Origin of the sequence: Dokdonia sp. Asnod1-B02 (assembly GCF_045063955.1) — a bacterium.
In the GTDB taxonomy this organism is placed as follows: domain Bacteria; phylum Bacteroidota; class Bacteroidia; order Flavobacteriales; family Flavobacteriaceae; genus Dokdonia.
On the sequence record NZ_JBEFNW010000002.1, the window covers coordinates 1,955,217 to 2,012,887 of the forward strand.

A 57,671-nucleotide genomic window follows, 5' to 3' on the forward strand; every position below is an offset into this window, starting at 1 on the left:
AAAAGGGCTGTCTACACTTAAACCGCGTAAAATATGGTTTGATAATACAGTACAACGCCTTAATCTTGACGAGCGCGGAGATCTTCTGGGTGAATTTCGTCCAGACGACCGTTTATTGATTATCAATCAGCATGGTAATGTGCGCACGATTATCCCAGAGGTGACACATCATTTTGACGAAGATATGATTGTACTAGAAAAATGGAATCCTCAAAAGCCTATTACAGCTATCTATTGGGATGGTAATAAGGATCGTTATTATGGTAAGCGATTCTTGATAGATACTCCAGATAAAGAAGAAACATTTATATCTGATCATGAGAATAGCGTGCTAGAACTAGTTTCTACCGACTGGCGACCAGTAGCCGAAATGATATTTTACAAGCAACGAGGTAAGGAGGCTAAGGAAAATGAGATTGTATCTATGGAAGACTTTATAGCTGTAAAAGGTATAAGTGCCCTAGGTAATACGTTTTATACAGAAAAGCTTAAAGGTGTAAACTGGATGGAGTCTTTACCTTATGAGGAGGTAGAAGAGGAAAAAGAAAATATTGAAGTGGTAGGTGAGGAAGAAGTAACTCCAGAAAAGAGTTCTTCTCAACCCGCAAAAAAAGCAGATGGTGAAGTAGGCAACGATGATGATGATTCTGAGTCGCAAACCTCTTTATTTTAGATTTTAATTGATTTAAAATCAACCTATTTTTTCCTACAAGATGCTTTAACGACTAGTCAGTATATTTGATAGGTCTTTATTTTGAAAACTTTGTGGAATGAACTTGAGCAGTAAAGAGAGTTGCCTTCGGTTCTATTTAATAGGATTGTTTTGTGTTTTTCACGTTTTCGCGAAAGCGGCCGTTCAAGACACCAGCTGTGCTTTGCTTATTTCTCCAGCTCAAGGAGAAACCAATGTTTCTGTAATTGCTCCAATAAGTTTTGAGCCAGTAGCCGGAGCAGTTAATTATTTTATAGACTTAGGTACTACTGCAGGAGGTACAGATATACTTGATAATTTTAGTGTAGGTATTTCAGCGAGTTTTAATCCTCCGCAGGGAATGCCAGAAAGTACCATCATCTACATTACGGTCCGAGCCTTTTTTGTAAGTGGCTCGCAGTCATGCAATAGTCAGTCTTTTACTACGGAAGATGTTACCGTTATTCCGTCCTGTACGCAAGTAAGTTTTCCAGTAAATGGAGCCGTAGACGTTTCTTTAAACACTACAATAAGTTGGCCTTATGCGCCTAGAGCTACGGGCTACATCATAAATATAGGTACTTCACCTGGAGCGGTAGATATTGTAAACGGTCAAAACTTGGGTAATATGTTGACTTACAATAGCGCTGTAGATTTAGATCCAGGTACTACGTATTATGTTACGCTGATATCATATAATGAGAATGGACAAGCAACAGGCTGCACAGAAACCTCATTTACTACAGAAAATATTGCCACGGAAGTCCCAGACTGCACCCAACTTATAGCGCCAATAGATGGAGCAACTGAAGTTGCGCTCACACCAATACTTGAATGGCAGGCAGTGACTAATGTAGAGGGTTATCTTATAAGAATAGGTACAATCCCAGGAGGATCAGACGTGCTTGCAAATACAGATATTGGTCTAGCTACATCTACAGCGGTACTGGACTTTCTTGAAGGTACTACGTATTACGTAACCATAACACCTTTTAATGCCGCCGGAGAGGCACAAAATTGCACGCAAACAAGCTTTACGACCACCTTTGGTTGTGGTCCTTATACAGATGGGATTACAGGTGAAATGGTTGACTTAAATCCCATAATTGATCTCGCCGAAAATTATGAGATTTGCAGAGATAATGCTCCTTTAATCTTAAGCTATCCAGATTCATATGAGCGTATTGTATGGAGTGCAATACATGATGGTGAAATGGCGACCATATCCTCAGACGCTCTAGTTACTATAAATGTTTCAGGAGTTTATATGGTGGAGGTGAGCACAGAAACAGTTATTGACTCTGGTACTATTATTTGTACAGCTACACATTCATTTGAGGTGTCTATAATTGATCCTCCCATCATTAATAACTTAGTAATCTCCAACCAAGGAAACACGGTAAACATTCTAGTAGAATTAGAAGAGGAAGGTGATTTTGAATATTCTAGCACGAGTGAGAATGGTCCTTATCAATCTAGTGCATTACTTACAAATATTGATGCGACAGATATTCAGGTTTATGTAAGAGACCGCAACAGTTGTGGAATGGATAGCAGGCGTATCAAACCTGACCCGGGATTTCCAAAATATTTCACTCCTAATGGAGATGGTGTTAATGACACCTGGCAGGTTAGGGGTGTAGTGGTAAATGGAGAGACAGTTACGAGTATAGAAATTTATGACAGATTTGGAAAGCGCCTCAAGACTATTTCTCCTTATGGGCAAGGTTGGGATGGAAGCTATCAAGGTAAAATGCTTTTTGATAATGGTTTTTGGTACAAAGCAAATACGCGTTCAAACGTGACGTTTACTGGATATTTTGCTTTAAGAAGGTATTAAGGTATACCGCTTTCGCGAAAATGTTATTTTTTTTAAATTATTTTATTTACAATAATTAGAGGTGAGTATCTGATTTTTAATCAAATAGAATCGTGCAGTATTTAATCTTTATTTTTTTTTGAATTAAAGTTGAAATTATTCTTGTTTTCTTCTATTTGTTGATGTAAATTTGCATCCGCTTACAACAAGCAAGTTCATTATTTTATTAAAAGGAGAGGTGCCTGAGTGGCCGAAAGGAGCGGTTTGCTAAATCGTCGTAGGTGGAAACACTTACCCAGGGTTCGAATCCCTGTCTCTCCGCAAGTCATAACAAAACAGATGAGTAACCATCTGTTTTGTTATTTAAAGATTTATACACTTAGTGTATATTTCGGGGTATAGCGTAGCCCGGTTATCGCGCCTCGTTTGGGACGAGGAGGTCGCAAGTTCGAATCTTGCTACCCCGACTTATTGTTGATTAGGGCTCTTAGCTCAGCTGGATAGAGCACCTCCCTTCTAAGGAGGCGGTCGCAGGTTCGAATCCTGCAGGGCTCACATCACTTTAAAACCACATTCTTTTTAGAATGTGGTTTTTTTTTGGATTGATTTTAATTAAATAACTCTTTTTGTCACAATATGAGGATATCCTCTTATTTATAGCTCGATGTTTTTATATATTCGAACCTTAAAATCAATAGCTTAGAAATTTTTAGTATTCTCAATAATTATGAGAATTAATTTTCAATGTTTGTTATGGATTTTATAATCTCAACTGTTCTATAAAACAGAACAGTGATAGTCAATTATTAATTACATACTGAAGGTTTTGAAAATCTCTATCTAAACTCATACACTAGATATTTTTTTCTGTTTTTAAATTTCAAGCATTTTTATATGAGAGTATTTTTACTAGCTATTATTTTATTTTTTTCTTGTTACAATAGTTCACGAGCGCAGAGTATAGCTGTTAATAATCCAGTTTATCCAGAATCTGCTTTTACTGCAGAAGAGCTCATCCAAAATGTACTTATAAGTGGATCTTCATGTGCCGATGTGTCGCTTACTAATTTTCAAGAAAATCCCGGAGGTGCTACAGATTCAAATCAGAAGAGTTGGGGGTATTTTAATGCAAACGGTTCTAATTTTCCTTTTCAAGATGGAATTATCCTTACATCGGGTTTTGCTCGCCTAGCAGAAGGTCCCAATGATGACGGAGGTGGCAATAGTGCAGGTGGCTGGAATGGAGATACTGACCTTCAAACAATATTAGACAACTTATATGGTACAGTAGCTGTTACAAATGATGCTACTGTATTTGAATTTACCTTTTCTTCAAATATCGATACTGTAGATTTTGAATTTATTTTTGCTTCTGAAGAGTATGAAAATGAATTTGAGTGTGATGATAATTTCAGAGATGGTTTTGCTTTTTTAGTGAAAGGTCCAGGAATTCCAGATGACTCGGGTACTGCTTTTGGAGGTACTAATATTGCTGCTATACAAGGATCTTCAAATGTTGCTGTAAGTACAGCAACAATACATTTAGATCCTACGCAAGATGCCATCAATGGATTTTTATGCGGTTCAGAGGACTTAGGTGTAAATTATTTTCCAGAATTGTATGTAAGTAATTCTAATGATAATCTTAATGATATCCCTACTCAGTTTGATGGATTGACTACAGTATTGACCACAACGACAGTAGCAATAGTACCTAATGAAACGTACACGCTCAAAATGGTAATTGCAGATCGTTCTGATAACGGTTTTGACTCAGCTGTGTTTTTGCGTGGTGGTAGTTTGAGTTTGGGTGTAGATATTGGAGCAGATCAAGTTGGTATTAATTTCAATGCTGCTTGTGAAGGAGAGACTATAACGCTAGATGCAACAGATAATACAACTGCAACTACAACATTTGAGTGGCAACAATTTAATACTACAACTAGTATGTTTGAATCATTTGTTCCAGCTCAAGTTAATGGAACGCTTGATGTAATGGTTGATGGTCAATATAAAGTTTTAGTAGATACTGGTAGTGGTTGTATAGGTGAGGATTCGGTAGCGATAGAGTTTGCGTCTGCTATGTATAATGATGCTATGGATATTATGGTTTGTGATGATCCATCTGGCGATGGAGTTGAAGTATTTAACTTAAACGATCAGTTAGCCGCTATCACCTCAGGGCAAACAGATGTAATGGTTACTTTTCATACGCTTCAATCGGATGCAGAAATGGATATAAATAACATATCTAACCCAGGGGCTTATACAAACACAAGTCCATCAGAAGAGATTTTTGTCCGTATAGAGACCATGCTAAGTTCAAATTGTTTTGATGTAGGTTCGTTTGTAATATCTGTAAGCGACCAAACTGTGGCAAATGATCCTGGGCCATTTTTAGTTTGTGACGATGCTACAGATGGAGACGATACTAATGGAATAACTGTTTTTGATCTATCTAGTATTACGGATACTATTTTAGGAGTTCAAGACCCTACTTTATTTAATGTGAGCTTTCATAGTGGAGGTGTAGATGCTAACAATAATGACAATCCTTTACCACTTGCTTACACTAATTCTAACGCTGGTGGTGAAACTATTGTTGTACGCGTGGAAAATAATAGTGATGTAAATTGCTTTGCTACTAGAAATATTTCACTTGTGGTAGGTGAGCTCCCAGTCCTAACCACACCAGTAACTTTACGTCAGTGTGATGATGATACAAACGGTGTTACAACTTTAAACTTAACACAGTCACAAAGCGAGTTGAGTACAAATTCGGCCAACGAGACTTTTACTTATGTAGACGCTTCTGGCACACCTATAACTGATCCTACGGCTTATATAAACAGTGGTTCTCCTTTTAATGAGGCTATTGGGCTTTTTTATGTCTTGATATTTAGAATAGAAATATATCAGTTATCTGCTAAGTAATCTTAGCGTTTAAGCAAGTTTTAGTACTTTATAATACATGGATAACCTTTAATTACGTGCGTGAGGGATAGCAGTGGTTACCCTGCAGTGTTGTGAAGCGATAGCGACATAGCACGAAGCGTAAAAACGTATAGCCCGGTCACTAGACTTCAAGAATGAAATGAATGAAGGATAGGTGCACGCCCTGAGGTAAAGAAAGTGTGCTATAAAAGTATATAATTGGCTCTTTAGCGTATAACTATAGTGTTATTGATTAATCCTCTAGCTCGTCATCTACTTCATCATCACCTACCTCTGGTAAATCAAGTGGGGAATCTGCTGGGATTTTTACAATTTTCCCGTTCCAGCGAACACGCTTTAATTCTTGATCTAGATCTACTCCGTAAAGACGATCGAAGATTTTAGTTCTTATGGCGTAAGTTATAGCTGCGACAATAGCTATTATAGGAATTATATAAGTGATTTCATTTGTATCGTTAAATTCTAAATCTTGATTAAGTGAAATATAAATCTGAATTACATACATACTGATAGGTACAATTATGGAGTGATACCACCAATGCTTACAAGTGAAGAACCAAAGAAGTAGGAGCAAAAGTGGTATAATTTTGCCAAATAATACCCAAGCTAAAGTATAAATGCTCTCGTAATAGTAACTATTTATAGTACCAAATAAAGAGGATTCCCAAGATTTGACATCTGGGAATCCTTGATATACATAAAAAAGTATTGGTGATAGCACTATAAATAATGCAATCATTGTACTTGAAGATAGAATTTTTATTCTATCCAGCTTTTGGTACTTTAATGTTTTTCCTCTCGATTGCTTGCGATCCATTGTCAGTTAATGCTGTGTACGATAATGCTGTTGCACCAGCGATCACTAGTGCTAAAAATAAAGCTTTAATTTTCATAATTTAGAGTGTTTTGAGTAATGATTTGTTGCTGCAAACATCACCCTAATCTCTCAAAATATTGCTAATTAATTTTTTATGTATATTCGCGCCCGTTTTGAAAAAAAAAGGCACCCAGTATTATGTATGTACGGTTTAAGGGGTTATCTATTAAATTCTTTAATTTCGTTTAAAGGTTTTAACCTTTGTTTTTTGCCTTTGTTAAAAAAACCTTAAAGAGAAAATTCTTACAAATATAAATAATTGCTTTAACGTTTTTTTAACATATCTAATGTAATGTCAATTGTCTTTTATCTGCACTTATTGTGGTAATCGTAATTTTTTGTGCATTTAATGGTAAAAAGGAGGTGATTTTTTCTGGCCATTCAATAAAAATCCAATCTCCTTGAGTTAAATATTCTTCAAAACCGAGATCCAAAGCCTCTTCTTCTTTTTCTAGTCTATAAAAATCAAAATGGTATAACACTTTGTTATTATCAGAAATATATTCGTTAACAATTGAAAAGGTAGGGCTACTTGCAGTCTCTTGTACGCCTAATTCTTTTGCAAGCGATTTTACAAGTGTAGTCTTTCCTGCTCCCATTTCTCCATAAAAGAGAAGGATATTACTTTTTGAAGAAGAGATTATTGTTTTTGCAATATGCTCAATTTCAGACAAATTATAAATCATCTGCATTAGTAGGGTATTTAAGGGTGTTGCGAAGATAAGAAAATCTTAAAGTTTTAAGATTTTAAATTATAAAAGTAGATTTTATATGCCTTTAAACGATAATTTCTCGCTTTTCTAGGGATATATACTTAAATATATAATTATTGGAGTGGTGTCCTTAATTCAAAAAGACAGAAAGAAAAATAATATAAATAGAGTGGTTGTGGTAAGAGGTGTGTAGGTGTAAAATAAAAATCGATGTCAACCTATAAATAGGTTAGGAGAATCTATTAAAAATATATACTCCCTAATTACTAGTTAAAGTGCAAACCCCTAAAATGTAATTTCAAACTAGTTGTTAAACACCGATTTTAATTCTTCTTACTTGTAAGACTATAATTTGTGTTGGATTAAACACTAAATGATGTAAGTCCGTTTTTTGATTGATGAACATATAGTTATTTTGTAACTAACTATATTGATGATTAGGAGTGTAAAAGTCAGCTATACTTAAGAGGATATCAAGAGTTGTGTAGGAACATTCATAAATTTTCGCTTTAAATTTATGATTTTTCCCATATTTATGAATCTTCCCTTCAATTCTTCGTTTTTTAAGGGTGGCTATCATAAAATTGAGGAATTTAGTAGTCATGAGATTTAATAATAGGGATATAAACTTTAACTTGCAGCCCGCTTAAATTAGCCTAAAACCATTTTTAATATATAGAGGAGTAAGATTTTTCTTAGAAAATAGTGCTCCTAATCGTTTCGTTAATGATTACAAAGTCCCCTTTATTTATAGTAATCTTTATGTGCTCTTTTTTCTCTATAAGTGCACAAGAGCTTCCATATCTATCAGATATTGCTGTACCTGATTCTATAGCTATAAAAAGTTATCCTGTATTAAGAACTGAATTTTTTGCTCTTTTTAATGAATGTAAAACTTCGGTTGATTCATTGGCACTTGAATTAAAAGGAAAGGAGCTTGTAAGACGGGCTACATTAAGTAGAAACAAGTCCGATGTCGCTAAATTCTATTTGACTTTAGAAAATTTAAGAGATGGTGATTATGATATACTTGAATATATACTTGAGTATACAAGAACTAATGAGTTAGATGATTCCTACGAAGGAGGGTTGTTGCAAAAAGCTATTGCTCTTTACTATGATCAGCGAATTAAAGAGGCTTTAGCAGTAGCAGAAGAAGCGTATAGATTTTCTGAAAAAACTCAAAATATATCTAATAAATGGGTTTTAAAAAGTCTTATTGGTAATCTACAAGTTGATTATGGTAATGTTTCTATTGGATTGCAACATTTAAAAGAGGTAGAGTCTATTTATATAACAGGAGAGGTTCAAACAATACACCCTTACAATACAGATAGCTATAATAAAGATGTGCTGGCATCTATTAGGTATTCCATAGCAAAGACATATTTTGAAATTGATAGTCTTGATGAGGCAGATGATTATATTGAAAAAGTTAGGATATATGCTGAATCAGTAGGAAATAAAGATCATTTAGATTATTACCTTGGTTTAAAAGCAGGAATACTAATCAAACAAAAGAGATATTTAGAAGGGTTATATGTAACCAATCAATATATTTCTAATGATCTGAAAAAAAGTGATCAGGAGTTGTCTCATTCTTATGCCATGCAGGGTATTGCCTATGAAGGGTTGAATTTAGACGAAAAAGCAACTACTTCTTTCCTTACCGCTGATAGCCTTTTTGTAGTAGCAGGGGCTGATTACTATTATGATGAACTCAAGTATACATTTAATTATTTACTTAATCATTATAAGAAAGAAGGAAACACAAACAAACAAATAGAATATCTTAATAAAATGATTTCCTATGAGGAATCAGTAGGTAGTATTAAAGAATCTGTGACCAATGGTGTATCGACTATGTATACTATCCCGGAGCTTACAGCTGAGAAAGAACTTTTAATACGTAAGCTAGAAAAAGAAAAGTCAACTAGTCATGCTGGTGTTATTCTATTCTTAATCTTGAGTTGCATAGGAGTCATCGTGGCGGTATTTCAATACAGAAAAAAACTTATTTATAAAAAGAGGTTTGATAATCTCAAAGTGGTACTTGAGAAGCGTTTTAACAACGAGGTTTCTTTTCCTATGAGCACTACAAGTACGTCTGAGAAAGCTATTAAAAGCTCTCTGTCTCAATTAAAGTCTACACAAACAGATAAAATTAAAGCCGGCCTTAAAAATTTTGAGGATACATTAATGTTTACAGAGGAAAATATCACACTTAAGAGTCTTGCTCTGCAAGTAGGTACTAATACAGCATATCTGTCTAAATATATAAATGATGAGGAATCGGAGAATTTCTCTGTCTACATAAATGACTTGCGTATTAATTATGTTCTTAAACTTCTCTACAGTTCTGAGAAAATAAGAATGTACACAGTGAGTGCTCTAGCAAAGGAAGTTGGTTTTTCCAATTCAAAATCTTTTTCAAACCACTTTAAACGTATTACTGGGCTTTCGGTGACTTATTTTATAAAAAATCTTGAGGATATTAAGGCGGCTCCAGCAAAAGAAAAGGGTGATAATGTGATTGATTTTTTAGAGCGAATTAATAAAACTGGGTAAGCAGTTTTTTACTCCAGTTATATGTCCCGTCCTTAAATAGCGATACACTAAATTCTCCTTTTAAATCAATGGTTGTTTCTATTTTTATAAGTGTACCCTTTAATTTTCAGTTTTTCAAGGGTGTCAATCACAAAATGGAGGAATTTAATAGTTGTGAGATTTAATTATAGGGATATAACTATTAACTTGCATCCCGTTTAAATAAGTTTAAAACCATTTTTTTTTTTATAAAGGAGTAAGATTTTTCTTAAAAAATAGTGCTCTCAATCGTTTAGTTAATGATTATAAGAACCCCTTTATTTATAATATTTTTTCTGTGCTCTTTGCTCTCCATAAGTGCACAAGAACTTCCGTATCTCTCTAAAATCAATGTTCCAGATTCTTTAGCTGTAAAAAGTTATCCTATTTTAAGAACTGAATTTTTTGCTTTTTTTAAAGATGATATGACATCAGTTGATTCATTAGTGCTAGAATTAAAAGGGAAGGAGCTTATAAAAAGAGCTACACGAAGTAAGAATAAATCTGATGTTGCCAAATTTTATCTTGTTTTAGCTGAATTAAGAAATAATGATTTTGATTTATTTGATTATATATTAAATTTTACTAAAGAAAATAATTTGCTCGTTTTGTATGAAACAGCTCTGTTGAGTAAGGCAATATCATATTATTACAATGATCAAATCGATATGTCTTTGCAGTTAGCAGAAGAGGCGTATAAATATTCTGAAGAATCCGGAAATTTATCTAACAAATGGACATTGAAAAATTTTATTGGAGTATTACAGATAAATTATGGAAATGTAAGTCGCGGTATTTCAAATTTAAAGGAAGTAGAGTCTATTTACACCACTGGAAAAGTTAAGAATATTCACATCTACAGTAGTGATTCTCAGAATAAGAATATTCTTGCTTCCGTTAGATATTCTATTGCATCTTCTTACTTCGATATAGACAGTCTTGACGCTGCAAGCGATTACATAGAAAAAATAAAGATTTATGCTGATACTGATAATGATAAAGAATATCAGAACTCCTATTTAGGCCTAAAAGGGGCTATTTTAATAAAACAAAAAAAATACCTAGAAGGGTTAGAAATAACCAATCAATATATTTCTAATGACTATGAAAAAGGAGATGAGGAGTTGTCTCATTCTTTTGCCATGCAGGGAATAGCCTATGAAGGATTAGATTTAACAGAAAAGGCGACTACTTCATTCCTCACTGCTGATAGTCTTTTTGTAGCAGCAGGATCAGATTACTATTTTGATGAGCTCAAGCAAACATTTGATTATTTACTTAATCATTATAAGAATGAAGGAAACACAGATAAGCAAATAGAATACCTAAATAAAATGATTGCCTATGAGGAATCATTAGGTAGTATTAAAGAGTCAGTGAGTAACGGTGTCGTGTCTATGTATACTATCCCTGAGCTTACAGCTGAGAAGGAACTTTTAATACATAAGCTAGAAAAGGAAAAGTCAACAAGTAATGCTGGTGTTATTCTATTCTTAATCTTGAGTTGTTTAGGAGTCTTTGTAGCGATATTTCAATACAGAAAAAGGCTTATTTATAAAAAGAGGTTTGATAATCTTAAAGTGGCGCTTGAGAAGCGTATTAAAAATGAGGTGTCATCTCCTATAAATACAACTAGCACGTCTGAGGCAACAATTAAAAGTTCTCCACCACAATTAAAGCCTACGCAAACAGATAAAATTAAAGCTGGTCTCAAAACTTTTGAGGACACATTAATGTTTACAGAGGAAAATATCACGCTTAAGAGTTTAGCTCTCCAGGTAGGTACTAATTCAACATATCTGTCTAAGTATATTAATGATAAGAAATCGGAGAATTTCTCTGTTTATATTAATGACTTGCGTATTAATCATGTACTCAAACTGCTCTATAGTTCTGAGAAAATAAGAACTTACACAGTGAGTGCTCTAGCGAAGGAAGTTGGTTTTTCTAATTCAAAATCTTTTTCAAACCACTTTAAACGTATTACGGGGCTTTCGGTGACCTATTTCATAAAAAATCTTGAGGATATTAAAGAAGTTTCTGCGAAAGAAAAGGGTGATAATGTAATAGATTTTTTAGAGCGAATTAATAAAACGGGCTAAGTAGCTTTTGGCTCCATATATAATCATAAAAAAAACCACAGCTTATATTACTGTGGTTTTTTTGTTTGTGTTTACGCTTTCGCGAAAGCGTAACATTTCTATTTAGGTTCAAGCACCACAAAAGGGATCACCATTTCTTCAAGGCTTACGCCTCCATGCTGGTATGTATTTCTGTAATAACTTACATAGTGATTAAAATTATTAGGGTATGCAAAGAATAAATCTCCTTTTGCAAATATGAATGAGCTACTCATATTAATAGTAGGTAGGTGTATCGCGCGAGGATCTTCGGCAGCGAGTACGTCTTTATTTTCATACGTGAGACTTCTTCCTGTTTTATAACGCAGGTTGAGACTTGTATTCTTATCACCAATAACTTTAGATGGATTTTTGACATTAATAGTGCCATGATCTGTAGTAAGTATAAGCTTCATACCTAGCTCTTGCGCTTGCTGTATCATCGTGAGTAACGGTGAGTTTTTAAACCAACTCTCTGTAAGTGATCTGTATGCCTTGTCATTACTAGCTAGTTCTTTAATTACTTCCATTTCTGTTTTAGAGTGTGAAAGCATATCTACAAAATTATAAACGACTACAGTAAGGTCATTATTTTTTTGAGATTTAAAATTATCGGCAAGTTTTTTACCATTTTTCAAGTTGGTGATTTTGTGATATTCCCAGCTTAGGTCAAGACGTAGTCTTTTAAGTTGTGCCTCTAGAAACTCTGCTTCGTGCATGTTTTTTCCTCCCTCATCTGTATCATCAAGCCATAAATCTGGATGTTTCTTTTTCATTTCTTCTGGCATGAGTCCAGAGAAGATTGCATTACGCGCATACTGCGTTGCCGTAGGTAAGATGCTGTAATAAGGCTCTTCTTGTACTTTTTTATAATGCGCATTAAGGTGCGGCTCAAAAGCCTTCCATTGATCATAGCGCATGTTATCTATGATAATGAATAGGGTAGGGCTACCTTTTTTAAGATGTGGTTGTACCTTGTCTTTAAATAAGGTGTGAGACATCGTGGGGCCCTCATAGCCGTTAAACCAATCTGGGTAGTTTTTATCAATAAATTTACAAAACTGATTATTTGCTTCAGATTTTTGAGATTCTAATATTTCAAACATTCCAGTATCTTCTATCCCCTCAAGCTCCATCTCCCAGTATATAAGCTTTTGATAAAGCTCAGACCATTCTTCAAAACTATTTACCATAGATAAATCCATGGCAATCTTGCGGAATTCTTGCTGGTAAGAAGAGGTGGTTTTCTGACTTATTAATCTACTATGATCAAGATTTTTCTTCAAACTCAGTAATATCTGGTTAGGATTTACTGGTTTAATGAGGTAGTCTACTATTTTAGAGCCTATTGCTTCCTCCATAATATACTCTTCTTCACTTTTAGTAATCATAACAACAGGAACATTTTCCCGTTTATTCTTGATTTCGCTTAAAGTTTCTAGACCCGATAGGCCTGGCATATTTTCATCAAGAAAAATGATATCAAAGTTTTGTTCATCAATCATTTCTACGGCTTCGGCGCCATTATCACAAGTAGTTACGCTATAATTCTTTTTCTCAAGAAATAAAATATGTGGTTTAAGTAAGTCAATTTCGTCATCTACCCAAAGTATTTGTATGTTGCTCATATAATTAGTTAAGTATGTTAGTTTTTAAGAGGCTCCTTGTTTGCAAGGCGAAACCTTATATTTGTATGTAATACGCTTTCGCGAAAGCATAAAAAATAGAAATCCAAAATTTTTAATATTGAGGTCTCCCAAAGTTACAATTATTAACGACCCTATTTATGGGTTTATTACTATACCTAATGGTGTGGTCTTTGATTTGATACAGCACAAATACTTTCAGAGACTTCGTCGCATCACGCAGATGGGATTGTCATATCTTGTATATCCTGGAGCGCATCACACGCGTTTTCAGCACGCGATAGGATGTCTTGGTGTTATGCAAAAAGCTATCAAAGTCCTTGAAGACAAAGGCGTTGAGATATCAAAAGAGGAAAAAGAAGGCGTGTTTATTGCAATCTTACTTCATGATATAGGTCACGGTCCTTTTTCTCATGCTATGGAACATAGTATTGTAGAAGGTGTAAGTCATGAGCATATTTCTCTCTTATTTATGGAGGCTCTTAATGCTGAGTTTAACGGAAGTTTAACGCTGGCTATTGAGATTTTCAAAGGGTCTTATCATCGCTCTTTTTTAAATCAGCTGGTTTCTGGTCAGCTAGATATGGATCGCACAGACTATTTAAAACGTGATAGTTTTTATACGGGAATGGCAGAAGGCAATATTAATACAGAACGTATAGTTGCTATGCTTAACGTGATGGATGATAAGCTTGTAGTAGAAGAAAAAGGTGTCTATACCGTAGAGAAGTTTCTTGTCGCTAGAAGGCTCATGTACTGGCAAGTGTATCTACATAAAACAGGTATTGTTGCAGAACAATTGATAACAAGAGTACTCAAGCGTGCAAAAGAACTCTCTCATAACGGAGTTGTACTTTCATCAAATAAAGCATTACAGTATTTTTTACAGCATAGAATTGATAGCGATACTATTAAAAATAGCCTTGATACGTTTGCTCAGCTAGACGATTATGATATTATTTCTGCTATGAAAGAATGGTGTTTTAATGAAGATTTTGTGCTTTCTGAGTTGTCTAAGGCGATAATAAATAGAGATCTTTTAAATGTAAAAATTAAAAAGAAACCTTTTGCAGCGTCTAAGCTTGAGCAACATAAGTCCTTGTTAATGGAGGAATTTAATATTACTGAGCATGAGGCATCATACTTTGTGTTTACAGGGACTATATCAAACCAAGCTTATAATTATGAGAAGGGTGGAATCAATATTCTTCTCAATAGTGGGAAGATTGTAGATGTGGTAAAAGCAAGTGATCAATTAAGTTTAAAGTCACTTACAAAAGAAGTAGTTAAAAACTATCTCTGTTACCCAAAACCTAAACGTTAATTTTTCCTATTTTTGTCATCCATGAAATTTACCGCAAACCAAATCGCAGGAATACTAGAAGGAACTATAGAAGGTAACCCGGATGTAGAAGTATCAAAACTTGCAAAAATAGAAGAAGGAATCCCAGGATCATTAACTTTCCTAGCAAATCCTAAGTATACATCATTTATATATACTACAGAGGCAAGTATTGCCATAGTAGGAAATGATTTTGAAGCAGAACAACCCGTTAAGCCTACGCTTATACGAGTAGAGGATGCTTATAAGTCATTTTCAAAATTACTTGAGTATTATAATCAAGTAAAACTTAATAAATCTGGAATAGAGCAGCCTTGCTTTATCTCTGAAACAGCTACTTACGGAGACGGTCTTTATCTAGGTGCTTTTTCATACCTAGGAGAGAACGTAACTATAGGTGATAATGTAAAAATTTATCCTAATGTGTATATAGGGGATAATGTTACTATAGGAGATAACTGTGTACTCTTTGCAGGCTCAAAAGTATATTCTGACTGTGTTATAGGTAACACGGTCTATATACACAGTGGTGCTATTGTAGGTGCAGATGGTTTTGGCTTTACTCCAAATGAAAAAGGAGAGTATAGTAAAGTACCTCAAACTGGGAATGTAATTATAGAAGATCACGTAGATATAGGAGCAGGAACTACAATAGATCGTGCAACATTAGGGTCTACTGTGATTAGAACAGGTGTTAAACTTGATAACCAGATTCAGATTGCACATAATGTAGAGATAGGGTCTCATACAGCTATTGCTGCACAGACTGGTATTGCTGGTTCTACAAAAATAGGAAAGCATTGCCTTATAGGTGGGCAAGTAGGTATCTCTGGACACTTAACTATAGGTGATAATGTGCGTATACAAGCACAATCTGGAATAGGAAGAAATATAAAGGATAATGAAGTGCTGCAGGGATCTCCATCATTTAATTATTCTGATTGGAATCGTTCATACGTACACTTTAAAAATTTACCAAAAATTGTACAAACGGTAAACGAATTAAAAAAACAACAAAATAATGAGTAACGCTAAAGCACAACAACGTACGATAGCTAAAGAAATAAGCTTAAAAGGTGTAGGTCTGCATACAGGTGCAGATGTACTTATGACCTTTAAGCCAGCTCCAGAAAATCATGGGTATAAATTTAAACGCCTTGATCTTGAAGGAGAGCCAGTACTAAATGCAGATGCTTCTCTTGTAACTAATACACAACGAGGAACAAACCTTGAAAGAAACGGCGTTTCTATTCAGACCACAGAGCACGTACTTGCTGCTTGCGTAGGACTTGAAATAGATAACCTTCTTATAGAACTCAATGCTTCTGAGCCTCCTATTATGGATGGTTCTTCAAAGTTTTTTGTAGAAGCACTAGAAGAAGCAGGAATCTTAGAACAAGAGGCTATACGAGATGAATATATCGTTAAAGATATTATCACTTTTCTAGATGAAGAGTCTGGGAGTGAAATCATTTTAATGCCAGCAGATGAGTATCAAGTAACCACAATGGTAGACTTTGGTACTAAAGTGCTAGGTACTCAAAATGCAAGCATACAGCACATTTCACAATTTAAGGAGGAAATATCAGATAGTAGAACCTTTAGTTTTCTGCACGAGATAGAGATGTTGCTTGAGCACGGCCTCATTAAAGGAGGAGATCTCAATAATGCTATTGTATATGTAGATAAGGAATTATCTCCTAGTACAATGGAAAAGTTGAAGGTAGCCTTTAATAAAGATGATATCGCTGTTAAGCCTAACGGCATACTAGATAACCTTACTCTGCACCATGCTAATGAAGCAGCACGTCATAAATTACTTGACGTGATAGGAGATTTAGCACTAGCAGGTACAAGAATACGTGGTAAAATCATTGCAAATAAGCCTGGACACTTTGTAAACACACAGTTTGCAAAGAAGCTTCAGAAAATTATTAAGAATGAACGTCGTAATTACGTTCCAGATGTAGATTTGCACGCAACTCCTGTAAAGGATGTAAATCAAATTATGGAGATGTTACCACACAGACCTCCATTCTTGCTCGTAGATAAGATTTTAGAGCTTACAAAAGAGCATGTGATAGGAGTGAAGAATGTAACAATGAATGAGCCATTCTTTGTGGGTCATTTTCCTGGATCTCCGGTAATGCCTGGTGTACTTCAAATAGAAGCAATGGCTCAAACGGGAGGTATTTTAGTTTTAAGTACCGTTCCAGATCCAGAAAACTATCTAACTTATTTACTTAAAATAGATAAAGTAAGATATAAGCATCAGGTAGTACCTGGTGATACACTTATTTTTAAATTAGACCTAATGTCACCTATACGTAGAGGAATCTGCCAGATGCAAGCTCGCGCTTATGCAAATGGTAAACTTGTCTCAGAAGCCGAAATAATGGCACAAATAGTAAAAGTAAAAAATCTCTAGTATGAATCAGCCATTAGCATATGTGCACCCAGGTGCAAAAATTGCAAAGAATGTAGTTATAGAACCATTTACAACCATACATAATAATGTCGTAATAGGTGAGGGTAGCTGGATAGGATCTAATGTGACTATTATGGAAGGTGCGCGCATAGGGAAGAACGTAAGTATCTTTCCAGGCGCAGTAATCTCTGCAGTACCACAAGATAAAAAGTTTAATGACGAGGATACCGTTACAATCATAGGCGATAACACAACCATACGTGAGTGTGTGACTATTAATCGTGGTACCTCAGATCGTATGAAAACTCAGGTAGGAAACAATTGTTGGATTATGGCATATTGCCATATTGCTCATGATTGCATCGTAGGTGATAATTGTATTTTTTCTAATAACAGTACGCTTGCGGGGCACATTACAGTAGGTGACTACGTGGTACTAGCTGGTATGGCTGCTATACAGCAGTTTTGTACGATAGGAAGCCATGCTTTTGTAACTGGTGGGTCACTAGTACGTAAGGATGTGCCACCTTTTGTAAAGGCTGGTCGCGAGCCATTGAGCTATGTAGGGATTAACTCTATAGGATTACGTCGCCGCGGATTTACAACTGAAAAAATACGTGAGATTCAGGATATATTCCGCATCTTGTATCAGAAAAATTATAATAACTCTCAGGCTGTTGCGATTATAGAAGCAGAGATGGAAGCTACTCAGGAACGTGATGAGATATTGCAATTTATACGTAATTCTCAACGCGGTATTATGAAAGGATACTTCAATTCATAAGTTTTCTTTTACGCTTTCGCGAAAATTTGACAACATCACATTCATGCTTTTACCTAACATAAGGTGAGCTGAGAAATCCATAAAACGGAGAGATTGATAATCTTTTCATATTTTCGCGAAAGCGAGATTAATTTTTAATTAAATAAGAATTCTGCATTTGCAGAAACTTGATACTATATATGGCAACAACATCAGACATACGCAACGGACTTTGTATACACTACAATCACGATATTTATAAAATCATCGAATTTTTACACGTAAAGCCAGGTAAAGGCCCAGCATTTGTAAGAACAAAAATGAAAAGTGTTACTTCTGGAAAAGTATTAGATAATACATTTTCTGCAGGACATAAGATTGAAGAAGTGCGTGTAGAGACGCATAAATTTCAGTTTTTATATAATGATGCAGAAGGCTATCACTTTATGAATACAGAAGATTATACGCAAATCGCTTTACAAGAGACTGCGCTAGATCGTTCTAATTTATTGAAAGAAGGAGAGGTTGTTACTGTGTTAATTAATACAGAAGATAATGCACCACTTTCTGTAGATATGCCAGCATCTGTAATTCTTGAAGTAACGCACACAGAACCTGGTGTTAAAGGAAATACGGCTACTAATGCGACAAAGCCAGCAACTGTTGAGACAGGAGCAGAAGTAAACGTTCCTTTGTTTATTAATGAAGGAGATAAGATAAAAATAGAGACCGAAAAAGGGACCTATAAAGAGCGCGTTAAGGAATAGATAATTTACCCATTAACTTATTATATAAATCCCGTCAAATGACGGGATTTTCTTTTATATTCGTAATCGTGAAATTTAAAAAACAACATACGCTTCAAGATATTGCAAGTCTTCTTAATGTCACTTTTGTGGGTGATCCTTTGTTTCCAGTTTTGGGTATGAATGAGATCCATGTGGTAACTCCAGGAGATATTGTATTTGTAGATCATCCTAAGTATTATGACAAGGCGCTACAAAGTGCCGCGACTATTGTGCTTATTAACAAAGAAGTAGCTTGCCCAGAAGGTAAAGCGCTTTTAATATCTGATGATCCCTTTAGAGACTTTAATAAGCTTACTGATCACTTTAAACCATTTAAAAGTGCAGCAGCTGCCATAGCAGAGACGGCAATCATAGGTCACGGAACCGTTATACAGCCTAATGTCTTTGTTGGCAATAACGTGATTATAGGTGATAACTGTACCATTCACCCTAATGTATGTCTATATGATAATACAATTATAGGTGATAACGTTACTATACACGCAGGAAGCATACTAGGTGCAGACGCATTTTATTATAAAAAACGTCCAGAAGGTTTTGATAAACTTAAATCTGGTGGTCGTGTTGTAATAGAAGATAATGTAGATATAGGAGCTGGGACAACTATAGATAAAGGGGTTACTGGAGATACAACGATAGGTAAAGGAACTAAGATTGATAACCAAGTTCACGTAGGTCATGATACTGTAATAGGAGAACGCGTTTTAATCGCGGCTCAAACTACCATAGCCGGTTGTGTTGTCATAGAGGACGAAGTGACTTTATGGGGACAGGTAGGAGTTACTAGTGGTATATCTATAGGGAAGAAGGCTATCATCTCTGCACAAAGTGGTGTGAGTAAGTCCCTAGAAGGAGAAAAGAGTTATTTTGGATCACCAGCAGGTGATTTCAGAACAAAATATAAAGAGCTTGCAGCGTTGAGACAAGTGCAAGAATTATTAGAAAAACTAAAGCAACAATAATGGCTAAGAGTAATAAGAAAATCGTGAAAGAGTTTTATAGCTCAGACTTTTTTAATGACACAACTGCTTTTGATGAGTATATTCATCCTGATATGCAGCTTTTTTGGAATGCAAAAACAGGCTACAATCATATGGAAATAGCAGGTTTAAAAGAAATGGCAGCAGAGGCTGGTAAATCTTTTGATGCGGTACGTCCAGAGATTACACATCTTCTTTCTAAAGAGGATCAGGTAGTGATAAGGTTCACTTATTTTGTAACTACGATCGAGCAACCAGATACAGAGCAACCTATGGCACATTTTATGGCTATATGGGAAATGAAGGATGGTTTGATGTACAGAGGGTACCAAATGAGCCAACCAGCTGAAGAAGCAAAAGAGAGCATGAAATCTTGGAAGTAAATTTCATTGTTTTTACTTCATAATACTTAACCAAACTGTTACTTTTGCAGTGCAAAATTTTAAAACAAACCGATGAGCGTTTTAGTTAATAAAGATTCGAAAATAATTGTTCAAGGATTCACAGGTAGCGAAGGAACTTTCCACGCGGGCCAGATGATTGATTATGGAACAAACGTAGTAGGTGGTGTAACTCCAGGAAAAGGAGGACAAACACATCTTGATAAGCCTGTTTTTAATACCGTTCAAGAAGCAGTAGAAAAAGTAGGAGCAGATACTACTATTATTTTTGTACCGCCAGCATTTGCTGCAGATGCAATTATGGAAGCTGCAGATGCAGGAATCAAAGTGATTATCACAATTACAGAAGGTATCCCTGTTGCAGATATGATCAAAGCATCAGACTATATCTCTACAAAAGAGTGTCGCCTTATAGGACCTAACTGTCCAGGTGTTATTACTCCAGGTGAGGCAAAAGTAGGTATCATGCCAGGTTTTGTATTTAAGAAAGGAACTGTAGGTATTGTTTCAAAATCTGGAACACTTACGTATGAAGCGGCAGATCAGGTTGTAAAACAAGGTCTTGGTATTACTACAGCAATCGGTATTGGAGGAGATCCTATTATAGGAACTACTACAAAAGAAGCAGTAGAGATGCTTATTAATGATCCAGAAACAGAAGCTGTTGTAATGATAGGTGAGATAGGTGGTCAACTAGAGGGTGACGCTGCAAAGTGGTACAAAGAAAGCGGTAGCAAGAAGCCAGTAATTGGTTTTATCGCAGGTGAGACTGCACCAGCAGGACGTACTATGGGTCATGCAGGAGCAATTGTAGGTGGATCTGATGATACAGCTCAAGCTAAAAAAGCAATAATGAGAGAATGTGGTATTCACGTTGTGGATAGCCCAGCAGAAATAGGTAAAAAAGTTGCCGAAGTTTTAGGTAAATAATTTTACGATACATTATAAAAAAACCTCCTTTTTTAGGGAGGTTTTTTTGTTTCTAGTCGGTATCGTAATTCTTATATTTGAGTAAGTAAATTTAGCGATGTACGCTTTCGCGAAAGCGTGACGATACAACCTAATATTTAAACTAATTAGATCAATAAAAATAACCTCAGACAGTAATTATAATAGATTGACTGTCTATTCATAGCATTTAATATGAAATTATTAGAAGGAAAAACAGCTATCATCACTGGTGCTAGCCGTGGAATAGGAAAAGGAATCGCAGAAGTATTTGCTCAACATGGAGCAAATGTTGCTTTTACATACAGTTCATCATCTGCCGCGGCAGATGAACTAGAGAAAAGTTTAGAAAGCACAGGTGTAAAAATCAAAGGATATAAAAGTAATGCAGCAGATTTTGAGCAGGCTCAAGAGCTTGTGAAGAAAGTGCTTGAAGATTTTGGAACTATTGATATTCTTGTAAATAATGCAGGTATTACAAAGGATAATCTCCTTATGCGTATGTCTGAAGAGGATTTTGATAACGTAATAGAGGTTAACCTTAAGTCTATTTTTAATATGACTAAAGCAGTGCAGCGCACGATGCTTAAAGCTCGCAAAGGGAGTATCATTAACATGAGCTCTGTAGTAGGTGTGAAAGGAAATGCTGGTCAAGCAAACTATGCTGCCTCAAAGGCTGGGATGATAGGTTTCTCTAAGTCTATGGCACTTGAGCTAGGTTCTCGTAACATACGCACAAATGTGATTGCTCCTGGATTTATCGAGACTGAGATGACAGATAAGCTTGATGAAGCTACTGTAGATGGATGGAGACAGTCTATACCATTAAAACGCGGTGGAAGCCCAGAAGATATTGCAAACGCTTGCGTATTTCTTGCTAGTGATATGAGCGCATACATCACAGGTCAAGTTATTAATGTAGACGGAGGAATGCTTACGTAATTTACGAGTTACGTGTTTATTGCCCATTCTCAAAATATTTGAGATAAGAACAACCACAACATTTGCAAACAGAAACATTATTATTAATTATTGGAGCTGCTATTCTCGCTTTGGGAATAGCGGTTTTTCAGTATTTTTATAAGGCAAAATATAAGACCAGCCGCAATAAAGTTTATGCGCTTATTAGATTTTTGAGCGTTTTTGGATTGCTTATTCTTTTAATTAATCCTTCTTACAAACAAGTTACATACGTTACCGTAAAACCATCACTTGCCGTAGCTGTAGATAATACGGCAAGTATTAAACACTTGGAATATGATGATGAGAGTAGTGATTTAGTATCACGCTTTCGCGAAAGCGAACCTTTAAACAATGCTTTTGACGTAGAGTTTTATAGTTTTGGTCAAGAATTTAAACGTTTAGATACTTTAGATTTTCAAGAAAAGCAGACTAACATTTCTAATGTTCTTTATAGTCTTGAAGACATTTACGGTACAGAAATAGCACCAGTTATCTTACTCACCGATGGAAACCAAACCTATGGTGAGGCTTATCAATACACCTCAAAAAACCTTAATCAGCAGATATATCCTGTAGTTCTAGGAGATACAATTACATATGATGATCTTAAATTAGGGCAGGTAAACGTAAATAAATATGCGTATATCAATAATAAGTTTCCGGTAGAGATTTTTGCCTCTTATAACGGCAACAATACTGTAAGCTCACAATTAACGGTTACTTCAGGAGGGACAGTAGTACATTCTGAGCGAGTTACTTTTAGTCCAGACAAAGAATCACAGGTTTTCAATTTGCTATTACCTGCAACGAGCGTAGGAGTTAGGCAATATGCTATACAGCTTGCACCTAGTACGACAGAGAAAAACATAAAAAACAATAGTAAGAACTTTGCGATTGAAGTTATCGATCAAAAAACGAATGTTCTTATAGTAAGTAACATCGTTCATCCAGATGTGGGCATGCTTAAAAAGAGTATAGAGAGTAACAGACTACGCACGGTTACTTTTTCAAACCCTCTAGAAAGTTTAAGTAAGCTCAATGACTATGAGCTAGTAATATTGTACCAGCCAGATGCACGTTTTAAGAATGTTTATGAGCAACTTATTTCGCTATCCAAAAATAGTATTACAGTCGCTGGCGCAAATACAGATTGGAATGCTGTAAATACCTTCCAGAATACCATTAATCAAGAAATCACTGGACAGCAAGAAGAAGTACAAGGCGAACTCAATGTGAATTTCTCTGCTTTTGTGATAGAAGACATAGGTTTTGCTGACTTTCCGCCGTTAAAGACAAGCTTTGGTGACGTTAATTTTAAGACAGAAGTAGATGTCGCACTGACCCAAACTATAGGATCTTTAAATACAGAAAATCCACTTATAGCAACTACTGATACAAATGGACAGCGTGAAGTTTACATTCTAGGAGAAGGATTGTGGCGATGGAGAGCACAGAGTTTTATTAATAATAATAGCTTTGAAGATTTTGACAACTTTATTGATAATCTTGTGCAATATGCAGCATCAAATAAGAAAAAGAGTCGTCTCAATATAGATTATGAGTCCTTCTATTATGGGAATGGTGATGTCACATTATATGCGCAGTACTTTGATAAAAATTACACCTTTGATACACGAGCACGTTTATCCATACGTGTAGTCCATGAAGAGACAGGTAAAGTGACAGATATACCGTTATTGCTTAATAAGAATACATATCAGGTTGCGATGAATAATCTAGAACCGGGTAATTACAAGTTTACTGTGTCGGTTATAGATCAAGGACTCGCTCGATCTGGTAGTTTTACAATAGTTCCTTTTGAGATAGAACAACAATTCTTAAATGCAAATGTAACAGAACTACGTACTCTAGCGTCTAATACAGCAGCAGCCCTTTATACGAGCGCAACAGGAGACCAACTTATTGAAGATCTTTTGAAAGATACTCGATACAAACCTGTACAGAAAAGCACGGAAAAAATCGTACCTTTAATAGACTGGAAATGGTTATTATTTATAATAGCCTTACTACTTTCTATTGAGTGGTTTATGCGCAAGTATAACGGACTCACGTAAATAAAAATCAAAAAATTATTATGGAAAAATTACCAAAGATTGGCGTACCTATAGTTATAGGTATCATTATTTTATTAGTATTAGTTACAAAATCTGCTGTAACCATAGATTCTGGAGAGGCAGGAGTATTATTTAAAACGTTTGGAAATGGTGTGGTGACAGATGAGCCACCTATGAGTGAAGGATTTCACTTAGTTGCACCATGGAATAAGGTATTCGTTTATGAAGTAAGACAACAAGAGCTTTTTGAAAAAATGAAAGTTTTATCGTCTAATGGATTAGAAATACAAATTGACGCCTCGGCTTGGTATGAGCCAGTGCGCAAAGATTTAGGAAATCTACACCAAACACTAGGTAAAGATTATTTACAACGAGTAATCCAGCCAGCTATACGATCTGCAGCACGTAGTGTAGTAGGTAGGTATACACCTGAGCAATTGTACTCAAGTAAAAGAGATGCTATACAAGACGAAATATTTGTAGAGACTAAAGCTATTTTGTCTAAGCAATATGTGCAACTTAATGAGGTATTAGTAAGAGACGTGACGCTTCCTAATACTATAAAAGACGCAATTGAAAGAAAACTAAGACAAGAGCAAGAATCTTTAGAGTACGAGTTTAGACTTGTAACAGCATCTAAAGAAGCAGAAAAAGTACGTATTGAAGCTCAAGGTAAAGCAGATGCAAATAAGATTTTAAGTGCTTCTTTGACAGATAAAATTCTTCAAGACAAAGGAATTGATGCAACTATAGAGTTATCAAAGTCACCTAATTCTAAAGTTATCGTTGTTGGTTCTGGTGATTCTGGACTTCCATTAATTTTAGGGAATAATTAGAATACTTCATAAAACTATAAGAAAGCGTTAAGATGACGCTTTCGCGAAAGCTTATATCTTTACAATCCATGCGAATTCACGTGTGGATTGTAAAGATTTTTTTTTATGTATAGATATCAGAAAATACTTTTCTTGTTTGGATTCATACTTGCTATAAGCTGTGGTCAAAACGTAGAAAGTCAAAATAGCAAAAAGGGTTATGCACCTGAAGCAGTGAAGAAAACGTTTCAAGCAAAATATCCAGGAGAGAATGATCCAGACTGGCACGTTGATTCAAATGGGAACTATGAATCTAGGTTTAGAATAGATGGAGTACGTCACAGAGCAGACTTTAGTCCTAACGGTTCATGGATTGAGACAGAGGTAAGTATAGAAAAAGATGACCTGCCTAAAGTTGTTCAAAAAGCGATAGATGATAATTACTCAGACGAAGAAATAACAGAAATAGAACGCGTTCAAAGCGCCGAAAAAGGATTGTTTTACGATGTAGAGTTTAAGAGAAAAGGAAAGAATATGGATATTGAGTTTAATGAATCTGGAGTTAAGATTAATTAAGACTAGACATCAATAGTAGTTATAAAAAAACCACCTAATAGGTGGTTTTTTTATGCTTCATCTTTTTTTTTGGATCTTGAGCATCTTCCAGTAATTGTTCTTTGAGCCTGATTGCTTTGGCTACCCAACGATCATTTTTAATTCTATCTGGAAAAAACTTAATAAGCTTAGTTATAATTTCAATATCTTCTTTGGTCAATCTACTTATTTGATCAAAAGTGTAAATGCCTAACTCATTTAATTTTGCTTCAGTGTAAGGTCCTATACCTATAATTTGTTGAAGTTCATTTTTATCAGAAACTGTAGCTTTACCTATTCTTTCAAAATTAATAAGGTCTGTGTAGTCTTTCTCTATTAATTTCTCAGAAATAACTTCTTGTGAAAAGGCTCGATTTCTCACTTTGAGGTGATCAAACTCTTCATCCATTCTATCTTTTCTAAAAACTCCATCTGCCTTGCGGTCTAGTTCGTCTTGCAGATTATCAATAGTCTCTTTTAGGTTTTTTATAGTGTCACTCTGAGCTGCAAGTTTCTTCTTAAGAATAATCTTACTGTATAAGTGCGAACCTATATAACCAATCAAAAAGGCAACAAGAGTCATTACAAATGTCTCTATGTATGCAACTGGTATTGATATAGCCTCTTGTGATACACTCATATTAATCTACTATAATTTCTATTCTATTATTCTCTTGTCTGCCAGAGAGGGTCTTATTGTTTGCTATTGGTTCTTCTTCACCTCGAGATGTTGCTGTTATCTTGCGCCTTGGTATTCCTCTTCGTGCCGTGAGATACCATTTTACTTGTCGAGACATTTTAAGTCCTTGATTAAAATTATCCTTACTGCTTCCTACATTATCAGTGTGGCCTAGTATGGTAACCTTTTTATCAGGATTCTCTTTCAATAGTTGTCTAAGCTCTGTCGCATATTCAACTAATTCCTTGTCAAGTATAAGATCTGTATTATTATAACGAGGGTAAAAAATATTGCTAGAAAAAGAAGGGCCCATAAATGAGTTAAGTTCCTTTTCAAATTCTAACGCAGGCTCATCTTTTGTAATATCTATAGTATCACTAATTGCAATAGATTTTTGAATTTCTTCTGCAAGTAGGGAAGAGGTCTCATGTTCAATTCCATATAAATCTAAACTATCTGGAGCAAAACGAGTCTTTGTCGACCTTGTTTTAGAAACGTCTCGGGGAGGTGATTGTTGTTCTTTTGGTTTGAAGACGCTTTTATCTGAATTATCTTTCTCCTCAACAATTTGTTGTACGGCACTGTCACTAGTAGCCTCTCTTGTACTTACAAAGTAAATACAGCCAGAAGTCCATAGTAAAAAAACGAAGAATGCCCCAAAAAATCCCTTCATCGATTATGCTAAGCGAGCACTATTATAGGTAATAGCACTATCTTCAAAGTTACAGAAAAGTTATCAATGTTAAGAATTAATTAAATCAGGTTATCCACTTGTTTTTAACAAAGAACTTCTTAAATTTGTACCACAATGATTAATAACAACACACATCACCATCATACTTCAATCATCGCTCAAGCGAGGTAAAGAGTATGTATATATTTCATATTAAAAACCCGTTTGAATTACTCAAGCGGGTTTTTTCTTTTGAGTAATTTGGACATTAAAAAATTATCATGAGTCAAAAAATTAGAATTGCTATTCAAAAATCTGGACGCCTTAATGAGGAATCATTACAATTATTAAAAAATTGTGGTGTCTCTATTGATAATGGTAAAGACCAACTCAAAGCAACTGCCAGAAATTTCCCATTAGAAGTCCTTTATTTACGTAACGGTGACATACCTCAATACTTAAGAGATGGTGTTGTAGATATCGCAATCTTAGGTGAAAATACTTTAATTGAAAAAGGAAAGGATTTAGCCATAGTAGAGAGATTAGGTTTTTCAAAGTGTAAAGTTTCACTAGCTATTCCTAAAGGACAGAAATACAATTCTGTAAAGGATTTCGAAGGTAAGCGTATCGCAACTTCTTATCCTAACACTGTAAAGGAATATCTTGATAGCAAAGGTGTTAAGGCAGAGTTACACATTATTAATGGATCTGTAGAAATTGCACCAAGCATAGGTCTTGCAGATGCTGTCTGTGATATCGTTTCTAGTGGTAGTACATTATTTAAAAATAACCTTAAAGAAGTAGAGCAAATGCTTACTTCAGAAGCTGTGTTAACCGTGTCGCCTACTATTTCAAAGGAGAGAGAGGCAATTCTTGATACGCTTAAATTTCGCATTAGAGCTGTTCTTACAGGTGAGCGTAGTAAGTATGTACTTATGAATGTACCTAACAATAAGCTTGACGAAGTTATAGCGATGCTTCCTGGAATGAGAAGTCCTACTGTTTTACCTCTAGCCGAAAAAGACTGGAGTAGTGTACACTCAGTAATTGATAAAAATAGTTTCTGGGATGTTATAGATAATTTAAAATCTGCAGGAGCCGAAGGCATTTTAGTGTGTCCTATCGAAAAAATGGTACTATAAATTTATTTTGCTATGAATAAGATCTATAATCCAGAAAGAAGTGAGTGGGAGAAAATCCTTAAAAGACCTACTCAAACAGTAGATGATATCGAGGCTACAGTAAATGATATCTTCAAAGAGGTAAAGTTAAAGGGAGATGAGGCGGTTGCAAAATACACGTCCATTTTTGATAATGTTACGCTAGATACTATCACCGTATCTGATCATGAAATACGTGATGCCGAAAATTCTTTATCTATAGAATTAAAAGAGGCGATACAGCTAGCAAAAGGAAATATTGAACGTTTCCACACAGCACAAAAAACTTCTAGAGTAGCAGTAACTACAACAGATGGAGTAGATTGCTGGCAAGAAAAACGACCTATTCAAAAAGTAGGACTTTATATCCCTGGAGGAACAGCACCATTATTTTCGACAATATTGATGCTTGCAACTCCTGCAAATATTGCTGGTTGTAAAGAAATTGTACTTTGTACACCTCCAGATAAAAATGGAAATGTAAATCCTGCAATTCTATATACTGCCAAACTGAGCGGAGTTACTAAAATTTTTAAAGTAGGAGGTATTCAGGCGATTGCTGCGATGACTTTTGGAACAGAGACTGTACCCCAAGTATATAAAATATTTGGTCCAGGAAATCAGTTTGTAACAGTAGCAAAACAAATTGCAACTAGGCACGGTGTAGCGATTGATATGCCCGCTGGACCTTCAGAGTTATTAGTGGTGGCAGATGATTCGGCAGATGCGAGTTTTGTAGCATCAGACTTATTAAGCCAAGCAGAGCACGGTGTTGATAGCCAAGTTATTTTAGTAGCAACTTCTCGTAAACTTATAGATGATGTAGAAAGAGAAGTGGAAATGCAGATGAGTACGCTTTCGCGAAAGCATATTGCAGAAAAAGCCATCGAAAACAGTAAACTAATATATGTTGAAAACGATGAAACCGCTTTAGCATTAATTGATGAGTATGGCCCAGAACATTTTATTGTATGCATGAAAAACGAAGACTTTTATGTGGATAATATCATGAATGCAGGATCTGTATTTATAGGTAATTATACGCCTGAGAGTGCTGGAGATTATGCATCTGGAACAAATCACACCCTACCTACTAATGGTTACGCAAAACAATACAGCGGCGTAAATCTTGATAGTTTTATGAAGTCTATGACTTTTCAAAAAATATCACCAAAAGGGATTCAAAATATAGGTCCAGCTATTGAGCTTATGGCTGCTGCAGAAGGACTTGATGCACATAAAAATGCGGTAACTCTTAGACTTAAAAAATTACAATAAGCTACATCTTTTAGTATGAATAAAACCTTTAGTATCTCTAGTCTCGTCCGTCCTAACGTGGCAAGCATGCAAGCTTATAGCTCTGCTAGAGATGAGTTTACAGATTTTGATAAGGAAATGATATTTCTTGATGCAAATGAAAATCCATTTGAAAATGGTGTAAATAGATATCCAGATCCGCAGCAACGCACTTTAAAAAGTCTTATAGCTGCACAGCGCGGTATTTCTGAGAGCCAACTGTTATTGGGTAACGGTAGTGATGAAGTGCTTGACCTTATATTTAGAGCATTCTGTATTCCTGGTAAGGATGAAATCATCACTGTACCACCTACATATGGAATGTACAAGGTACTTGCTGGAACAAATGATATTAAAAATACAGAAGTCTTACTTAATCAAGATTTCCAACTTGATACTGCGGGTATTTTGGCTGCCATAAATGAGCATACAAAGCTTATTTTTATTTGCTCGCCAAACAATCCAACGGGTAATGTTATTGATGCAGCTGCTATTATTGAGATTTTAGAGACTTTTAAAGGTCTAGTAATTCTTGATGAAGCATACATAGATTTTGCAACTACAGAAAGTTGGTCAAAACAATTATCTCAATATCCTAATTTAATAATCACGCAAACACTGTCTAAGGCGTATGGCCTTGCAGGTATACGTTTAGGCTTATGCATTGCAAGTGATGAGATTATTACAGTTTTAAATAAAATCAAACCTCCCTATAACGTAAACGCTCTTACACAAGAAAGAGCTTATAATAGGTTAGTGCAAACGGAGACTATAGATACAGAAATAAATACGCTTTTAGAAAACAGAGCGGCTTTATCAAAGGTCTTACAAGAAGTACCATTTGTCAAAGAGATTTTTCCATCTGACGCAAACTTTATTCTAACAAGAGTAGATGATGCAAACGAGCGTTACAAGCAACTTATAGCTCTTGGGATTGTTGTACGTAACAGAAGCACACAACCTTTGTGTGAGAATACACTACGTTTTACAGTGGGAACTACAGAAGAAAACACACAACTTATAAACGCATTAAATACATTAAAATAATGGCTAAAAAAGTCCTTTTTATCGACCGTGATGGTACAATGATTAAAGAAACGGTAGATGAACAAATCGATGCGTTTGAAAAAATGATATTCTATCCTAAGTGTTTTACTTGGTTAGGTAAGATTGCGCAGGAGCTCGATTATGAGCTTGTAATGATTACAAATCAAGATGGTTTAGGTACAGACTCTTTTCCAGAAGATACATTCTGGCCAGTGCACAATTTTATAATGAAGTCTTTTGAAAACGAAGGGGTTGTTTTTGATAATGTATTTTTAGACCGCACATTTCCGCACGAAAATAAAGACACTAGAAAACCTGGTACAGGATTATTAACTCAATACTTTTCTGAGGAATATGATCTTGCAAACTCTTTTGTAATAGGTGACCGCCTTACAGATATGCAACTAGCAACAAACTTAGGTGCAAAAGGTATATTTATTAATGATAATACTAATCTTGGTACGGGAGAAATAACTATCTCACAAGATGATTTGAATAAAGATATTGCCTTAGAGACTAACGATTGGCAGAAGATTTATGAGTTTCTCAAGCTAGAAAGACGTGTTGCTACGCTTTCGCGAAAAACGAATGAAACAGACATAAACATTACTCTGAACCTTGATGGTACTGGTAAATCAAATATAGATACTGGGCTTTCTTTCTTTGACCATATGCTGGATCAAATTGCTCGTCATGGGCAAATGGATTTAGATATCCAAGTAAAAGGAGACCTAGAAGTAGATGAACACCACACTATTGAAGACACAGCAATTGCCCTTGGAGAAGTGTTTGCCATCGCTTTAGGTAATAAATTAGGAATAGAACGTTACGGTTTTTGCTTGCCTATGGATGATTGTCTTGCGCAAGTTGCTATAGACTTTGGAGGAAGAAACTGGCTAGTTTGGGAAGCAGATTTTAATCGTGAGATGATAGGTAAAATGCCTACAGAAATGTTTTATCACTTCTTCAAATCGTTTACAGATGGTGCAAAAGCAAACCTTAATATCAAAGCCGAAGGAACAAACGAGCACCACAAAATAGAAGCCATATTTAAAGCATTTGCAAAGGCTATTAAAGTAGCGGTAAAGAGAGATGCAGATAAGATGATTTTACCATCTACAAAAGGTATGCTGTAATGAAAATAGTAATAATTAATTATGGCGCTGGTAATATCCAGAGCATTAAATTTGCGATAGAACGCCTAGGATTTGAAGCCACTTTAAGCAACGATGAAGAAGAAATTCGTTCGGCAGATAAGGTGATTTTTCCAGGAGTAGGCGAGGCGAGTAGTGCCATGTCAAAACTGAGAGAAACGGGTCTTGATAAAGTGATTCCTACTTTAAAACAGCCTGTTTTAGGAATCTGTCTTGGGATGCAACTTATGTGTAACCGTTCTGAAGAAGGCAATACAGAAGGGCTGGGAATCTTTGATGTAGATGTGTTACGCTTTCGCGAAAGCGTAAAAGTCCCACAAATACAGTGGAACAAGATTACAGATCTTAAATCTCCATTGTTTAAAGGAGTAGAGGATGGATCATTTATTTATATGGTGCATAGTTTTTACGCCCCAGTAACTACCGAAACCATAGCGACCACTTCTTATGGAATTCCTTACGGAAGTGCTTTTGCAAAGGATAACTTTTATGGAACACAGTTTCACCCAGAAAAATCTAGTAATGTGGGAGAACAAATACTTAAAAACTTTTTAGAATTATGAGGATTATACCTGCAATAGATATCATAGAGGGAGCTTGTGTACGCCTTTCTAAGGGTGATTATGCAACGAAGAAAGTGTATAATGAAAATCCGCTTGAGGTTGCAAAGCAATTTGAAGCACACGGGATTACACACTTACACCTTGTAGATCTAGATGGTGCAAAAAGTAAGCATATTGTAAACCATAAGATTCTTGAACAAATTGCTTCTCAAACGAGTTTAAAAGTAGATTTTGGCGGAGGATTGAAAACAGATGAGGACTTAAGGATTGCTTTTGAAAGTGGTGCTTCTCAAATCACTGGTGGAAGTATTGCTGTAAAAAATCCGGAAACATTCAAGAGCTGGCTATCAAAATTTGGGAGTGATAAAATTATCTTGGGAGCAGATGCTCATAATAGAAAAATTGCAATCTCTGGATGGCTTGAAGAGTCTGATGATGATGTGGTAGAGTTTATAAACTCTTACAACAAAGAAGGAGTGTCTTATGTTATTTGTACAGATATAAGTAAAGACGGTATGCTTGAAGGTCCTAGTTTTGACTTATATGAAGAGATATTAAAAAGTACGCCAGATTTGAAACTAATCGCGTCAGGCGGAATTTCTACTTTTGATGAGCTTCCTAAGCTTGCGGCAATGGGTTGCGAAGGGACGATTATAGGAAAAGCTATTTATGAGAATAGAATCTCATTAAAGCAGCTAGAGAATTATATTTTAGAAACAAAGGCGTAGTATGCAAAGTAGCTGGCACGAAGATTTTAAAGAAAATGCTATTTTTCGTTTAGACGAGAATGTGCGCATGATTAGTATTGCTTTATCCAAAATCTCAGAAGACGAAATTTGGATAAAGCAAAATCAAGCTCTCAATACACTTGGTAATCAGCTATTGCATATCTGTGGTAATCTAACTCAGTACATTATATCTGGACTTGGTGGTAAGCCAGATGAGCGTGATCGTGAGCTAGAATTTTCGACAGAAGATGGGTATACTAGAGATGAGCTTCTTCAAAAATTGTTGCTTACTGTACAGTCTGCGACTATTATAATAGAAGATGCATTACCTGAAAATCTTTTGAATAAAAGACAAGTGCAAGGATTCAACTACTCTGGAATAGGACTTGTGCTTCACGCAGTAGAGCATTTTTCATTTCATACTGGTCAAGTTGCTTCACAAGTCAAATTAATCATAGATGAACCATTAGGTTTTTACGTGGGTTATGATTTAAATGTACACAATGAAGGTCCTAAAAGTTCTCAAGATGATGTGGACGATATAGAAGACTTAAGCTAGAAAGTCTACAATATGCTTACGCACTTCTTCTTGATACAAGGAGTGTCCATAGCCTTCTGTTTCAATATAGGTGCTACCTTTCCAGTTTTTGTGGATATTTTGAGAAGCAGAGACGGGCGTTATTTTATCATACTTATCATGAATAATCAATGCCGGTAGGGTAAGAGATTTTGCAAATGCCGCACCAGAGAATTCTTTAAAATTATAGCCAAATAATTCCTTGACTAATTTTTCTAAGGCAGTCATAGTTCTATTATTCAAGCCAAGAATTGCCTTATAGCCTACCATAATTTCTGCAAGCTCTGAAGCAGATCCTAAGATTACAGCAGATGTCAAGCCTTCAGGTTTGTAAGTAAACTGATGAAACACCGTTGCAAGACCACCTATCGAGTGTCCGATAATATGATCAGGTTTATAAGCATTGACTGCAGTTTCTATTGCTTGTGCATATCTTGGAACGTTAAGTAGCTTTCCAGTTGAGTATCCATGAGCAGGTGCATCTATGGCATAAATATCATAATTCTTTTTCTGTAGATCTTCTATAAGTCTATACCATCTATGAGTATTACTTTCCCATCCATGAATTAAAAGTATCTTTTTACCAGTGCCTTCCCATCGATAAGATTGAAGCTCACAAGATCCAGAATCTAATTTCTCAAATTTTGGATTTTCTAAATATGGAATTTGCTCCCCATAAGGTCTGCCTTTGCGAGGAGTACAAAAGATATTAAATGATTGCTGCGCTGCTTTGGCAGGACTAGCAAGACTAACGCTATTAATTTTTGCCCCTATAAGTTTAGGTATAAGGCGTTGTAGTGACTTTTTCAATAGTAATATTATTCTCTGTTAACGGAATCTGGCGAAAATGCAGGAGTACAAATGGACATATACTCGCATTCTTCAGTAAATGGATTGCTGTATTGAACTCTTGTATTACGTTCTATTTTAATGCTTTGACCCGTTTCCAGTATTAAAGTTTCGTTTTCTATGATAAATTGTTTCTTACCACGTATTATATAAGTATACTCGTCAAATTCTGGAGTTTGAAAAGGCTCACTCCATCCTGGTGGTGCAACCATGTGAGCTATGCTTACATCTGTATTTCCATCTGTGGCGCGACCCCAGTGCTCCTCTATTAACTTTCCATCTGTAGTAGGTACTACAAATGGGCTTTTCTGAATTTTATATTTTTTACTCATTACCAGCTTATTTGAACATATTTAATAGGTGCATCATCTGGGATTTGAGAGAACTCTACTTTAGATTGTGTATCAAACATAAGCTCAGACGGAAGATGCTTTTTATCAATTGTAAAGAAGATATCATTATCCTCGATAAGAACAACAATGGTAGATATCAAGTTGTCTATACGTTTAATCTTATAACCGTCTTGAATATCTTTAAAGGTACTTTTTGTCGTTACTCCTTCAGTCGTTTTAAAGCGCTCATCATATACACGTATATAATTTATAGTAGCATCGCTTTCGTTTGAACTAGGCCCTAGTTCTAACAGTTTTTTACCTCCTTTTTCAAAAACGGTCACATATCCTTGTGGCGTCTTAAAATCTGTGGCTCCTGTAGCATCTACAAGACTATCATTTGCAAAGGCAGTTTTGAGTTCGCTTACCTTTGTTGTTTTTGTAAGTGGTCCTACAGTCTCACTAGAGATACTGAAGTTTCCAGAATTACTACAGCTTGCTACTACTAGTCCTAAAAGTGATAATGTTATAATGTGTTTTTTCATAAAATATAGATGCACCTCATATGTGATGGATGCTATTATTTGTAATAAAACTACCGCTAGGTGAGCTTTAAATATTTTAATGGTTTCTAACTATTTAAGCATTTTACCAAGTATACCAAATACTCCGCGTATTACTGTAGCACTGGTAAGTACCTTAATTAATGCTTTTGCTCCAGCACTTTGTGTGCTTTTTGAACTAGATGATCTAGAAGAAGACTTTGTTGCTTTGGCGCGTTCCTCTTTAGCTTTTTCCTTTGCTTCAGATTCGTTTGCTTTATCTATCTTTTTCTGTAAAAGTTCGTAAGCACTCTCACGGTCTGTGAGTTCGCTATACTTTTCTACTAGTTCAGATCTATCATTAATACTATCAATCTCTTTTTGAGTAAGCACGTCCATACGCGACATAGGAGCACGTAACATTGTTGCAGCAAGTGGAGTAGGGCGACCTTTCTCATCAAGGGCAGAAATTAATGCTTCCCCTATACCTAACGAGGTAAGTACCGACTTGGTATCGTAGTATGGAGAATCTGGATAGTTTTCGGCAGTAAGTTTTATGGCTTTTCTATCTTTTGCAGTAAATGCACGTAAAGCATGTTGCACTTTTAGACCTAACTGACTCAATACTCCATCTGGAATATCTGTTGGATTTTGAGTTACAAAATAAATTCCAACCCCTTTAGAACGTATTAATTTTACAATACTTTCTATCTGGCTGTGCAGTGCTTTTGAGGCTTCTTTAAATATAAGGTGTGCTTCATCTATAAATATTACAAGCTCTGGTTTACCGCTGTCTCCTTGTTCTGGAAAGGTAGAGTAAATCTCTGCCAGCAAGCTCAGCATAAATGTAGAAAACAGTTTAGGTCTGTCTTGAATATCTGTAAGACGAATCACGTTAATAACGCCACGACCATCTTCTGTTTTCCTTGTAAGATCATCTGTATCAAAAGACTTTTCCCCAAAAAAGATATCTGCTCCTTGTTGTTCTAGCTCAACAATCTTACGTAAGATAGATCCAGAAGAAGCAGGAGATATTCTTCCGTAATTTTCTTCTATTTCTCCTTTACCTTCCTTAGTAGCGTACTGTAAGATTTTTTTAAAATCCTTTAAATCTAGTAAAGGCAATTTATTATCATCACTGTATTTAAAAAGAATAGAGATAATACCAGATTGTGCAACCGTAGCATCAAGAATACGAGAAAATAATACAGGTCCAAACTCACTTACTGTGGCTCTTAGTCTCACCCCATTTTGATCTGAGAGTGTGAGAAGTTCTACGGGGAAATCTTTAGCTTCAAAGGGGACCCCAATTTTTGCATGGCGCTCATCTATCTTAGCATGTCCTGGGCTTGCTTTTGCAATACCAGAAAGATCACCTTTCATATCCATTAAAAGTACAGGGATACCTTTGTCAGATAAGTTTTCGGCTATTATTTGTAGTGTTTTTGTTTTACCAGTTCCAGTTGCTCCGGCTATAAGACCGTGACGATTCAAGGTTTTAAGGGGCACTTTTACATGTGCATTTGTAATCGTCTCACCATCTAGCATCGCAGCTCCCATCGTTATAAAGTCTCCCTTAAACGTATTTCCTGCTTTAATGAATTCTAGAAATTCTTGTTTTTTATCCATATTGGTAGGTTGTTAGTGCGCTTTCGCAAAAGCGTACTACATCATGTAATCTAAAAGTTTAAAAATACGTAATCCTTAAAAAAGGTTCTCATCTATGTGTACATTTATTGTTTAAAAAACAATCTATATGAAAAGACTTCTCTTAAGCGCCGCGTGTTTATTACTTCTTTTGTCTTGTCAAGAAAGACATTCTCTTACTAGACCTGTACCAGAAACCAAGGTTGAAATTAATGAAAAACCTGTCTTTCATAAGTCTCATGAGATCACAAAGAAAGACGCTCCTTTTTCTGACGCAGTGCAAGTGGGTAATATGTATTTTCTCTCTGGTCAAATAGGTTTAAATCAAAAAAACCGCACACTAGTACCTGGCGGAATAACTGCCGAAACAACGCAAACCCTTGAAAACATAAAAGAGGTGTTAGCGCAGCATGATATGGATATGAGTAATGTGGTAAAAGCATTAGTTATACTTGATGATATAGAAGACTTCAAAGTATTCAATGAAGTGTATAGTTCTTATTTCCCTCAAAAACCCGCTAGAACAACCTTTGCCGCCGAAGCACTAGCTCTGGGTGCCAAAATTGAAATAGAGGTGATCGCTGTTAAAAATTAATAAGTACCTTATAGAAAAAAATGAAGCTATTAATCAGGTTCTTTTTGATACTCACATGTGTTGCATTTATAAATTGCGATAATGATGACACATTTTCTACTGCTATTGATGAAGAGCAAATAACATTACCTGCAATAGCCATAATAGGGGATGACCTTACTACTGGGACAAGCTTTAACTTAGTGAAGTGGACCGCGTCTTATGAGGATATGATAATTACAGATCTTCAAGAAACTATAGGATTTGAGTTTGGGTTTTTGCAAAACACTGTAGGTACAGAACTTGCATTTGCTCTAGATTTTCCAACTACGTCCTATGTATTTTACGATGTGGCTACAGGTGGTATGAGAAGTGTAACAGATTTTTTTAATCCTGAGAATACTACAAATAATTTCTATACTATCAATGCAGAGCAAAGTTTACTTACCTATTATCTAGATGCTTCAAGTAGTTGTTGTGATATCTATGTACATAGTTATAATCAACTATCTGGTACAACCTCAGAATCATATCTAGGTAACGCAGATATAGCGCCTGTTCAATTTAATGTCTTTGCCAGCGGTAATAGATCTTTTGCAATAGCTATAGATACTTTTACAGGTGTGCGTAATCTATATGTAAATAGCGCAATAGATGGCGAGCGCTTAGGTGTTGTAAATGTAAGTGAGTATGGTGGTTTTATGTATAATGATGTGCGGGATGAGATGTATCTCTTTAATTTTAATGGTGACGCAGTGTCTCATGTTGTACTTGATATAAACACTTTTACAACGAGCGAGGTTAGTTCGTTTCCTTTAGGATTAAGTATAAGTGATGGCTTTAATGAAGCGCAGTTTTCTCAAAATGAGATGGTTTTTAAGGAGTTTGACGGGATTGTTTCTAGTATTTACTCCTACGAAACAGATACTATTATAACCTATGAGAGTACGGATTTAATAAATAGAATTTTTACAGAAACAGGTCGAGGAATCAATATTGTAAATACGTCAATAGATCTTGATACGAGAACTTACGTGGTGATGGGGACCTATATGGAGGACAATATTGCAAATGGTCTAGTGGTATTGATGAGCTTAGATAAGGAGATTATACTCACGCTAGAAACAGGTAATGTGCGACCTCAAGAAGTAATTTTCTTAAGAGACTAACAAAAAAAATACCACCTCGCGAGAGGTGGTATTTATATATTTAGGGTAATTTATTCTTTAAATATCATCAAAGCTTACATCTGTAAATTTGTCTGGGCTCATGCTACTAGGCTTCTCTGAAGAAACAGCTCCTGAGTCTACAACTTCTGTTGGCTCTGGGCGTGAGTAATCATTCTGGTGACGGTCAGATATTACTTCTTCTCCTTTTTCATCAAGAATGTATGAAGTCATATCATTCAAGTTTTCTGTAAAGCCAGCAAAGTCTTCTTTGTATAAGTAGATTTTATGTTTCTTAAAATGGAAAGAACCATCATCATTTGTAAACTTCTTGCTCTCTGTAATGGTAAGGTAATAATCTCCTGCCTTCGTAGATCTTACATCAAAAAAGTAAGTGCGTCTTCCTGCTCTTAATACTTTTGAGAAAATCTCTTCATTGTCACGTCCTTCGTAATCACTCATAATATTCCTTATTGTTTGGATTGTGTTTATCTACTTCAAAAATGATAAAAAATTAGCCATTGCCCAATTTTTTCTACATTTCTTTTTCGTCTAGTTGTTTTACGTAAAGTTCTTTATAGTATCCTTCTTGCTCTATTAGTTGATTGTGAGAGCCTTGCTGTGTTATTTTTCCATCTTCAATAATTAGAATTTGGTCAGCATTTTTTGCAGATGATATTCTATGGCTCACGATGATGGTCGTTGTATCGACAGTTAATTTCTCTAGATTGTTGAGTATTTCTTCTTCCGTCTCGGTATCTACAGCGCTTAAACAGTCATCTAGAAGCAATATTTTAGGGTTTCCTATAAGAGCTCTGGCTATTGATACACGCTGCTTTTGACCTCCAGAAAGTGTGATTCCTCGTTCTCCTAGAATGGTATCATAACCATTTTTAAAATCAATGATGTTGTGATGTACAGATGCCGCTTTCGCGAAAGCGTAAACCTGTTCGTCACTTGCGTCTGTATCGCCAAATTTGATATTTTCTCCTATAGTATCAGAAAATAAGAACGCATCTTGAGGTACATACCCTATTTCTGATCGTAAATCATCAAGATGAATATCTTTCATAGCAAGACCGTCTATTTGTATAACACCGCTTGTAACGTCATATAGTCGACCTATAAGCTCAAGTATAGTGGACTTTCCAGAACCTGTAGGGCCTATTATTGCGAGGGTCTGTCCAGGATTAATAGAGAAAGAGACATTATTTAAGGCTGTGATATTTGTGTCATCATAGGTAAATGTAACATCCTTAAACTCGATAGCACCTGTAATAGGAGTATGGTTACTTGCCGTATTCTGAATTTGAGGTGCTATTTCTAGAAACTCATTAATACGTATTTGTGAAGCTTCTGCAGCTTTAATTATCGAGGTAACCCATCCTACGGTAGCAACAGGCCAGGTAAGCATGTTGACATACATGATAAACTCTACTAGTGTACCTAAATCTGGTATGGTGCCGTCTATATATTGTTGTCCTCCCACAAAGATTACAATGAGGTTACTAGCGCCTATTAATCCTATCATGAGAGGGAAGAAGAAGGCTTGTACTTTTACAAGGTCTAAGTTTTTCTCTTTACTATCTTCACTAAGTTGTGCAAAATCTTTAAAGGTATTTGCTTCTAGCGTGTAAGCTTTAATTACAGATATCCCGCTAAAGGATTCCTGAGTAAACGTAGTAAGTTTTGAGAGATACTCTTGAACGATAGTACTCCTTACATGTATTGCACGACTTAGTTTATAAATAGCAATAGACAGTATAGGTAATGGAATAAGCGTGTAAGCGGCTAGGGAAGGAGCCATTCTCACCATATAAGGTATTACGACAGCAAATAAAACAAGTGCTTGCAAGAGATACATAATTGCAGGACCTACATACATACGTACTTTAGTTACATCCTCAGAGATGCGGTTCATGAGATCTCCAGTTCTGTTCTGTTTGTAAAAACCTAAGCTTAGTCTTTGGTATTGCTGGTACACATCATTTTTAAGATCTGCCTCAATATAACGAGAGACTACAATGATGAGCTGTCTCATTAAGAAGGTAAAAAATCCAGAAAGTAATGCTGCTCCCAGTAATAAGCCCAGTTTAAAGAGCATTGATTTTTTAAGGCCAGGAAGATTATCCTCTCCAGCATTTATGTAAATCTCTACGTCGTTTATGATGTCACCTACGATATCCACATTAAAAACTGCAAAGAATCTTGCAGCAATAACAATGAAAAATCCAGCGATAAGACGCCATTTATAGCGTAAGAAATATTTGTTTAATGATTGTAGTGCGCCCATGGCGATATTGTGCAGTTTTTTTGAACCGCTAAGGTCGGTTTTTTTTAAGACCTATGCGAGCCAAATTTTAGTGTAACATAATCCATAAAACATGGAGATACTTTTAGAAATACTGTATTTTTGCACCGATTTTAAAAATGATCTTTTTTCATTTTATAACCAAACTAAAAGTTCTTTGTCGCTATGTTAAACAGACGCCATATCCGTGTCAAAGTAATGCAAACCATCTACGCACTAGGTAGTAAGGAGCATTTTGATCTTCAACAAGAAGATAAATTTACAGTGGAGAGTATGAACCAGATGTACAATCTGTATCTCTTAATGCTAGATTTAATGGTGGAGGTTCACGCTTTCGCGAAAGCGGAACAAGAAAAATTCTCTAAAAAGATTCTAGCAACCGAAGAAGAAAAAAATCCTAACACAAAGTTTATTCAGAACCAAGTGCTTGTCAAATTATCTGACAATGCAGAGTTGCGCGACGAGGTAAGTAAGCGTAAACTCAAAAACTGGAGAATGAATGATGAGTATGTAACTCTTATTTATAACGAACTTATAAATAGTGAATTATATGCCTCGTACATGGAACAAGGAGAATCTGATTTTAAATCAGATAAAAAATTCCTTGTTGCTGCCTATACTGAGATTATTGCTCCTAATGATAAGCTATATGATTATATAGAGGATGCACGTCTTACTTGGATAGATGATATACCTATGGTAAACATGGCTGTATTAAAGCGCATAGGGAAGATGAAACCTGCATCTCCAGAATCTATGTTGCTTCCAGTGCTCTTTAAGAATGATGAGGATTTATTATTTGGAACTACCTTACTCGAGAAAACTGTTGCAAATGAAGAGTTTTTGTCTTCTGAAATTTCAGAAAACACGCCTAACTGGGATAAAGAACGTATTGCAGATGTAGACATGGTATTGATAAAAATGGCACTTTGCGAGTTTTTAAAATTCCCTACCATTCCAGTCAAAGTAACTATCAATGAGTACCTTGAGATAGCAAAGGAATACTCAACGCCTAAGAGTAGTATTTTTATAAACGGAATACTTGATAAGCTTGTAAAACAATACGAGTCAGAAAAAAGGTTAAAGAAAGAGGGTAGAGGTTTAAAATAATTAAATTTTCTTATTTTTACATATCATTATTTAATAAAAAACAACAATGAAAAAAGGTTTATTAGTATTAGGAGTACTTTCGGCTATGGTATTTACTTCATGTAAGGAAGATGCAGCTAGCAAAGTAAAAGAAGAAAATGTAGAAGTTGCTGCAGCGAGAGATGCACAAGCTACTGTATATCCAGTTATTGCTTTTGATGAATCTGAATTTGATTTTGGAAACATTGAAAAAGGAACAACTGTTGAGCACAAATTTACATTTACAAACACTGGTAAAGCACCATTAGTAATTGTGGATGCAAAGAGCTCTTGTGGTTGTACTGTACCAGAATATTCTAAAAATCCAGTAGCTCCAGGAGAAAAAGGAGAATTACTTGTAAAATATAACGGTAGTGGTGCAAACCAAGTAACTAAAACTGTTACAATCAAAGCAAACACTGAGAAAGGTACAGAGACTGTACTTATCAAAGCATTTGTAAATCCTGCTGCAGGAGCAGCTAAATAAGCACTATGGGCGAAGGAATGCAGGGCATACTAGGCCCACTTTTACTCTTTACGGTATTTATAGTATTTTTTATTGTACTACCGCAGCGTAAAAAACTCAAGCAAGAAAAGAACTTTGATAAAGATCTTGCTAAGGGAGATCGCGTGATCACAAAAAGTGGTTTACACGGTAAAATCCTTGAACTTAATGATAACGGTACTTGTGTATTGGAAACAATGTCAGGTAAAATGAAATTTGAGAGATCTGCTCTATCTATTGAGATGAGCCAGGCCTTAAAAAAATCTGCTGTAGAAGTTAAGAAGTAGTCTTATCAAAAGAACTTACTATAAAAAAAGCCCTCTCATTTGCGAGGGCTTTTTTGCGTTATGATATTATCTAATTACACATATTTATTATGTATAGCATGGCCTGTTTGCTCTACGTTATATGTAGCGAAGTAACTCAGTTTATATCATCAACCATAGGGATATGGATGTAATAGAAACTATCTAACGTCTTATTTATAGCGAGTGATACTTCCCTAGTATTATGTAAAAAAGATTCTAATACATGTAAATACCAATTAATATGGTCACAACAACGCATAAAAAAGCCTCACCGTTATGGTGAGGCTTTTTTTATAAACTTGTTAGTGGTCTTTCTTATTTAATAATTCCTCCACAAGAGATACGCTTTCCAGCTGCACCACTAGGTTGAGATGTAAAGTCATCTGTTCCTTGGTGTACAATAATAGCTTTTCCTACGATATCTTTTTTAGGATCTCCACAACCTATACACCACTGATCTGTACTCATAGTGATAGTTCCATTTCCGCTTTCGTCTGCTGGGAAGTTTCCTATATCTCCTTTATGGAAACCTTCTGTTGCTCCCCACTTACCGTGTTGCTCGTTAGTAGGGTTCCAGTGCCCTCCAGCTGATGAACCATCTGCGCTAGAGCAATCTGCACTCTCGTGTATGTGTATTGCATGCATTCCTTCATCAAGACCACCTATAACAGCTGTAAAACTTACTTGGCCATCTTCTTCTTTAAAAACAACACTCCCAGTAGCTTTACTATCGCTTTTAGGCTCTAGTTTCATTATAATTTTTTGCGCTACTGCTGCTGCCGGAGCTTCTGCCTCTACAGTTACCTCCTCAACTTCTTCTACAGTTTTTACGTCTTTTTTACAACTTGCAAGTGCTGCTGTCGCTAGTATTGCTAGGGTAATATACTTGAATTTCATAATTTAAAATTTTGTGATTAGTGTTTAATAACCTCTAAGATACCAAGGTTAGCTAAGAAATACTAAACATTTATAAAACCTTTTAGATACTTATGGTACTTAGGGCTGGTGTATCTGTAATATTTTGAGCATTTAGTGCGTATTGAAAAACGCCACTTTCTCCTACAGCAATTAACAAGTCTCCTTGGATTATCACATCAAATGCCAGTCTATCAATGCTATGCACTAGCACAGACTCGGCTGGGTTTGTTATGTCAAATATTTTGATTTCATCATCGCATACTATTAAGTAGTCTCCGTAAAGTCCTAGACCTTTTGGGAATGTAAGTTGGCGAATATTAACAAGCATAGGGTTAAACACGTCAGATACGTCATAAACCTCTAGTTGATTTACAAAACCTCCACATCCTAAATCACTCCATAATGTCACAAAAGCATAGTTGCTATTTGCTACAACAGGATCGCAAGAAGTAAAATGTTGCACAGATGATAATTGTACAGGAAACTCTGGATTATTCACATCATAAATAAACATCCCGTTTCGAGAACCTATGTAGAGGTAATCTTTGTAACTGAATAAAGTCTCAATGTCAAAACCAATAGGAACTGTATTTACAAGTACGGGATCTGTAGTTGTAGTGATATTAAAAACATTTAAATCTTCATTGTCTACTGTATAAAGGTAATCTCCTTTAATAACAAAAGTAGCTAGTGAACCACCTTGACCTATACTATCAGCACTATTAAAGCTGCTTCCCTCATTACTATCTGAACTGCATCCTAATGAAACGATTGCAAATACTAATATAAAAATATATGTTCTCATCGTGATTTAGTTTTGAAGTTCGTAATCAATAATTATAGCTCCATCCTCCACATATGGAATATATCCATCTGGAGATTGTTTTACGGGAAACACATCGCGTATGCGTTTTGTGACAACCAGATTTGCATTAAGTTTATCATAAGTAACTGCTATGAGATCTACAGCTTGATTGATGTAGTACACATTGTTTTTAATAGCGAGATCTGTTGCACCAGGAGCTTTAATAAATGCCAGGGCAGCAGGATTTTCTGGATCTTCATTATCAAAAACGTGAAAGCCTTCATTCTTTTCATTTACAAAGAGTAAATCATTAATGACATAAATTTTCCCTGAGTTGATAATGTTTCTCGCGTCTTCAAGAGTGACGCTTGCTTCAAAAGTAGGACGATCAAGAATAATCGCATCGTAGTTTGATAATAGATCAATAGTATCTATATCATCACTACTTCTGTCTGTGACACAGCTCAGTAGTGAGAAAGATACGAGTAGTAGGATACATACGTGTTTCATAATGTTGTAGTTTATAACTAGATGCATGAATCTCCTTTGCGTTGCGTGTATCGTAAGTAATTTACAATTTGATAACGTAGGCAATAAAAAAAGTTCGAAAAGGATATGGTATCCCTTTCGAACTTCTGATGTATGTATTATTGATTTAAGTAAATACGCTTTCGCGAAAGCGTAACTATCCTATATTAACTTCGTAAGAACCTGAATCTCGCTGTGTAGTGTTTTATGAACTGGACACTTATCTGCAATTTGCAAGATGCGTTTAAGTTGTTTCTCATCAAGATCTGATGTGATTTTAATTTCCCTATGGAACGTATCTATTTTACCTGCGGTGTCACTTTCTTCACAAACAGCACAATCTTGAGCATGTGTTTTTGAATAGCTAGTATGTACCTCAACATTTTCAATATGCCAGTTTTTACGCTTTGCATACATCTGTATGGTCATCGCAGTACAGGCAGATAAACTTCCTGCTAGTAATTCATAAGGAGTAGGGCCATAGTCGTTTCCTCCTACGCGCGCAGGCTCATCTGCTTTCATGTGGTGGCTTCCAAGCTTAAGAAGTGTAGAAAATCCATCTTCGGCATCTAGGCTTGCTACTACTTGGTGTGTGGTGCTTATTGAAGCTTCATCTTCAGTAGGGATATATCGAGCTGCCCATCCCGCAATAATCTTTCCTACATAAGAAGCATTTTCCTTATCAATTAATAAGTGCTCAGACCCATCAAGAGTCACAAAGCTTTTAGGATGATGTGCTGCAAGGTAAATCTCCTCTGCATTTTTAATAGATACAGTATCATCTTGCGGTGAGTGAAGTATGAGTAACGCTTCGTGCAAGTCACGAGCAGCATCTACACATGAATTTTCTTCTAGATTGTCTATAAATTGTTTTTTAAACGTAAAGTCACGCCCAGCTAGTTTTACCTGAGCTTGGCCTTCTTCTCGTATAGTTGCGAGCTGTGCGCCTAGTTGTTTTTGAACGTGTACAGGGTTGCTAGGAGCGCCTATAGTCGCAACGGCTTTTATAGTGTCAATCTTGCCTCCAGCAAAAATTGCAGCGGCACCTCCTAGCGAGTGACCTACCAGTAGGGAAGGAGCTTTGTATTCTTTGGCAAGGAAATCTGCAGCGCTTATGAGATCATCTACATTGCTTGAAAAATTAGTATCTGCAAAGTCCCCATCGCTATCTCCTAAACCAGTAAAGTCAAAGCGAAGTACTCCAAATCCTTGTGAAGCCAAAGCGCGACTCACATTGCGCACTGCGCTAAAATCTTTTGTACATGTAAAGCAATGAGCAAAAATGGCAAAGTTATGTGGGTCCTGGTTTGCTGGTAAGTCAAGTTTTCCAGAGAGTACTTCTCCTTGTGCATTTGTAAAATTTATCTTGCTAGATCTCATAATAAGTTATTAGTTGAATGGTTGTAGCTCTTCTGTCGTAGGAAATCGAGCAACCTATCTTTAAAGAATTTAATGTACGATTATTAGGTGTAATTAACATGTTATAAAGGTTATCCTTCAAAATTTTTACACTTTTATTATATTTTTCTGTTTCGCTTTCGCGAAAGCGTAAAAAAAGAAAACCCCAATCATAAGATTGAGGTTTTTTAATACTAAGGGAATGTTATCACCCTTTTTTCTTTCTTAAATCTGTTTTGATAAACAGTGCTACTTGAAAACGATCGTAGGTATCTACCGCAAAATCATTTTTAAGGTAGCCCACTTGCGTGCTCACATTCTTGTTGAAATTATATCCTACAGCTCCATATAAACGGTTTTGACCGAAAAAGTCATTCTGCAGATTAATAAAAACCTCATCATAAGCTGTTAAAAACCAAGTGTCGTTAAGCGGATATGTTACTCGTAAAAAGTAACGTGCTCTATGCTCTGTGGTGTTCTCACCAAAAGGCCTATTAATAAAGCGTTGCTCTAAACGGTATCTGTGACTGAATTTAAAATTACCTAATGAGTTTTTTAATACAAATTGCTCATAAAGTCTATTTTCAGTTACATTCTTTTCACCGTCAAACTCCTCAAAAGCTGTGTCTGTAGTGATATATCCATAACCAAATGATGCCATTGCATTCTCAGAAATATGGTAATTCAAAGCAGTACGCAATAGCAACTGATTAAAATTGGTTCCAAACTCATAAGTACGATACTGCGCCTCTGCATGTAGACTTAATTTCTCAGAGATTTGATTTGTGGTAAATAGCATACCCCATGAGCCTAGCTTGTCCTCACCGCGATCTTGCGCGGTAAGGGTAGCTGTCATTATTATGGTAAGTACTATTAAAATGATTCCTTTTCTCATATTAATCTATGGTAAAGGTTTTGATTTCTTTAAACGCACTTACGTTCATTGCCTTGAGTGTAGACTCAAAAGGAGCCCACTCCTCTGTAAAGAAGGTATTTGTCTTGTCAAGCGCAGTTTGTAACTCGTTGCGAGCGTGTGATATTAATGTAGTCTCTGTAGATGTAAGCCCATTAGGACGACTACGAGCATAACCACTTGCAGATCTTATACGATTCATTACTGTAATCTCTGGATTACGAGTGATTCCCTGTCTTTTATCTATAGTACCTATATAAAGAGCAATAACCTTATCAATACGCTTAGTCATTTCTCCTATAGATTTGAGTTCGCTTTTATAAGCTTTGTCATCATCTAGTTTTTTAATCATCTTCTTATAGTCACTAGCGATTGTTTTGCTCTGTACTAGTTGCTTTACAGCGTCTGCAGCAGTTTGTGTCATTGCTTCAAGTTGCTTTCCGGTGTTATAAGCATCATTAATAGCCTTAGCAGGAACGTCATAACGAGGATCACTCGCTACTTCAATAGAAGACTCACTTGATTGATCACCATATTGCATTACTAGTTTGTAAGTGCCTGGCTTTACGGAAACTCCTCCCGGCTCGTTCTTAGATTTTCTAATAGAACGAGAAGGACGATCTCCGCCAGCTTCACGCATATACCAAGTCATTTTATGAATTCCTGTGCTATCTGGGGTTTTCCACTTCAAATGACGAATCTGGCGTGCGCCGTCGTATACTTTTAAATGGATAGAATCCCACGTTACACTTTTAACTTCTGTATCGCTATCGGTATCTTCTTCATCAGTATCATTTGTAGATGTTTTTGAAGATGCTGTTTTATCTTTTACAAAGTAATACGCTATTTGCGCTCCACTTCCGCGATTCTCTCCATTATAAAGAGCATCTGCGCCAAAACGACTTCCCGTAGGTTGCTGGTATGCGGCATCATAAGCAGTAGGAGGGTTGAAGAGTTGAAGCTTTCGCGAAAGCGTACTTCTATCCTTTGCAATCGCTCGTAACGGTCTTATGTCGTCAAGAACCCATGCAGCACGTCCAAAAGTTCCAATCACAAGATCCTGCTCTCTAGGATGAATTACTAAATCTTTAACCGAAGTAGTAGGGAATCCTTTAGTCCATTTTTGCCAGTTATTACCAGCATCTATAGACACATATAAACCATCATCTGTACCTAAAAAGAGAAGGTTTTTCTCTTCTGGATCCTCTATGATGGCAAGCGCATAACTTTGCACATCGTTCTCATCTACAATACGAGTCCATGATTTACCATAGTTTGTAGTTCTGTATGCATAAGGAGTATAGTTGAAACGACGGTAATCATTTGCTACTAATAGTGCTTCCCCTTTATTTTTATTACTAGCCTTGATTTGTACAATCCAGCTTCCTTCTGGAAGACCTTTTAGGCTTTTTGACACATCAGTGTAAGATTGCCCACCATTTTGAGTGTAGTGCACACGACCGTCATCTGTACCTACCCAGAACATATCCTTTTCTAATGGTGAAGGCTCAATAACTAGAATCGTTGTGTGATTTTCTGCTCCTGTGGCATCCATAGAAAGACCACCAGATTCTGATTGCTTTTGCTTCTCTGGATTGTTTGTGGTTAGGTCTGGAGAGATAACTTCCCATGTAAGTCCTTTATCTGTAGATTTATGTACAAACTGACTTCCAAAATAGATAGTGCTGTTATCAAAAGGATCAATGTTTATAGCTGAGTTCCAGTTAAAACGTAAGAATACATCTGGATCTGGGTGTGTAGGTTTTACACCATAGTTGTTTCCAGTTTTCCAATCGTAGCGACTCACAGATCCCTGCTGACTCATAGTCCACCCAAACTGACTATCATCTGGATCAGGAATTACATCAAATCCATCTCCAAAAGAAATTTCTTGCCAGTAATCATTACGTATTCCTTGAGCTTTCCATACATAAGCAGGACCTCTCCAAGAGCCGTTATCTTGCATTCCTCCATATACATTATAAGGAAACTCATTATCTACATTAATATGATAGAACTGTGCTACAGGTAAGTTTCCTATAAAACGCCATGTTTTACCACCATCTTTTGTGATGTTAAGTCCGCCGTCATTACCGTCCATCATGAACTTCCCATTATTAGGGTGAATCCACCATGCGTGGTGATCTGGGTGCACTCCATTATCTACTCCATACGCTCCCATAAGTTGGTCAAAATTCTTTCCGCCATCTTCAGATACATTTACATATGTAAACACAGAAAAAACACGATTCTCATTTTGAGGATCTACGTGAATATCACTGTAGTAAAATGGTCTGTTCCCTATATCACTCTTATCGTTAATCTTCTTCCAGTTAAAACCACCGTCGTTAGAACGGTATAGAGCATTCTTTTTTGCCTCTACAAGTGCATACACTACATTAGGGCTTCCTGGGGCGATAGATAGACCTATACGTCCTAGCTCGCCTTTAGGTAAACCATCTTTATCACTCAATTGTTTCCAAGTAGCACCACCATCATGAGTCATGAAGATACCAGAACCTTCACCACCAGATTTAAAAAACCATGGATCACGCTTGTGTTCCCACATGGCAACAATAAGCTTGTTAGGATTAGTTGGGTCCATCACCATATCTGCAACGCCAGACTTTATGTTTGTAAATAAGATCTTATTCCATGTCTTACCGCCATCTGTAGTTTTATAAACACCTCTTTCTTGGTGCTCACCCCATGGCGAACCTATGGCGCCTACGTAAACGATATCTGGATTAGTAGGATCTATAATTACGCGGTGTATATGTCTTGTTTTCTCAAGTCCCATAGACTTCCAGGACTTACCACCATCAAGAGATTTATAAACACCATAACCACCATTAAGAGAGTTACGAGGATTACCTTCTCCCGTACCTACCCATATCACAGAAGGGTTAGATTGTTGTATCGCAACAGCTCCTATAGATGCTGTAAGCTCATTTTCAAAAATAGGATCCCATTTTATTCCGCCAGAGGTAGACTTCCACAAACCTCCAGAAGCAGTACCTACGTACATTACATCTGGATTGTCTGTAACGACATCTATTGCAGTCACACGACCAGACATACCGCCTGGGCCTATGTTACGTGGTTGCATGTCCTTTAATAAAGACATGTCAAGTTTTTGGGCAGAGACTACCGTACAGACGCACAGCAGCAACAGAGAGAAGAGTTGTTTCATTTTATATTATTTGGTTGATTCTTTGTGACTTTACAGTCAAGGGACTAAAGTTAAAGAAAAGCTAATTTGAAATTCTTAAAGGGATGTTAATGGATGCGCTATGTTATAAAGGTTTTATTCACGCTTTCGCGAAAGCATAACAAATACCCTTGAAATCTTTATGAAATGATTAACAAGGAATTGAGATAGTATTATGGTTTGTCTAACAAAATCGAATTATCTTTGAACAAATTAATTATTCAAAAAACCAATTATTATGAAAAAGATGTTATTAATGGTTGCAGGAGCAGGATTATTATTTGCTTCATGTGCCGAAGGAACAAAAGAGAAAACTACAGAAGTAAACAACGAAGTAGCTGAGGCAACAATGGAAGTTGAAGCACCAGTAAAAGAAGAAGTAGGAACTATTGTAGATGTAGCAGTAGGAAATGAGAACTTCACTACACTAGTGACAGCAGTAAAAGCTGCAGGACTTGTAGAGACTCTTGCTAGCACAGGACCATTTACTGTATTTGCACCTACTAACGATGCATTTGCTAAATTACCTGAAGGAACTGTAGGAACATTAGTAAAGCCAGAAAATAAAGCAGCGCTTACAGATATCTTAACGTATCACGTAGTTGCTGGAAAATATATGGCTGGTGATGTAGTAGAAGCTATCAAAGCAAACAACGGATCATTTGAAACTAACACAGTAATGGGAGAGAAAATCACATTAATGATGGACGGAGCAAATGTTGTGATTAAGGATGCAAAAGGTGGAATGTCTACAATTATTATGACAGACGTAGCTGCTTCAAACGGAGTAATACACGCTATTGACACTGTAATTATGCCAAAAGGATAATTACATCTCTTAAGAAAGATTTATGAAGCACCTCTAGCGAGGTGCTTTTTTATTATACCATTAGGTAGTATTTTTATAAAGCTATGAGAAGACAACAAGAAAGGAGTGGGTTTGTCTTTAAAACCTATGATGCTCCGCAACAATCATTATTTGATCAGTTGCTAGATATTTTCCAAGAACTAATTACACATACCTCTGGAGACTTTGACGAGGCTATGGATTGGCTTAAAGACTTGGATAAAGAATATAAACTTACAAATGAGGACTACACCCTTGATGACTTTGTTCAAGAACTCAAAGACAAAGGCTACATACGTGAGGAAGTCAAGCCCGATGGCAACAGTGGAACCGCAATAACAGAAAAGACAGAACGCGCCATAAGAAAGCGTGCTCTTGATCAAATTTTCGGTAAACTTAAAAAAAGCTCTCAAGGTAATCACCGTTCCAAATTAAATGGAAGAGGCGATGAGTATACTGGAGATCATCGTGAGTATCGTTTTGGCGATCCGTTAGAGCGTATATCTATGACAGAAAGTTTGCGTAATGCGCAAATTAATAATGGAGCAGATGACTTTAGTTTGCGCGAAAGTGACCTTATCGTAGAGGAGACGCATTTTAAAGCTCAAATGAGTACTGTGTTAATGATTGATATCTCTCACAGTATGATACTTTATGGTGAAGATCGTATTACTCCTGCAAAGAAAGTCGCGATGGCACTCGCACAACTTATCACCACGCGTTATCCTAAGGACTCTTTGGATATTATCGTGTATGGTAATGATGCCTGGCCTATTAAAATAAAAGATTTGCCCTATTTACAAGTTGGTCCTTATCATACCAACACAGTAGCAGGTCTTAATCTTGCTATGGATATCTTGAGGCGCAAGCGCAACTCAAATAAACAGATATTTAATATTACAGACGGTAAACCATCTTGTTTAAAACTTAAGGATGGTCGTTACTATAAAAACCCAAACGGACTAGACGAGTATATTGTAAACAAGTGTTACAGTATGGCTAGACAAGCACGCAAGCTTCATATACCTATCACTACTTTTATGATAGCAAATGATCCTTATTTACAACAGTTTGTAGATAATTTTACAGAAGCAAATCAAGGAAAAGCATTTTTTACAGGCCTGCAAGGGTTAGGTGAGATGATTTTTCAAGACTACGAGACTAATAGAAAAAAGAGAATTAAGTAAGAGATTTTATAATAATCACTTATTACAAAGGAGATACCGTTGCTAGTAGACTATAGATACAAGCAGCTATTACATAAAGGAAACAAAAAAATATTATGAATTACGAAACGATAAATACACTAGGACAACTTAAAGAAGCCGGATGGATATCTCGTAGCATAAAGGATGAGTTACGAGAACATTTGATAGAGAGATTACAATCTGGTAAGCCTACATTTGAAGGTATACACGGTTATGAACATACGGTTATTCCTGAGCTTGAGAGAGCTATTCTTAGTAAGCATAACATAAACTTGCTAGGGCTAAGAGGACAAGCTAAAACACGTCTTGCACGTCAAATGGTAAACCTACTTGACGAATGGATGCCTATAGTAGGCGGATCTGAAATTAATGATGATCCACTTAATCCTATATCTAGATACGCTACAGAGCTTATTGAAGAAAAAGGTAGCGACACTCCGATTACATGGATTCATCGCTCTGAGCGCTTTGCAGAGAAGCTAGCAACGCCAGATGTGACAGTTGCAGATATTGTAGGTGACGTAGACCCAATAAAAGCAGCAAATTTAAAACTGAGCTATGCAGATGATCGTGTGATACACTATGGGATGATTCCTCGTGCAAACAGATCAATTTTTGTAATTAATGAATTACCGGATTTACAAGCTAGAATTCAGGTAGCACTATTTAATATCCTACAAGAAGGTGATATTCAAATACGCGGATTCAAATTAAGACTACCTCTTGATATGCAATTTGTATTTACTGCAAATCCAGAAGACTATACAAACAGAGGAAGTATCGTAACACCTCTTAAAGACCGTATAGGTTCTCAAATACTTACGCACTATCCAGAAACAGTAGCTATTGCAAGAAGCATAACAGATCAAGAAGCAAATCTTGATGAGCGTCAGAAAACAAAGGTTCATGTTCCTAATCTAGTGAAAGACTTAATTGAGGAAATAGGCTTTGTTGCTCGTGAAAGTGAGTTTATAGATGAAAAGAGTGGGATAAGTACCAGAATGAGTATTACTGCTTTTCAAAACCTGATGAGTACTGCAGAACGTCGTATGTTGCTATCGGGAGATGAAACTACTACGATACGTTACTCAGATTTATTAGGAATCGTTCCTGCAATTACAGGGAAGGTAGAACTTGTTTACGAAGGGGAACAAGAAGGAGCAGGAGAGGTTGCCAAAATTTTAATAGGTGATGCAACAGCTTCTTTGTTTGATGACTATTTCCCTAAGATTGAAAAACTAACTAAGGATGATGAGAAAGACCCTTATGAAGAAGTACTAGCATGGTTTTTTGAGCAAAGCGGTTTTGAACTAGAAGATACGCTTACCAATAAAGAGTATGAACTTATGCTAGATAGTATCACACCTCTTGATGATTTGATCAAGAAATATCAACCAGAAATGGCAAAAGAGGATACGTATTTCTTAAAAGAATTTATACTCTTCGGATTAGTAGAATTCAAGAAGCTATCAAAATATAAGCTCACTACAGGTATGCGTTTTAACGATCTCTATGGTTCTTACTTATCAGGACTAGCTTAAAAAAATTAAATAATCACTTTAGGAAAACAGTTTATATATCTAATTTAATGATTGTTACGTAGATTATTTAGTTTAGACTAAAAATAAAAAAGCTCCCAATTTGGGAGCTTTTTTTATAGATAATTATCTATAAGAAAATGATGCTATCTTATAAATTTGGAATCACAAGATTTTGATCTGGGTGTATAACATCTGGGTTTTTTAAGATGTCTTTGTTTGCTTCAAAAATCTCTTTGTACTTCATTGCATCACCATAATAGTGCTTTGCAATTTTTCCTAAAGTGTCGCCACTTACCACTGTGTGTTTTGCATATACAGATGTATCTGCAACAGAAATATCGGCTACTATATCACTTGGACTTTCTCCTCCAGCTGCTTTAATAGCATCCCAAAGTTGATTTTTCTCATACTGATTTGTAGCAGTACCTGTTACATGAAGTACTCCGTTTTCTTCTTTTACATCTCCGTTCTGGATGTTAAGTTTTTCTCCTAGGTCAAGAACGTTTTGATATTTTGCTTTTACCATTATTTAAGTTTATTGTTATTACTGATTAAAAGATACAATGTTTTCTACAATTAGATATTTTTTAGTCTTCAAAGATAAGTTGTCCCGTAAATAACACTTCTACCTCGACTAAAGGTGGTTCGTTTACAACAATTACATCGCCCGTGGCGTGTATGGTTCCTTTAAGACTGTTTATAGGGTTAAATACCATCGCAGCGGCGCTAGTGTGTCTAAACTGGATATCATCCACTAGAAAGTCTCTCCCATCAAACTGCGGAAATTCATCACTAAAGTTGATATTCATTTGATCTGCTCTGCCGGATATTTTAAAGTTGCTAGAACCATTTGCAGATATTGTTAACGACGGTACATCAAGAGTTAAATACACATTACCGCTTTTATTAGGATCATCTATGTTAACGCCATTTGGACTTGTGTTGCTCCATAATGTTAGAGCTGGGTAGGAGAGGACTCCTTCACTTTCTATGTCAAAAGAAGATGCTTGTCTTATAAAATTAATGTTTGGAGACGTTATTGTCACTAGTGTTCGTCCATACTCCCTTAGAATATTACAACTATTATTGTTCTGTAGTACAAGTGTTCCTTCTGATACTTCAAAATTTAAGTCCGATACAAGGTTTTCACCTGTTTCAATAATCACTTGTTGTTCTGCTCCCTGCTTTAAGAGCACCCGAATGTCATCTTCCATTTGGATTTTTGTAAAAACAGGTACTTCAATTTCATAAGTGATGATATCACCATCCGTTTGGAGGCAATCATTTGCATTTTCAGTATCGCAAGAGAATAATAGTACAGCAAGTAGAAGTTGAAGTATGAGGTTACGCTTTCGCGAAAGCGTACTTAAAAAATGTGTTTTTTGTTTTTGTAAACTCATAATCGTATCCCTAATCCAAATTCTATTGCCTCTGCCTTTGCTCCGTGGGTTTTTACAGCCACACTACCAAAGTACTTTTTGCCAAAAGTGCGTTTAAGTCCTACGCGTTGATAAAATCTACCTTCAAAATCATACGGATAATAAAGGTAATATCCCGCATGTGTTATTAATGCTGTATTGTTGAGGTGTAGCTCATGGCCAACAAAGACTCCTGCGCGTTTCCAGTCTTGATCTGCAGTTACACCACGTCCAGGGAAAGCAACAGATAAGAATTCAATTTCATTATCAAGGAATTTTGAAAAGAAAGCTTCTGCACCAGCAAGAACAGTACTTTTTTTGCTCAATCTCTTATCTGCATAGGCAGAGATTATTGCAAATGGCTCTCTGCCTAAACCTATAAAATCACTTTCATTGAGTCCAGTGCTTAAGGCAATATTATAATGAATAGGCTCTTTGTAAGATATTTTTTCTCCCTTTGGGATAAAATCTGGTACGGCTTGATCTTTATAGATAATCCCAGCGTTTAATGCTAGTGTGTTTGTGCTAGTATTAGGTGCTCGTAAATTTCCATTAGAGCCGTGTAAAAAAGTAATACCAGTTTGAAATGATAGTGTAGGAGTGATGGCTTGTTTGTAATTAAGCATCACGAGTGTCGCGCTAAATAAACGAGAACCATACGCATTGTTCTGCACATTAGTTTCTAGGTCAAAGGGATTTGTGGTGTAGCCAATACCTTGCCCTATTCTAAACATGAGCTTACGGTTCAAGAAATAAAAGTTGTAGTGCGCCAGCGCATTGTAGGTGTCTCCTAGACTTTCATTTTTAAGGTCTTGATATGCAAAGGTGAATCCCCAGTCTGGATAATTATAAAGTCGTTCCCACTCCTTTAGACCGTAGGTTTTTCTATTGTAACTCAGAATAATTCCTTCCGGATGCCCGGTAATAAGTGAGGATACATCTTTATTGTGCCTTAGGATGCTCCCATAAAAATAGTTTGCTTCTAGTTCGTAGGGTTTTACATCTTGGGCATTTGCTTGTATAAAAAATAGCAAGGCAATTGTAGCAGTAAGTAGTTTTTGCATCATAAAGTAGAGCCGCGAAAATATCAATAATTATTTGAGATATACCCTCATTTCTGTTCATCATGTAGATATTAAGAATTTTTATACTGATGATCTCTCTTTATCCATGCGGTAATGTGCTTGCATCTTGCTTTATATGCTGCACTGCTCGTCATGTAGTTTTCCTCCATAATACGTTGTAAATCTTCATGTATCCAATTAAATTCTGTGCCTAGATAATATAGCGACGTCATTGAGTATGCTTTGACAGCAACTTTTTGGTCAGTTATTAACCAGTCAAAAGCTGCAGTGACCATGCGCTCCCTTTGAATTTTGGTTAGGGAAGCTCTCGTTTGTAAATTTTTCATTTTGTAATAGGAGATGGCAAGCTCTTCACAGATTTTGCTCACGGGTCGCAGTGCGGCATCTTGATAAACAGTATGCATCTTAGTTGTAAATAATTCAAGATGCGGAAGAATGATTGTGATGTCTTCTTTGGTTGCAAATTCTGCTATCCATCCAGTTTTGGGAGATCTAGCGTCATCTACCATAAACAGAATTTCTAGAACGAGCTCCATAAGACTAGGCTCATTTAAGATTAACTGTGCGTAGTACGCACGCTTCTCACGTGAGTGATTTACATATGCTAGCTCATTATAAAGTTCGGATAACGTCATTTATTAAGTGTTTGGACTCAATGTAATAATGAGGTAACCACCTTTTTTATACCTGTTGATGCTATTTCTGGAACTATCGTAAGACGTTCTCTCTGTGCTATTGAGGGCTTTGGATCTATAAAATAAATTTGAGCACTAGGTTTTGCAAAATCAATAAGTCCAGCGGCTGGATATACTTGCATGGAGGTTCCTACAATGATTATAAAATCTGCTTTACTTACAAGCTCTGCAGCTTGGTCTAGAAGTGGCACCTCTTCGCCAAACCAGACGATATGAGGCCTTAGCTGAGACCCTAGCGCACATAGATCTCCTTCTTTTAAGTCGGTTGTCCATGGTTTTATATCGCTTTCATTTCTACTACTGCGCACTTTGAGTAACTCTCCGTGCAGGTGTATCACAT

Annotated in this window: 55 protein-coding genes and 3 tRNA genes (2 of these 58 cut by a window edge); 35 read left to right on the forward strand and 23 right to left on the reverse strand. The window is 36.1% G+C overall.

The annotated features are described in order from the left end of the window. From ACJJVU_RS08930 to ACJJVU_RS08955, 6 genes are all read left to right on the forward strand, one after another. A protein-coding gene (locus tag ACJJVU_RS08930; protein WP_405224394.1) for a DNA gyrase/topoisomerase IV subunit A crosses the window boundary here: on the forward strand, positions 1 to 673 show its final stretch. It extends 2,012 nt beyond the left edge of the window; the window shows 673 of its 2,685 coding nt (coding positions 2,013-2,685); its start codon lies off the left edge, out of view; the stop codon is at positions 671 to 673. 97 nt (positions 674 to 770) lie between these two features. Further along, positions 771 to 2,531, forward strand: coding sequence for a T9SS type B sorting domain-containing protein (locus ACJJVU_RS08935; RefSeq protein ID WP_405224397.1), 1,761 nt, complete (start codon positions 771 to 773; stop codon positions 2,529 to 2,531). Between the two features lie 211 nt (positions 2,532 to 2,742). Then, positions 2,743 to 2,831: transfer RNA gene (locus ACJJVU_RS08940), tRNA-Ser, on the forward strand. Positions 2,832 to 2,902: 71 nt separating this feature from the next. Further along, positions 2,903 to 2,977, forward strand: a tRNA-Pro gene (locus ACJJVU_RS08945). Between the two features lie 14 nt (positions 2,978 to 2,991). Next, a tRNA-Arg gene (locus tag ACJJVU_RS08950) sits at positions 2,992 to 3,065 on the forward strand. 339 nt (positions 3,066 to 3,404) lie between these two features. Further along, positions 3,405 to 5,444 carry a choice-of-anchor L domain-containing protein gene (locus ACJJVU_RS08955; protein ID WP_405224400.1) on the forward strand — a complete coding sequence of 680 codons (2,040 nt, stop codon included), beginning with the start codon at positions 3,405 to 3,407 and terminating at the stop codon, positions 5,442 to 5,444. Positions 5,445 to 5,697: 253 nt separating this feature from the next. Here the strand turns inward: ACJJVU_RS08955 and ACJJVU_RS08960 are convergent, their stop codons facing one another. From ACJJVU_RS08960 to tsaE, 3 genes are all read right to left on the reverse strand, one after another. Next, a complete protein-coding gene (locus tag ACJJVU_RS08960) occupies positions 5,698 to 5,970 on the reverse strand; it encodes a hypothetical protein (RefSeq protein WP_405224403.1) in 273 nt (90 codons plus the stop codon). A gap of 259 nt (positions 5,971 to 6,229) precedes the next feature. Next, positions 6,230 to 6,358 (reverse strand): hypothetical protein, encoded by a 129-nt coding sequence (locus tag ACJJVU_RS08965; RefSeq protein WP_405224406.1) that lies wholly within the window; start codon positions 6,356 to 6,358, stop codon positions 6,230 to 6,232. 268 nt (positions 6,359 to 6,626) lie between these two features. Then, on the reverse strand, positions 6,627 to 7,034 hold the full coding sequence (tsaE, locus tag ACJJVU_RS08970; protein WP_298325438.1) for a tRNA (adenosine(37)-N6)-threonylcarbamoyltransferase complex ATPase subunit type 1 TsaE: 408 nt from the start codon (positions 7,032 to 7,034) through the stop codon (positions 6,627 to 6,629). A 747-nt stretch (positions 7,035 to 7,781) separates the two neighbouring features. Here tsaE and ACJJVU_RS08975 point away from each other — a divergent pair. Both ACJJVU_RS08975 and ACJJVU_RS08980 read left to right on the forward strand, forming a co-directional pair. Beyond that, positions 7,782 to 9,623 (forward strand): helix-turn-helix domain-containing protein, encoded by a 1,842-nt coding sequence (locus ACJJVU_RS08975; RefSeq protein ID WP_405224409.1) that lies wholly within the window; start codon positions 7,782 to 7,784, stop codon positions 9,621 to 9,623. 278 nt (positions 9,624 to 9,901) lie between these two features. After that, a complete protein-coding gene (locus tag ACJJVU_RS08980) occupies positions 9,902 to 11,743 on the forward strand; it encodes a helix-turn-helix domain-containing protein (protein ID WP_405224412.1) in 1,842 nt (613 codons plus the stop codon). A gap of 98 nt (positions 11,744 to 11,841) precedes the next feature. Here the strand turns inward: ACJJVU_RS08980 and ACJJVU_RS08985 are convergent, their stop codons facing one another. Continuing rightward, the gene (locus ACJJVU_RS08985) at positions 11,842 to 13,389 is read right to left on the reverse strand and encodes a PglZ domain-containing protein (protein WP_405224415.1); all 1,548 of its coding nucleotides are present in this window, start codon (positions 13,387 to 13,389) and stop codon (positions 11,842 to 11,844) included. Positions 13,390 to 13,507: 118 nt separating this feature from the next. Between ACJJVU_RS08985 and ACJJVU_RS08990 the strand changes: the two genes are divergently transcribed. The 12 genes from ACJJVU_RS08990 to ACJJVU_RS09045 all read left to right on the forward strand — a co-directional run bounded on the left by ACJJVU_RS08990 (position 13,508) and on the right by ACJJVU_RS09045 (position 25,507). After that, complete coding sequence (locus ACJJVU_RS08990) at positions 13,508 to 14,731, forward strand: HD domain-containing protein (RefSeq protein ID WP_379953223.1); 1,224 nt, start codon at positions 13,508 to 13,510, stop codon at positions 14,729 to 14,731. 21 nt (positions 14,732 to 14,752) lie between these two features. After that, positions 14,753 to 15,778 (forward strand): UDP-3-O-(3-hydroxymyristoyl)glucosamine N-acyltransferase, encoded by a 1,026-nt coding sequence (lpxD, locus tag ACJJVU_RS08995; protein ID WP_339844157.1) that lies wholly within the window; start codon positions 14,753 to 14,755, stop codon positions 15,776 to 15,778. Continuing rightward, positions 15,771 to 17,177 carry a bifunctional UDP-3-O-[3-hydroxymyristoyl] N-acetylglucosamine deacetylase/3-hydroxyacyl-ACP dehydratase gene (locus ACJJVU_RS09000; RefSeq protein WP_298325426.1) on the forward strand — a complete coding sequence of 469 codons (1,407 nt, stop codon included), beginning with the start codon at positions 15,771 to 15,773 and terminating at the stop codon, positions 17,175 to 17,177. Before lpxD ends, ACJJVU_RS09000 begins: the two co-directional genes overlap by 8 nt. Position 17,178: 1 nt before the next feature. After that, positions 17,179 to 17,961, forward strand: coding sequence for an acyl-ACP--UDP-N-acetylglucosamine O-acyltransferase (gene lpxA, locus ACJJVU_RS09005; RefSeq protein ID WP_013752029.1), 783 nt, complete (start codon positions 17,179 to 17,181; stop codon positions 17,959 to 17,961). Between the two features lie 179 nt (positions 17,962 to 18,140). Then, positions 18,141 to 18,707, forward strand: a complete 567-nt coding sequence (efp, locus tag ACJJVU_RS09010) for an elongation factor P (RefSeq protein ID WP_298325419.1) — start codon at positions 18,141 to 18,143, stop codon at positions 18,705 to 18,707. Positions 18,708 to 18,775: 68 nt separating this feature from the next. After that, the gene (locus tag ACJJVU_RS09015) at positions 18,776 to 19,711 is read left to right on the forward strand and encodes a UDP-3-O-(3-hydroxymyristoyl)glucosamine N-acyltransferase (protein WP_405224422.1); all 936 of its coding nucleotides are present in this window, start codon (positions 18,776 to 18,778) and stop codon (positions 19,709 to 19,711) included. Continuing rightward, positions 19,711 to 20,112, forward strand: coding sequence for a nuclear transport factor 2 family protein (locus tag ACJJVU_RS09020; protein WP_013752032.1), 402 nt, complete (start codon positions 19,711 to 19,713; stop codon positions 20,110 to 20,112). Before ACJJVU_RS09015 ends, ACJJVU_RS09020 begins: the two co-directional genes overlap by 1 nt. A 72-nt stretch (positions 20,113 to 20,184) precedes the next feature. Continuing rightward, positions 20,185 to 21,060, forward strand: coding sequence for a succinate--CoA ligase subunit alpha (gene sucD, locus ACJJVU_RS09025; protein ID WP_108878946.1), 876 nt, complete (start codon positions 20,185 to 20,187; stop codon positions 21,058 to 21,060). Between the two features lie 213 nt (positions 21,061 to 21,273). After that, positions 21,274 to 22,020, forward strand: coding sequence for a 3-oxoacyl-[acyl-carrier-protein] reductase (gene fabG / locus ACJJVU_RS09030; RefSeq protein ID WP_405224427.1), 747 nt, complete (start codon positions 21,274 to 21,276; stop codon positions 22,018 to 22,020). A 62-nt stretch (positions 22,021 to 22,082) separates the two neighbouring features. Beyond that, positions 22,083 to 24,116, forward strand: a complete 2,034-nt coding sequence (locus ACJJVU_RS09035; protein ID WP_405224430.1) for a VWA domain-containing protein — start codon at positions 22,083 to 22,085, stop codon at positions 24,114 to 24,116. A 20-nt stretch (positions 24,117 to 24,136) separates the two neighbouring features. Further along, positions 24,137 to 24,952, forward strand: a complete 816-nt coding sequence (locus ACJJVU_RS09040) for a prohibitin family protein (protein ID WP_013752036.1) — start codon at positions 24,137 to 24,139, stop codon at positions 24,950 to 24,952. 105 nt (positions 24,953 to 25,057) lie between these two features. Further along, on the forward strand, positions 25,058 to 25,507 hold the full coding sequence (locus tag ACJJVU_RS09045; RefSeq protein WP_405224434.1) for a PepSY-like domain-containing protein: 450 nt from the start codon (positions 25,058 to 25,060) through the stop codon (positions 25,505 to 25,507). 34 nt (positions 25,508 to 25,541) lie between these two features. Here the strand turns inward: ACJJVU_RS09045 and ACJJVU_RS09050 are convergent, their stop codons facing one another. Continuing rightward, positions 25,542 to 26,165 carry a hypothetical protein gene (locus ACJJVU_RS09050; protein WP_405224437.1) on the reverse strand — a complete coding sequence of 208 codons (624 nt, stop codon included), beginning with the start codon at positions 26,163 to 26,165 and terminating at the stop codon, positions 25,542 to 25,544. A gap of 1 nt (position 26,166) precedes the next feature. Next, positions 26,167 to 26,877 (reverse strand): OmpA family protein, encoded by a 711-nt coding sequence (locus tag ACJJVU_RS09055; protein ID WP_405224440.1) that lies wholly within the window; start codon positions 26,875 to 26,877, stop codon positions 26,167 to 26,169. 281 nt (positions 26,878 to 27,158) lie between these two features. Here ACJJVU_RS09055 and hisG point away from each other — a divergent pair, with 281 nt between their 5' ends. Genes hisG through ACJJVU_RS09090 form a run of 7 tightly spaced genes read left to right on the forward strand, consistent with a single transcriptional unit; the run spans position 27,159 to position 33,384 of the window. Continuing rightward, on the forward strand, positions 27,159 to 28,019 hold the full coding sequence (gene hisG, locus ACJJVU_RS09060; RefSeq protein WP_405224443.1) for an ATP phosphoribosyltransferase: 861 nt from the start codon (positions 27,159 to 27,161) through the stop codon (positions 28,017 to 28,019). A 12-nt stretch (positions 28,020 to 28,031) separates the two neighbouring features. After that, positions 28,032 to 29,315: a histidinol dehydrogenase gene (gene hisD / locus ACJJVU_RS09065; protein WP_405224446.1), complete on the forward strand. Its 1,284-nt coding sequence runs from the start codon at positions 28,032 to 28,034 to the stop codon at positions 29,313 to 29,315. Positions 29,316 to 29,330: 15 nt separating this feature from the next. After that, the gene (gene hisC / locus ACJJVU_RS09070; RefSeq protein WP_405224449.1) at positions 29,331 to 30,380 is read left to right on the forward strand and encodes a histidinol-phosphate transaminase; all 1,050 of its coding nucleotides are present in this window, start codon (positions 29,331 to 29,333) and stop codon (positions 30,378 to 30,380) included. Continuing rightward, entirely contained in the window at positions 30,380 to 31,516 is a 1,137-nt protein-coding gene (hisB, locus tag ACJJVU_RS09075; protein WP_339844197.1) for a bifunctional histidinol-phosphatase/imidazoleglycerol-phosphate dehydratase HisB, read from the forward strand. Before hisC ends, hisB begins: the two co-directional genes overlap by 1 nt. Continuing rightward, on the forward strand, positions 31,516 to 32,097 hold the full coding sequence (hisH, locus tag ACJJVU_RS09080; protein WP_298325379.1) for an imidazole glycerol phosphate synthase subunit HisH: 582 nt from the start codon (positions 31,516 to 31,518) through the stop codon (positions 32,095 to 32,097). The genes hisB and hisH overlap by 1 nt, the downstream gene beginning before the upstream one ends. Then, entirely contained in the window at positions 32,094 to 32,825 is a 732-nt protein-coding gene (gene hisA, locus ACJJVU_RS09085) for a 1-(5-phosphoribosyl)-5-[(5-phosphoribosylamino)methylideneamino]imidazole-4-carboxamide isomerase (RefSeq protein ID WP_298325376.1), read from the forward strand. The genes hisH and hisA overlap by 4 nt, the downstream gene beginning before the upstream one ends. A 1-nt stretch (position 32,826) precedes the next feature. Further along, positions 32,827 to 33,384, forward strand: coding sequence for a DinB family protein (locus tag ACJJVU_RS09090; RefSeq protein WP_339844205.1), 558 nt, complete (start codon positions 32,827 to 32,829; stop codon positions 33,382 to 33,384). Here the strand turns inward: ACJJVU_RS09090 and ACJJVU_RS09095 are convergent. The 4 genes from ACJJVU_RS09095 to ACJJVU_RS09110 form a co-directional block, all read right to left on the reverse strand. Then, positions 33,376 to 34,212, reverse strand: a complete 837-nt coding sequence (locus ACJJVU_RS09095; protein ID WP_405224455.1) for an alpha/beta fold hydrolase — start codon at positions 34,210 to 34,212, stop codon at positions 33,376 to 33,378. The genes ACJJVU_RS09090 and ACJJVU_RS09095 overlap by 9 nt on opposite strands. Before the next feature lie 8 nt (positions 34,213 to 34,220). Next, positions 34,221 to 34,583 carry a cupin domain-containing protein gene (locus ACJJVU_RS09100; RefSeq protein ID WP_298325368.1) on the reverse strand — a complete coding sequence of 121 codons (363 nt, stop codon included), beginning with the start codon at positions 34,581 to 34,583 and terminating at the stop codon, positions 34,221 to 34,223. Beyond that, positions 34,583 to 35,128, reverse strand: coding sequence for a hypothetical protein (locus tag ACJJVU_RS09105; RefSeq protein WP_339844211.1), 546 nt, complete (start codon positions 35,126 to 35,128; stop codon positions 34,583 to 34,585). Before ACJJVU_RS09105 ends, ACJJVU_RS09100 begins: the two co-directional genes overlap by 1 nt. A 90-nt stretch (positions 35,129 to 35,218) precedes the next feature. Beyond that, complete coding sequence (locus ACJJVU_RS09110; protein WP_298325362.1) at positions 35,219 to 36,754, reverse strand: helicase HerA-like domain-containing protein; 1,536 nt, start codon at positions 36,752 to 36,754, stop codon at positions 35,219 to 35,221. 127 nt (positions 36,755 to 36,881) lie between these two features. On the opposite strand from ACJJVU_RS09110, the gene ACJJVU_RS09115 reads away from it, so the two are divergent. Further along, positions 36,882 to 37,367 carry a RidA family protein gene (locus tag ACJJVU_RS09115; protein WP_405224460.1) on the forward strand — a complete coding sequence of 162 codons (486 nt, stop codon included), beginning with the start codon at positions 36,882 to 36,884 and terminating at the stop codon, positions 37,365 to 37,367. Between the two features lie 20 nt (positions 37,368 to 37,387). Then, the gene (locus ACJJVU_RS09120) at positions 37,388 to 38,515 is read left to right on the forward strand and encodes a hypothetical protein (protein ID WP_405224463.1); all 1,128 of its coding nucleotides are present in this window, start codon (positions 37,388 to 37,390) and stop codon (positions 38,513 to 38,515) included. A 57-nt stretch (positions 38,516 to 38,572) separates the two neighbouring features. On the opposite strand, the gene ACJJVU_RS09125 is transcribed toward ACJJVU_RS09120, so the two are convergent. Together ACJJVU_RS09125 and ACJJVU_RS09130 are read right to left on the reverse strand one after the other, a co-directional pair. Then, positions 38,573 to 38,974 carry a PUR family DNA/RNA-binding protein gene (locus ACJJVU_RS09125; protein WP_013752053.1) on the reverse strand — a complete coding sequence of 134 codons (402 nt, stop codon included), beginning with the start codon at positions 38,972 to 38,974 and terminating at the stop codon, positions 38,573 to 38,575. Between the two features lie 73 nt (positions 38,975 to 39,047). After that, on the reverse strand, positions 39,048 to 40,805 hold the full coding sequence (locus ACJJVU_RS09130; protein ID WP_405224466.1) for an ABC transporter ATP-binding protein: 1,758 nt from the start codon (positions 40,803 to 40,805) through the stop codon (positions 39,048 to 39,050). Between the two features lie 216 nt (positions 40,806 to 41,021). On the opposite strand from ACJJVU_RS09130, the gene nusB reads away from it, so the two are divergent. Genes nusB through yajC form a run of 3 tightly spaced genes read left to right on the forward strand, consistent with a single transcriptional unit; the run spans position 41,022 to position 42,743 of the window. Continuing rightward, positions 41,022 to 41,933: a transcription antitermination factor NusB gene (gene nusB / locus ACJJVU_RS09135; protein ID WP_298325349.1), complete on the forward strand. Its 912-nt coding sequence runs from the start codon at positions 41,022 to 41,024 to the stop codon at positions 41,931 to 41,933. Positions 41,934 to 41,979: 46 nt separating this feature from the next. Next, complete coding sequence (locus ACJJVU_RS09140; protein ID WP_013752056.1) at positions 41,980 to 42,438, forward strand: DUF1573 domain-containing protein; 459 nt, start codon at positions 41,980 to 41,982, stop codon at positions 42,436 to 42,438. 5 nt (positions 42,439 to 42,443) lie between these two features. Further along, on the forward strand, positions 42,444 to 42,743 hold the full coding sequence (yajC, locus tag ACJJVU_RS09145; protein ID WP_013752057.1) for a preprotein translocase subunit YajC: 300 nt from the start codon (positions 42,444 to 42,446) through the stop codon (positions 42,741 to 42,743). Between the two features lie 336 nt (positions 42,744 to 43,079). Here yajC and ACJJVU_RS09150 read toward each other — a convergent pair whose 3' ends face one another. The 6 genes from ACJJVU_RS09150 to ACJJVU_RS09175 form a co-directional block, all read right to left on the reverse strand. After that, positions 43,080 to 43,661: a superoxide dismutase family protein gene (locus tag ACJJVU_RS09150; protein WP_405224471.1), complete on the reverse strand. Its 582-nt coding sequence runs from the start codon at positions 43,659 to 43,661 to the stop codon at positions 43,080 to 43,082. 82 nt (positions 43,662 to 43,743) lie between these two features. After that, complete coding sequence (locus ACJJVU_RS09155) at positions 43,744 to 44,487, reverse strand: LVIVD repeat-containing protein (protein ID WP_405224473.1); 744 nt, start codon at positions 44,485 to 44,487, stop codon at positions 43,744 to 43,746. Positions 44,488 to 44,493: 6 nt separating this feature from the next. Next, positions 44,494 to 44,997: a hypothetical protein gene (locus ACJJVU_RS09160; protein ID WP_405224476.1), complete on the reverse strand. Its 504-nt coding sequence runs from the start codon at positions 44,995 to 44,997 to the stop codon at positions 44,494 to 44,496. Between the two features lie 180 nt (positions 44,998 to 45,177). Further along, entirely contained in the window at positions 45,178 to 46,395 is a 1,218-nt protein-coding gene (locus ACJJVU_RS09165; protein ID WP_405224479.1) for an alpha/beta fold hydrolase, read from the reverse strand. Between the two features lie 226 nt (positions 46,396 to 46,621). After that, positions 46,622 to 47,308 carry a DUF2490 domain-containing protein gene (locus ACJJVU_RS09170; RefSeq protein ID WP_405224482.1) on the reverse strand — a complete coding sequence of 229 codons (687 nt, stop codon included), beginning with the start codon at positions 47,306 to 47,308 and terminating at the stop codon, positions 46,622 to 46,624. A 1-nt stretch (position 47,309) separates the two neighbouring features. Next, positions 47,310 to 50,519, reverse strand: a complete 3,210-nt coding sequence (locus tag ACJJVU_RS09175) for a WD40/YVTN/BNR-like repeat-containing protein (RefSeq protein WP_405224485.1) — start codon at positions 50,517 to 50,519, stop codon at positions 47,310 to 47,312. A 256-nt stretch (positions 50,520 to 50,775) separates the two neighbouring features. Here ACJJVU_RS09175 and ACJJVU_RS09180 point away from each other — a divergent pair, with 256 nt between their 5' ends. From ACJJVU_RS09180 to ACJJVU_RS09190, 3 genes are all read left to right on the forward strand, one after another. Next, positions 50,776 to 51,366 carry a fasciclin domain-containing protein gene (locus ACJJVU_RS09180; protein ID WP_339844252.1) on the forward strand — a complete coding sequence of 197 codons (591 nt, stop codon included), beginning with the start codon at positions 50,776 to 50,778 and terminating at the stop codon, positions 51,364 to 51,366. 83 nt (positions 51,367 to 51,449) lie between these two features. Continuing rightward, positions 51,450 to 52,571 (forward strand): vWA domain-containing protein, encoded by a 1,122-nt coding sequence (locus tag ACJJVU_RS09185; RefSeq protein WP_405224489.1) that lies wholly within the window; start codon positions 51,450 to 51,452, stop codon positions 52,569 to 52,571. Between the two features lie 95 nt (positions 52,572 to 52,666). Next, positions 52,667 to 54,133 (forward strand): magnesium chelatase, encoded by a 1,467-nt coding sequence (locus ACJJVU_RS09190; protein ID WP_405224492.1) that lies wholly within the window; start codon positions 52,667 to 52,669, stop codon positions 54,131 to 54,133. 148 nt (positions 54,134 to 54,281) lie between these two features. Here ACJJVU_RS09190 and ACJJVU_RS09195 read toward each other — a convergent pair whose 3' ends face one another. The 5 genes from ACJJVU_RS09195 to ACJJVU_RS09215 all read right to left on the reverse strand — a co-directional run. Beyond that, on the reverse strand, positions 54,282 to 54,659 hold the full coding sequence (locus ACJJVU_RS09195) for a LysM peptidoglycan-binding domain-containing protein (RefSeq protein WP_298325316.1): 378 nt from the start codon (positions 54,657 to 54,659) through the stop codon (positions 54,282 to 54,284). 61 nt (positions 54,660 to 54,720) lie between these two features. After that, positions 54,721 to 55,533 carry a head GIN domain-containing protein gene (locus tag ACJJVU_RS09200; protein WP_405224495.1) on the reverse strand — a complete coding sequence of 271 codons (813 nt, stop codon included), beginning with the start codon at positions 55,531 to 55,533 and terminating at the stop codon, positions 54,721 to 54,723. Next, positions 55,530 to 56,618 (reverse strand): acyloxyacyl hydrolase, encoded by a 1,089-nt coding sequence (locus tag ACJJVU_RS09205; RefSeq protein ID WP_405224498.1) that lies wholly within the window; start codon positions 56,616 to 56,618, stop codon positions 55,530 to 55,532. Before ACJJVU_RS09205 ends, ACJJVU_RS09200 begins: the two co-directional genes overlap by 4 nt. A gap of 68 nt (positions 56,619 to 56,686) precedes the next feature. After that, positions 56,687 to 57,271 carry an adenylosuccinate lyase gene (locus ACJJVU_RS09210; RefSeq protein WP_405224501.1) on the reverse strand — a complete coding sequence of 195 codons (585 nt, stop codon included), beginning with the start codon at positions 57,269 to 57,271 and terminating at the stop codon, positions 56,687 to 56,689. A gap of 17 nt (positions 57,272 to 57,288) precedes the next feature. After that, on the reverse strand, positions 57,289 to 57,671 hold the 3' portion of the coding sequence (locus ACJJVU_RS09215) for an SIR2 family NAD-dependent protein deacylase (RefSeq protein ID WP_405224504.1). 301 nt of this gene lie beyond the right edge of the window; 383 of the gene's 684 nt are visible here — the last part of the coding sequence; its start codon lies beyond the right edge, outside the window; the stop codon is at positions 57,289 to 57,291.

Bases quoted from the DNA above. Each gene is read 5' to 3' on its own strand.
- yajC (WP_013752057.1), top strand. From the start codon at position 42,444: ATGGGCGAAGGAATGCAGGGCATACTAGGCCCACTTTTACTCTTTACG.
- ACJJVU_RS09180 (WP_339844252.1), top strand. From the start codon at position 50,776: ATGAAAAAGATGTTATTAATGGTTGCAGGAGCAGGATTATTATTTGCT.
- hisB (WP_339844197.1), top strand. From the start codon at position 30,380: ATGGCTAAAAAAGTCCTTTTTATCGACCGTGATGGTACAATGATTAAA.
- ACJJVU_RS08960 (WP_405224403.1), bottom strand. From the start codon at position 5,970: ATGTATGTAATTCAGATTTATATTTCACTTAATCAAGATTTAGAATTT.
- ACJJVU_RS08975 (WP_405224409.1), top strand. From the start codon at position 7,782: ATGATTACAAAGTCCCCTTTATTTATAGTAATCTTTATGTGCTCTTTT.
- ACJJVU_RS08985 (WP_405224415.1), bottom strand. From the start codon at position 13,389: ATGAGCAACATACAAATACTTTGGGTAGATGACGAAATTGACTTACTT.
- ACJJVU_RS09150 (WP_405224471.1), bottom strand. From the start codon at position 43,661: ATGAAATTCAAGTATATTACCCTAGCAATACTAGCGACAGCAGCACTT.
- ACJJVU_RS08980 (WP_405224412.1), top strand. From the start codon at position 9,902: ATGATTATAAGAACCCCTTTATTTATAATATTTTTTCTGTGCTCTTTG.
- hisC (WP_405224449.1), top strand. From the start codon at position 29,331: ATGAATAAAACCTTTAGTATCTCTAGTCTCGTCCGTCCTAACGTGGCA.
- ACJJVU_RS09140 (WP_013752056.1), top strand. From the start codon at position 41,980: ATGAAAAAAGGTTTATTAGTATTAGGAGTACTTTCGGCTATGGTATTT.
- ACJJVU_RS08965 (WP_405224406.1), bottom strand. From the start codon at position 6,358: ATGAAAATTAAAGCTTTATTTTTAGCACTAGTGATCGCTGGTGCAACA.
- ACJJVU_RS09130 (WP_405224466.1), bottom strand. From the start codon at position 40,805: ATGGGCGCACTACAATCATTAAACAAATATTTCTTACGCTATAAATGG.
- fabG (WP_405224427.1), top strand. From the start codon at position 21,274: ATGAAATTATTAGAAGGAAAAACAGCTATCATCACTGGTGCTAGCCGT.
- ACJJVU_RS09040 (WP_013752036.1), top strand. From the start codon at position 24,137: ATGGAAAAATTACCAAAGATTGGCGTACCTATAGTTATAGGTATCATT.
- ACJJVU_RS09125 (WP_013752053.1), bottom strand. From the start codon at position 38,974: ATGAGTGATTACGAAGGACGTGACAATGAAGAGATTTTCTCAAAAGTA.
- efp (WP_298325419.1), top strand. From the start codon at position 18,141: ATGGCAACAACATCAGACATACGCAACGGACTTTGTATACACTACAAT.
- ACJJVU_RS09020 (WP_013752032.1), top strand. From the start codon at position 19,711: ATGGCTAAGAGTAATAAGAAAATCGTGAAAGAGTTTTATAGCTCAGAC.
- ACJJVU_RS09200 (WP_405224495.1), bottom strand. From the start codon at position 55,533: ATGAGTTTACAAAAACAAAAAACACATTTTTTAAGTACGCTTTCGCGA.
- ACJJVU_RS09000 (WP_298325426.1), top strand. From the start codon at position 15,771: ATGAGTAACGCTAAAGCACAACAACGTACGATAGCTAAAGAAATAAGC.
- ACJJVU_RS09175 (WP_405224485.1), bottom strand. From the start codon at position 50,519: ATGAAACAACTCTTCTCTCTGTTGCTGCTGTGCGTCTGTACGGTAGTC.
- nusB (WP_298325349.1), top strand. From the start codon at position 41,022: ATGCAAACCATCTACGCACTAGGTAGTAAGGAGCATTTTGATCTTCAA.
- ACJJVU_RS09185 (WP_405224489.1), top strand. From the start codon at position 51,450: ATGAGAAGACAACAAGAAAGGAGTGGGTTTGTCTTTAAAACCTATGAT.
- ACJJVU_RS09115 (WP_405224460.1), top strand. From the start codon at position 36,882: ATGAAAAGACTTCTCTTAAGCGCCGCGTGTTTATTACTTCTTTTGTCT.
- hisH (WP_298325379.1), top strand. From the start codon at position 31,516: ATGAAAATAGTAATAATTAATTATGGCGCTGGTAATATCCAGAGCATT.
- ACJJVU_RS09205 (WP_405224498.1), bottom strand. From the start codon at position 56,618: ATGATGCAAAAACTACTTACTGCTACAATTGCCTTGCTATTTTTTATA.
- ACJJVU_RS09090 (WP_339844205.1), top strand. From the start codon at position 32,827: ATGCAAAGTAGCTGGCACGAAGATTTTAAAGAAAATGCTATTTTTCGT.
- ACJJVU_RS09170 (WP_405224482.1), bottom strand. From the start codon at position 47,308: ATGAGAAAAGGAATCATTTTAATAGTACTTACCATAATAATGACAGCT.
- ACJJVU_RS09210 (WP_405224501.1), bottom strand. From the start codon at position 57,271: ATGACGTTATCCGAACTTTATAATGAGCTAGCATATGTAAATCACTCA.
- ACJJVU_RS09110 (WP_298325362.1), bottom strand. From the start codon at position 36,754: ATGGATAAAAAACAAGAATTTCTAGAATTCATTAAAGCAGGAAATACG.
- hisA (WP_298325376.1), top strand. From the start codon at position 32,094: ATGAGGATTATACCTGCAATAGATATCATAGAGGGAGCTTGTGTACGC.
- ACJJVU_RS09155 (WP_405224473.1), bottom strand. From the start codon at position 44,487: ATGAGAACATATATTTTTATATTAGTATTTGCAATCGTTTCATTAGGA.
- ACJJVU_RS09195 (WP_298325316.1), bottom strand. From the start codon at position 54,659: ATGGTAAAAGCAAAATATCAAAACGTTCTTGACCTAGGAGAAAAACTT.
- ACJJVU_RS09190 (WP_405224492.1), top strand. From the start codon at position 52,667: ATGAATTACGAAACGATAAATACACTAGGACAACTTAAAGAAGCCGGA.
- ACJJVU_RS08955 (WP_405224400.1), top strand. From the start codon at position 3,405: ATGAGAGTATTTTTACTAGCTATTATTTTATTTTTTTCTTGTTACAAT.
- ACJJVU_RS09055 (WP_405224440.1), bottom strand. From the start codon at position 26,877: ATGAAGGGATTTTTTGGGGCATTCTTCGTTTTTTTACTATGGACTTCT.
- ACJJVU_RS08935 (WP_405224397.1), top strand. From the start codon at position 771: ATGAACTTGAGCAGTAAAGAGAGTTGCCTTCGGTTCTATTTAATAGGA.
- ACJJVU_RS09100 (WP_298325368.1), bottom strand. From the start codon at position 34,583: ATGAGTAAAAAATATAAAATTCAGAAAAGCCCATTTGTAGTACCTACT.
- ACJJVU_RS09105 (WP_339844211.1), bottom strand. From the start codon at position 35,128: ATGAAAAAACACATTATAACATTATCACTTTTAGGACTAGTAGTAGCA.
- ACJJVU_RS09165 (WP_405224479.1), bottom strand. From the start codon at position 46,395: ATGAGATCTAGCAAGATAAATTTTACAAATGCACAAGGAGAAGTACTC.
- ACJJVU_RS09045 (WP_405224434.1), top strand. From the start codon at position 25,058: ATGTATAGATATCAGAAAATACTTTTCTTGTTTGGATTCATACTTGCT.
- lpxD (WP_339844157.1), top strand. From the start codon at position 14,753: ATGAAATTTACCGCAAACCAAATCGCAGGAATACTAGAAGGAACTATA.
- ACJJVU_RS09050 (WP_405224437.1), bottom strand. From the start codon at position 26,165: ATGAGTGTATCACAAGAGGCTATATCAATACCAGTTGCATACATAGAG.
- lpxA (WP_013752029.1), top strand. From the start codon at position 17,179: ATGAATCAGCCATTAGCATATGTGCACCCAGGTGCAAAAATTGCAAAG.
- ACJJVU_RS09120 (WP_405224463.1), top strand. From the start codon at position 37,388: ATGAAGCTATTAATCAGGTTCTTTTTGATACTCACATGTGTTGCATTT.
- tsaE (WP_298325438.1), bottom strand. From the start codon at position 7,034: ATGCAGATGATTTATAATTTGTCTGAAATTGAGCATATTGCAAAAACA.
- ACJJVU_RS09160 (WP_405224476.1), bottom strand. From the start codon at position 44,997: ATGAAACACGTATGTATCCTACTACTCGTATCTTTCTCACTACTGAGC.
- hisG (WP_405224443.1), top strand. From the start codon at position 27,159: ATGAGTCAAAAAATTAGAATTGCTATTCAAAAATCTGGACGCCTTAAT.
- sucD (WP_108878946.1), top strand. From the start codon at position 20,185: ATGAGCGTTTTAGTTAATAAAGATTCGAAAATAATTGTTCAAGGATTC.
- hisD (WP_405224446.1), top strand. From the start codon at position 28,032: ATGAATAAGATCTATAATCCAGAAAGAAGTGAGTGGGAGAAAATCCTT.